48 protein-coding genes are annotated in these 52,079 nt (G+C 44.4%); 30 read left to right on the top strand and 18 right to left on the bottom strand.

All coding sequences use genetic code 11. The features are described from left to right. Positions 1-217 precede the first annotated feature (217 nt). Complete coding sequence (locus tag CEX98_RS18200) at positions 218-1,108, bottom strand: DMT family transporter (RefSeq protein ID WP_099643429.1); 891 nt, start codon at positions 1,106-1,108, stop codon at positions 218-220. Between the two features lie 190 nt (positions 1,109-1,298). Between CEX98_RS18200 and CEX98_RS18195 the strand changes: the two genes are divergently transcribed. From CEX98_RS18195 to CEX98_RS18115, 16 genes are all read left to right on the top strand, one after another. Continuing rightward, on the top strand, positions 1,299-2,246 hold the full coding sequence (locus CEX98_RS18195; protein ID WP_099643428.1) for a homoserine O-succinyltransferase: 948 nt from the start codon (positions 1,299-1,301) through the stop codon (positions 2,244-2,246). Next, positions 2,236-3,315: a homocysteine S-methyltransferase family protein gene (locus CEX98_RS23065; protein WP_099643427.1), complete on the top strand. Its 1,080-nt coding sequence runs from the start codon at positions 2,236-2,238 to the stop codon at positions 3,313-3,315. Before CEX98_RS18195 ends, CEX98_RS23065 begins: the two co-directional genes overlap by 11 nt. Before the next feature lie 9 nt (positions 3,316-3,324). Further along, complete coding sequence (metH, locus tag CEX98_RS18185) at positions 3,325-5,952, top strand: methionine synthase (RefSeq protein WP_099643426.1); 2,628 nt, start codon at positions 3,325-3,327, stop codon at positions 5,950-5,952. Between the two features lie 191 nt (positions 5,953-6,143). Continuing rightward, on the top strand, positions 6,144-7,028 hold the full coding sequence (locus CEX98_RS18180) for a hypothetical protein (RefSeq protein ID WP_099643425.1): 885 nt from the start codon (positions 6,144-6,146) through the stop codon (positions 7,026-7,028). After that, positions 7,028-8,896 carry a tetratricopeptide repeat-containing diguanylate cyclase gene (locus tag CEX98_RS18175; protein ID WP_099643424.1) on the top strand — a complete coding sequence of 623 codons (1,869 nt, stop codon included), beginning with the start codon at positions 7,028-7,030 and terminating at the stop codon, positions 8,894-8,896. Before CEX98_RS18180 ends, CEX98_RS18175 begins: the two co-directional genes overlap by 1 nt. An 87-nt stretch (positions 8,897-8,983) precedes the next feature. Continuing rightward, the gene (gene hrpB, locus CEX98_RS18170) at positions 8,984-11,482 is read left to right on the top strand and encodes an ATP-dependent helicase HrpB (RefSeq protein ID WP_099643423.1); all 2,499 of its coding nucleotides are present in this window, start codon (positions 8,984-8,986) and stop codon (positions 11,480-11,482) included. Positions 11,483-11,842: 360 nt separating this feature from the next. Next, positions 11,843-12,160, top strand: a complete 318-nt coding sequence (locus CEX98_RS18165; RefSeq protein WP_143484358.1) for a hypothetical protein — start codon at positions 11,843-11,845, stop codon at positions 12,158-12,160. A gap of 548 nt (positions 12,161-12,708) precedes the next feature. Continuing rightward, positions 12,709-13,170, top strand: coding sequence for a methyltransferase family protein (locus tag CEX98_RS18160; RefSeq protein WP_099643421.1), 462 nt, complete (start codon positions 12,709-12,711; stop codon positions 13,168-13,170). 249 nt (positions 13,171-13,419) lie between these two features. After that, the gene (locus tag CEX98_RS18155; protein ID WP_099643420.1) at positions 13,420-13,857 is read left to right on the top strand and encodes a MerR family transcriptional regulator; all 438 of its coding nucleotides are present in this window, start codon (positions 13,420-13,422) and stop codon (positions 13,855-13,857) included. 305 nt (positions 13,858-14,162) lie between these two features. After that, complete coding sequence (locus CEX98_RS18145; protein ID WP_099643418.1) at positions 14,163-15,416, top strand: NADH:flavin oxidoreductase/NADH oxidase family protein; 1,254 nt, start codon at positions 14,163-14,165, stop codon at positions 15,414-15,416. Between the two features lie 176 nt (positions 15,417-15,592). Further along, complete coding sequence (locus tag CEX98_RS18140; RefSeq protein WP_099643417.1) at positions 15,593-16,108, top strand: adenylate kinase; 516 nt, start codon at positions 15,593-15,595, stop codon at positions 16,106-16,108. 228 nt (positions 16,109-16,336) lie between these two features. Continuing rightward, positions 16,337-16,660: a DMT family transporter gene (locus tag CEX98_RS18135; protein ID WP_099643416.1), complete on the top strand. Its 324-nt coding sequence runs from the start codon at positions 16,337-16,339 to the stop codon at positions 16,658-16,660. Between the two features lie 147 nt (positions 16,661-16,807). Next, complete coding sequence (locus CEX98_RS18130; RefSeq protein ID WP_099643415.1) at positions 16,808-17,269, top strand: DUF4265 domain-containing protein; 462 nt, start codon at positions 16,808-16,810, stop codon at positions 17,267-17,269. A gap of 149 nt (positions 17,270-17,418) precedes the next feature. Continuing rightward, a complete protein-coding gene (locus CEX98_RS18125; protein ID WP_099643433.1) occupies positions 17,419-17,835 on the top strand; it encodes a hypothetical protein in 417 nt (138 codons plus the stop codon). Between the two features lie 425 nt (positions 17,836-18,260). Then, complete coding sequence (locus CEX98_RS18120; RefSeq protein ID WP_099643414.1) at positions 18,261-19,643, top strand: Na+/H+ antiporter NhaC family protein; 1,383 nt, start codon at positions 18,261-18,263, stop codon at positions 19,641-19,643. A gap of 334 nt (positions 19,644-19,977) precedes the next feature. Beyond that, on the top strand, positions 19,978-21,324 hold the full coding sequence (locus CEX98_RS18115; protein ID WP_099643413.1) for a DUF2254 domain-containing protein: 1,347 nt from the start codon (positions 19,978-19,980) through the stop codon (positions 21,322-21,324). 13 nt (positions 21,325-21,337) lie between these two features. On the opposite strand, the gene CEX98_RS18110 is transcribed toward CEX98_RS18115, so the two are convergent. Further along, the gene (locus CEX98_RS18110; RefSeq protein ID WP_099643412.1) at positions 21,338-22,039 is read right to left on the bottom strand and encodes a hypothetical protein; all 702 of its coding nucleotides are present in this window, start codon (positions 22,037-22,039) and stop codon (positions 21,338-21,340) included. Between the two features lie 170 nt (positions 22,040-22,209). On the opposite strand from CEX98_RS18110, the gene CEX98_RS18105 reads away from it, so the two are divergent. Beyond that, entirely contained in the window at positions 22,210-22,665 is a 456-nt protein-coding gene (locus tag CEX98_RS18105) for a GNAT family N-acetyltransferase (RefSeq protein ID WP_099643411.1), read from the top strand. 160 nt (positions 22,666-22,825) lie between these two features. Beyond that, positions 22,826-23,716, top strand: a complete 891-nt coding sequence (locus tag CEX98_RS18100; RefSeq protein ID WP_099643432.1) for a DUF1015 family protein — start codon at positions 22,826-22,828, stop codon at positions 23,714-23,716. A gap of 22 nt (positions 23,717-23,738) precedes the next feature. On the opposite strand, the gene hisC is transcribed toward CEX98_RS18100, so the two are convergent. From hisC to CEX98_RS18050, 10 genes are all read right to left on the bottom strand, one after another. Further along, positions 23,739-24,851 carry a histidinol-phosphate transaminase gene (gene hisC, locus CEX98_RS18095; protein WP_099643410.1) on the bottom strand — a complete coding sequence of 371 codons (1,113 nt, stop codon included), beginning with the start codon at positions 24,849-24,851 and terminating at the stop codon, positions 23,739-23,741. After that, entirely contained in the window at positions 24,848-26,119 is a 1,272-nt protein-coding gene (locus tag CEX98_RS18090) for an MATE family efflux transporter (protein WP_242441750.1), read from the bottom strand. Before CEX98_RS18090 ends, hisC begins: the two co-directional genes overlap by 4 nt. A gap of 97 nt (positions 26,120-26,216) precedes the next feature. Beyond that, the gene (locus tag CEX98_RS18085) at positions 26,217-27,200 is read right to left on the bottom strand and encodes an ornithine cyclodeaminase (RefSeq protein WP_099643409.1); all 984 of its coding nucleotides are present in this window, start codon (positions 27,198-27,200) and stop codon (positions 26,217-26,219) included. A 2-nt stretch (positions 27,201-27,202) separates the two neighbouring features. Next, positions 27,203-28,261, bottom strand: coding sequence for a cysteine synthase family protein (locus CEX98_RS18080; RefSeq protein WP_099643408.1), 1,059 nt, complete (start codon positions 28,259-28,261; stop codon positions 27,203-27,205). Between the two features lie 34 nt (positions 28,262-28,295). Then, positions 28,296-29,630: an alanine racemase gene (locus tag CEX98_RS18075; protein WP_099643407.1), complete on the bottom strand. Its 1,335-nt coding sequence runs from the start codon at positions 29,628-29,630 to the stop codon at positions 28,296-28,298. Next, positions 29,627-31,096: a DUF3526 domain-containing protein gene (locus CEX98_RS18070; RefSeq protein ID WP_099643406.1), complete on the bottom strand. Its 1,470-nt coding sequence runs from the start codon at positions 31,094-31,096 to the stop codon at positions 29,627-29,629. Before CEX98_RS18070 ends, CEX98_RS18075 begins: the two co-directional genes overlap by 4 nt. Beyond that, the gene (locus CEX98_RS18065) at positions 31,093-32,493 is read right to left on the bottom strand and encodes a DUF3526 domain-containing protein (protein WP_099643405.1); all 1,401 of its coding nucleotides are present in this window, start codon (positions 32,491-32,493) and stop codon (positions 31,093-31,095) included. Before CEX98_RS18065 ends, CEX98_RS18070 begins: the two co-directional genes overlap by 4 nt. Continuing rightward, complete coding sequence (locus CEX98_RS18060; protein WP_099643404.1) at positions 32,493-33,212, bottom strand: ABC transporter ATP-binding protein; 720 nt, start codon at positions 33,210-33,212, stop codon at positions 32,493-32,495. Before CEX98_RS18060 ends, CEX98_RS18065 begins: the two co-directional genes overlap by 1 nt. 9 nt (positions 33,213-33,221) lie before the next feature. Continuing rightward, positions 33,222-35,327: a TonB-dependent siderophore receptor gene (locus CEX98_RS18055; RefSeq protein ID WP_099643403.1), complete on the bottom strand. Its 2,106-nt coding sequence runs from the start codon at positions 35,325-35,327 to the stop codon at positions 33,222-33,224. Between the two features lie 403 nt (positions 35,328-35,730). Further along, positions 35,731-36,804 carry an SGNH/GDSL hydrolase family protein gene (locus CEX98_RS18050; protein ID WP_099643402.1) on the bottom strand — a complete coding sequence of 358 codons (1,074 nt, stop codon included), beginning with the start codon at positions 36,802-36,804 and terminating at the stop codon, positions 35,731-35,733. Between the two features lie 176 nt (positions 36,805-36,980). Here CEX98_RS18050 and CEX98_RS18045 point away from each other — a divergent pair, with 176 nt between their 5' ends. From CEX98_RS18045 to CEX98_RS18015, 6 genes are all read left to right on the top strand, one after another. Continuing rightward, entirely contained in the window at positions 36,981-37,370 is a 390-nt protein-coding gene (locus CEX98_RS18045; RefSeq protein ID WP_099643401.1) for an HIT family protein, read from the top strand. After that, positions 37,371-37,658, top strand: coding sequence for a hypothetical protein (locus tag CEX98_RS18040; protein WP_099643400.1), 288 nt, complete (start codon positions 37,371-37,373; stop codon positions 37,656-37,658). A gap of 16 nt (positions 37,659-37,674) precedes the next feature. Then, on the top strand, positions 37,675-38,127 hold the full coding sequence (locus CEX98_RS18035) for a GNAT family N-acetyltransferase (RefSeq protein WP_099643399.1): 453 nt from the start codon (positions 37,675-37,677) through the stop codon (positions 38,125-38,127). A gap of 13 nt (positions 38,128-38,140) precedes the next feature. Continuing rightward, a complete protein-coding gene (locus CEX98_RS18030) occupies positions 38,141-38,548 on the top strand; it encodes a GFA family protein (RefSeq protein WP_099643398.1) in 408 nt (135 codons plus the stop codon). A 251-nt stretch (positions 38,549-38,799) separates the two neighbouring features. After that, complete coding sequence (locus CEX98_RS18020) at positions 38,800-39,621, top strand: hypothetical protein (protein ID WP_099643397.1); 822 nt, start codon at positions 38,800-38,802, stop codon at positions 39,619-39,621. A 15-nt stretch (positions 39,622-39,636) separates the two neighbouring features. Beyond that, a complete protein-coding gene (locus CEX98_RS18015; RefSeq protein WP_099643396.1) occupies positions 39,637-40,479 on the top strand; it encodes a hypothetical protein in 843 nt (280 codons plus the stop codon). A 17-nt stretch (positions 40,480-40,496) separates the two neighbouring features. Here the strand turns inward: CEX98_RS18015 and CEX98_RS18010 are convergent, their stop codons facing one another. Continuing rightward, complete coding sequence (locus tag CEX98_RS18010; protein WP_099643395.1) at positions 40,497-41,879, bottom strand: pyridoxal phosphate-dependent decarboxylase family protein; 1,383 nt, start codon at positions 41,877-41,879, stop codon at positions 40,497-40,499. Positions 41,880-41,974: 95 nt separating this feature from the next. Between CEX98_RS18010 and CEX98_RS18005 the strand changes: the two genes are divergently transcribed. From CEX98_RS18005 to CEX98_RS17990, 4 genes are all read left to right on the top strand, one after another. Continuing rightward, positions 41,975-43,369, top strand: a complete 1,395-nt coding sequence (locus CEX98_RS18005; protein WP_099643394.1) for a PLP-dependent aminotransferase family protein — start codon at positions 41,975-41,977, stop codon at positions 43,367-43,369. A gap of 39 nt (positions 43,370-43,408) precedes the next feature. Next, on the top strand, positions 43,409-44,005 hold the full coding sequence (locus CEX98_RS18000; RefSeq protein WP_099643393.1) for a nucleoside deaminase: 597 nt from the start codon (positions 43,409-43,411) through the stop codon (positions 44,003-44,005). Between the two features lie 91 nt (positions 44,006-44,096). Continuing rightward, on the top strand, positions 44,097-44,846 hold the full coding sequence (locus CEX98_RS17995) for a substrate-binding periplasmic protein (protein WP_172439797.1): 750 nt from the start codon (positions 44,097-44,099) through the stop codon (positions 44,844-44,846). A gap of 71 nt (positions 44,847-44,917) precedes the next feature. Further along, positions 44,918-45,511, top strand: a complete 594-nt coding sequence (locus CEX98_RS17990) for a DUF998 domain-containing protein (protein WP_099643391.1) — start codon at positions 44,918-44,920, stop codon at positions 45,509-45,511. On the opposite strand, the gene CEX98_RS17985 is transcribed toward CEX98_RS17990, so the two are convergent. From CEX98_RS17985 to CEX98_RS17965, 5 genes are all read right to left on the bottom strand, one after another. Beyond that, complete coding sequence (locus CEX98_RS17985) at positions 45,476-46,147, bottom strand: tRNA (adenine(22)-N(1))-methyltransferase TrmK (protein WP_242441749.1); 672 nt, start codon at positions 46,145-46,147, stop codon at positions 45,476-45,478. The two genes, CEX98_RS17990 and CEX98_RS17985, sit on opposite strands and share 36 nt — an antisense overlap. Before the next feature lie 15 nt (positions 46,148-46,162). After that, positions 46,163-47,194 (bottom strand): DUF2955 domain-containing protein, encoded by a 1,032-nt coding sequence (locus CEX98_RS17980; protein ID WP_099643390.1) that lies wholly within the window; start codon positions 47,192-47,194, stop codon positions 46,163-46,165. Position 47,195: 1 nt separating this feature from the next. Further along, positions 47,196-48,260, bottom strand: a complete 1,065-nt coding sequence (locus tag CEX98_RS17975; RefSeq protein WP_099643389.1) for an HlyD family secretion protein — start codon at positions 48,258-48,260, stop codon at positions 47,196-47,198. Continuing rightward, a complete protein-coding gene (locus tag CEX98_RS17970; RefSeq protein ID WP_099643431.1) occupies positions 48,253-48,738 on the bottom strand; it encodes a MarR family transcriptional regulator in 486 nt (161 codons plus the stop codon). Before CEX98_RS17970 ends, CEX98_RS17975 begins: the two co-directional genes overlap by 8 nt. Before the next feature lie 94 nt (positions 48,739-48,832). Next, complete coding sequence (locus CEX98_RS17965) at positions 48,833-49,810, bottom strand: TDT family transporter (protein WP_242441748.1); 978 nt, start codon at positions 49,808-49,810, stop codon at positions 48,833-48,835. Positions 49,811-49,910: 100 nt separating this feature from the next. On the opposite strand from CEX98_RS17965, the gene CEX98_RS17960 reads away from it, so the two are divergent. After that, positions 49,911-50,801 carry a LysR family transcriptional regulator gene (locus tag CEX98_RS17960; RefSeq protein ID WP_099643388.1) on the top strand — a complete coding sequence of 297 codons (891 nt, stop codon included), beginning with the start codon at positions 49,911-49,913 and terminating at the stop codon, positions 50,799-50,801. Positions 50,802-50,856: 55 nt separating this feature from the next. Then, positions 50,857-51,720, top strand: coding sequence for a DUF417 family protein (locus tag CEX98_RS17955; protein ID WP_099643387.1), 864 nt, complete (start codon positions 50,857-50,859; stop codon positions 51,718-51,720). The last annotated feature ends 359 nt before the right edge of the window (positions 51,721-52,079 follow it).

Here is a 52,079-nt window from a genome sequence, read left to right as displayed (position 1 = left end):
TTGGGTGGAGTTACACTGAGCGGCTGTTAAAGCAAGAAAAAGCGCGAAGCCGTATGACGCTGGTTGATGGAAGAGCGCTTATCTTCAACAAGTTCAAGGTGGCTAAACAACGCCATAATTAACAAGTAGGTAGAGATAAAGTAGACGTTATAAGATCAGAAAAGGGCCGAGTGTCAAAGCCTTTTTACAAAGTGCAATTCTGCTGTGATGTAGATACTTATCCCCTCAGCAGTAAAAAAACGCCTATTAAAGCCGTCACTCCTCCAAGCATCATGGTTCTGGTGATGATTTCTTTGCGTAATAACCCAATTGTCATCACCATAAGTGGTGCCGTTGCGAAGATGGTTTGTGCGATGGCTGGGTCGGTATGATTCACGGAAATTAACTGTAGCCAAAGCCCAATAAAGGTGCCAAAAAATACTGCAACGAATAACCAGTTTTTACCGTCGATTTGTTTTAGTGTCAGTGCCTTGTGGAGGCTTTGTGATTTTAAATAGCTAACGATACAGGCTACAAACAGCGTGCCAGAGGCAAGTCGGATCAATGCAGCCCATAGGCTACTAATGTTTTCGTTGTTCAAGGCGCCCTTGGAAAGCACCATGCCTGCGGCTTGGCAAGTTGCGGCGGTCAACGCAAAGGCTATTCCCAGTAGGTAATGCCTTTTGTCCATGACTGGCTGGCTTTTGCTTGGCTTAATTGCAATCATCACCCCTAAGGTTGTAACGGCAATGCCGAGCCATGCTGAAGTGCTAAGATAAACGCCAAGGAGCACAATGTTTAAGATCCCCGCGATAGCAGGTGCAAGGCTTTCTATTACTAAGGTACGAGCTGGACCAATATTGCGAAGCGCAGCGAAATAGGCGCTATCACCAATCGCAATCCCCAAAATTCCGCTGGCGATGAGCCAGCCCCAACTCGACAGCAAAGTGGGGAACATCAAGTCACCTACAATAAATAGGCTGAGTATCATCAATGCAGAGGCGATAACTCCTTTACTGACGTTGAGTTCAAAGGGACTGAGGTGATGACTAAATTGTTTGTATAAAATCGTTGAACCTGCCCAAACACCTGCCGCTGCAATTGCTGCCGCTTCTCCCATCCCAATCATTATTATCATGCTATTTCTGTCGATTACATGGCGGCAAGTATACCTAAATCAGACGTAGCTTTGGATAAAGATCCGCTGAAGTTAATCAGCTATCATTTAAATAATGATGTTTAGACGTCCATACATCTAGAGGTTGAATTTTTCCAGTTTTTGTCCATAATAGTGCCATTCGATCAGTCTGGAGCAACATATGCCAATCACCGTCACCGACGAACTCCCAGCTATTGCCCAATTACGTCACGAAAATGTTTTCGTGATGCCGCAAAGCCGTGCATCTACCCAAGAGATCCGCCCAATGCGACTCGCCATACTAAATCTGATGCCAAACAAGGTAGAGACCGAGGTGCAATTTATTAGGTTGTTGGCGAATACGCCTTTACAGGTAAATGTTGATCTATTGCGACTTGATACACATCGTAGCTCTGAAAATTCAGAGCAACACTTAGATATGTTTTATCGCTATTTTTCAGATGTTAAAGATAAAAACTATGATGCACTGATTGTAACCGGGGCGCCGCTTGCGCACCTAGAATATGACGACGTTGTCTATTGGCAAGAGCTAAGAACGTTTTTTGATTGGGCGGAGCATCATGTTACTTCAACACTTTTCTCCTGTTGGGCGGCACATGCCGGTTTGTACCATCATTACGGCTTAAAGCGTGAGCTCAAAAATGACAAGCTTTGCGGTGTATTTAAACACCAATGTTACTTTGACCACGGCGCCCTAACCCGTGGGTTTGATGATGAATTTTTAGTGCCGCATTCGCGCTATGGCCATATCGACGTTGATAAAATTACCGCATGTAAAGACCTAGTCGTTTTAGCGGGTTCTGAAAAAGTGGGGGCTTACTTAATTAAAAATCACTCAGGCAGCCAAGTATATATTACCGGTCATCCTGAGTACGACGCCGATACGCTGCAAAAAGAATATTTACGCGATTGTGAAAAAATGGCCAATGCACCACAACCTGAAAACTATTTTCCTGAGAATGACACCAGCAAGCGGCCATCGAAAACATGGCAAAGCCATGCATTTTTGTTATTCTCAAACTGGTTAAATTACTATGTTTACCAGACCACCCCTTATGATATTAACTTAGTTAGCCAAGATGTAAGGACTAACAATTATGCCGAATAACTTAGCCGTAAACGGTGAGCAAATTGCAGAGCAGCTTAAACAAGCGATGCAACAACGTATTCTTATCTTAGATGGTGCCATGGGCACGATGATCCAAAAGCACAAGTTAGAAGAACAAGACTATCGTGGCGAGCGCTTTAAAGACTGGCATGTCCTTATCAAAGGCAACAACGACTTATTAAGTTTGACTCAGCCCGAGATAATCAAACAGATCCATCGTGATTATCTTGCTGCTGGCGCGGATATCATTGAAACCAATACGTTTAATGCCACCACAATCTCAATGGAAGATTACGACATGGCAAGCCTGAGCCGCGAAATTAATCTTGAATCGGCAAAGCTTGCGCGTGCGGTGTGTGATGAATTTACCACCAAAGACCCGAGTAAACCTCGCTATGTGGCGGGGGTACTTGGTCCGACGTCTAAAACCTGTTCGATTTCTCCAGATGTAAACGACCCAGGTTTTCGTAATATCACCTTTGATAAATTGGTTGAAGCTTACGTCGAATCAACGCTAGCACTCATTGAGGGCGGTGCGCACCTGATTTTGATAGAGACTATTTTTGATACGCTTAACGCCAAAGCGGCGTCTTACGGTGTAGAAGAAGCGTTTGAGCAAGCGGGTGTCACTTTACCGGTTATGATCTCGGGCACAATTACCGATGCTTCCGGTCGCACGTTATCAGGGCAAACAACAGAAGCGTTTTATAACTCTATCCGCCATATAAAGCCAATCTCTATCGGCCTTAACTGCGCATTGGGCCCAGATCTGCTCAGACAGTACGTAGAAGAACTATCACGGGTTTGTGAGACCTTTACTTCCGTACATCCAAATGCAGGTCTTCCAAACGAGTTTGGTGAATACGACTTAGAAGCCGAAGAAATGGCGCAAGAAATCATCGATTGGGGTAACGAAGGGTTTATCAATATTGTTGGCGGCTGTTGTGGTACAACACCAGAGCATATTCGCGCTTTTGCCAATGGCCTTGCGAATACCGCGCCACGAGTGTTGCCAGATATTGAAGTGCGTATGCGCTTGGCTGGCCTTGAAGCGTGCAACTTAAACTAGGAATTCACCATGACACAAACAGCAGTATTTACCAACGTCGGTGAACGTACCAATGTGACGGGATCCGCAAGGTTTAAGCGTCTTATCTTAGAAGAAGATTACGAGACCGCTTTAGATGTTGCCAGAGAGCAGGTTGAAAATGGCGCTCAGGTGATCGACATCAACATGGATGAAGCCATGTTGGACTCAAAAGCCGCGATGGTGAAGTTTTTAAATCTGATTGCTTCTGAGCCTGATATTTCTAAAGTACCTATCATGGTTGACTCGTCCAAGTGGGAAGTCATCGAAGCGGGGTTGAAATGTATTCAGGGTAAAGCCATCGTAAACTCAATCTCGTTGAAAGAGGGTGAGGCACCCTTTATCCACCAAGCCAAAATTATCAAGCGTTTTGGTGCTGCTGTGGTGGTGATGGCATTTGATGAAGCTGGTCAAGCGGAAACCGCAGACAGAAAATTTGAGATCTGCCAGCGCTCTTACAAAATCTTAGTTGACGAGTTGGGTTTCCCACCGGAAGACATTATTTTTGATCCGAATATTTTCGCGGTGGCAACGGGGATCGAAGAGCACGATAACTATGCCGTAGAATTTATCGAGGGTACGCGCAGAATTAAGCAAAACCTGCCGCACTGTAAGGTGTCTGGGGGCGTATCGAACGTATCTTTCTCGTTCCGTGGTAACAATCCTGTGCGTGAAGCGATCCACTCTGTGTTTCTTTACCATGCGATTAAAGCGGGTATGGATATGGGGATCGTCAATGCCGGTCAGCTTGCTGTGTATGACGATATTCCATCAGAACTCCGTGATGCCGTTGAGGATGTGATCCTCAATACCGACGCTGGTGCTGGTGAGCGATTAGTTGAAATTGCACCGAAATATTCAGGTATGGCGCAAGCCGAGAAGCAAGAAGATTTAGAGTGGCGCACTTGGCCTGTCGAAAAACGTTTGGAACACGCCTTAGTTAAAGGGATCACTGAGTTTATCGACGAAGATACCGAAGCTTGTCGTCAACAGTTTGATAAACCAATCCAAGTGATCGAAGGGCCACTAATGGATGGCATGAACGTGGTTGGCGACTTATTTGGCGCAGGCAAAATGTTCCTACCTCAAGTGGTGAAATCTGCTCGAGTAATGAAGCGCGCGGTTGCCTACCTTGACCCTTACATTGAGGCCGAAAAAGAAGAAGGCTCTAGTAACGGTAAAGTGATCATGGCCACCGTTAAGGGCGATGTACACGACATCGGCAAAAACATCGTGGGCGTGGTACTGCAATGTAATAATTATGAAGTGGTGGATTTAGGTGTGATGGTGCCAGCAGAGAAAATTCTGCAAACGGCCATTGATGAAAACGCTGATGTGATTGGCCTGTCTGGTCTTATTACGCCATCCCTTGATGAAATGGTACATGTGGCGAAAGAAATGACACGTCGCGGTTTTGATATTCCACTACTTATTGGTGGGGCAACCACATCGAAAGCGCATACGGCGGTTAAAATTGAACCTCAGTACGATAAAGGTGTGATCTACGTTAATAACGCCAGTCGCGCGGTTGGTGTGGTATCTAGCTTGCTAAGTAAAACACAAAAGCCTGAGTTTTTAGCAAAAACCGCGGATGAATACGTCAAAGTACGGGAGCAGCAGGCGCGTAAAAAGCCTCGTTCAAAACCGGTTACCTTGGCGCGTGCGCGCGATAATGCGGTAAAAATTGATTGGCAAAGCTACACGCCACCGGTGCCGAGCAAGTTGGGGATCACCGAATTTAAAGACGTAAGCATCAAAACACTACGTGATTATATTGACTGGACACCTTTTTTTATGACTTGGTCGCTGGCCGGTAAATACCCTCGTATTTTGCAAGACGAGGTGGTTGGTGAAGAGGCGCAAAAGCTGTTTCACGATGCCAATGCCATGTTAGATCAATTGCAACACGATGGTAGTTTGCAACCACTAGGTGTGATCGGGTTGTTCCCTGCGAATCGTGTGGGTGACGATATTGAGATTTACAAAGATGAGTCGCGTAGCGAAGTATTGGTAACCTCATGTCAGTTACGTCAACAAACCGAAAAAACCGATTTCCCTAACTATTGTTTGTCGGATTATATCGCGCCTAAAGGCACACCTGATTATTTCGGTGCATTTGCCGTAACTGGCGGTCTTGAAGAAGATGACTTAGCAGAGGCATTTGATGCCAAGCAAGACGACTACAACAAGATCATGATCAAAGCGGTAGCAGATCGCCTAGCAGAAGCATTTGCAGAATACTTGCATGAGCAAGTACGCAAAGTACATTGGGGGTTTGCAGCGGACGAAGCGTTGAGCAATGAAGAGTTGATCCGCGAAAACTACCAAGGGATCCGTCCAGCGCCTGGTTATCCTGCGTGTCCAGAGCACACAGAGAAACAAAAAATCTGGCAGCTGTTAGATGTTGAAAATCGTATTGGGATGAAGCTGACAAGCTCCTATGCAATGTGGCCTGGTGCTGCTGTATCAGGTTGGTATTTCTCTCACCCTGACTCAAAATATTTCGCTGTGGCCAGTATTCAACAGGATCAAGTTGAAGATTACGCTGCGCGTCAGAGGATGCCATTGGCAGAGGCTGAACGCTGGCTGGCACCAAACCTAGGTTACGAACCCGCGTAATTGATACAACTAAGCCCTATCAATATAGGGCTTTCGTTATAAATAATATCCAGAAAATAGAAGTGCTTGAGAGAAGCAACGCACGTTAAGCATCCAAATTCATTAGCTAATGTTGTTTTATAGTTAACAAGTGAGGTCCGGTTATCGTATAATAGATTGAATCGCTGTTAATAATAAGGCTTTACTCAACAATGAAGATAAAGTGGTTGTTTTCATTCCTATTTATTTCCAATCTTTGTTGGGGAAGCAATCAGCTTGTTGTTGATATCATCAGTAGCGAAAACTTTAGCGAGCGGTACGAGGACTTCCTTGCAGGCCGTAACGTCTTAGATGTTGACACTTTTCACCCGACCACCAAAGGCTCTCATATTGAAATCATCGAAATGGTGCTGCTTCAACAAGCGCTTTTTCTCGGTGGTGAAACACGAAAGGTCGTGTTTAATCCAAAGCCCTCTGTAAACATTTTAGAGTTTTCTGATCTTATCGCTGGTGAAAGCTTAATTCTTGCTCGTAGCGTATGGCATGAGAATATTGTTGATTATCGCGGTTCACTGTTTATTTCTGAGCCTATCGTTGAAGTGGGCGAGTATGAAGCTGGGTTGTATGTGACAAAACGCAACGTCGCGTTGCAGCAAACTCCGCTATCCCAACTTCAACAGCTTGATGTGGTATCCAATCCACAATGGCGAGTTGATTGGCGGGCCCTAATGAATACAGACTTAAATAGGGTGAGTTTTATCGGCCCATGGGAAACCATGTTAAAAATGGTGGAGAGCGATGTGGTCGATACCATGCTTATCAACTTTAGTGTGAGCAGTAACTTAACCCTTAATTTTGAGGGGAAAGAATACGTGCCAATTGAGAACATTAAGGTCGTCTTACCGGATTCTAGACACTTTGTGGTTAGTAAAAGCCACCCTGAAGGTGCGCAAATATTTGCAGCGTTAAACCGTGGATTAAAAATATTGAAGCGACGCGGTGTGATCCGAAAAGCGCTAACTGAATCTGGTTTCATTAATGAACAAGTGGCGGACTGGCAAGTCGCCAATGCTAGCATGATGGTTGAGGGGAATTGATGCGGCTTACACTTGTTATAACTCATGTTGTGGTGTTGTTTTGTTTAGTGACAAGCGTTTGTGCTTATGAATCAAAAGTACAGATGCAGCAACGGTACGATGCGTTGTTTTTCTCAGTAGAAGAAGATTATGATTTGGCACTTTTACCGGGTGTTCGGGCATTAAAAGAACAAGCACGCGCGCAAGGGAACAAATCTATGCAGATAAAAGCGTTGCTGCTTGAGGGAAGTATTGTTCAACATTTTGGAGAGTTTGAGGATGGATTAGAGTTACATCAACAAGCTTTGCAACTTGCCGACACGGATAATAATAAAGCGTTAAAAGCCAACACCTATCTTGCGATTGCGCACTTGGATATCGACCTTGAGAGTTTTGAACTGGCTCAGCGCTACTTAGACAAAGCCTTGCTATTGGCAAATCAAATTGAAGATAATGCCCAACTTAAGGCGGAGATAAGCTTGTGGCAAGCCCGTTTATATATGGACAAAGGTGCTTATAGATTAGCGCTTAGTACTGCGACTATCTCGCCGCTTGCTGCAATCCGCAAAGAAACCATCGCACAATTAAATCTTACTCGCTCTTGGTCCCATTTACAATTGGGAGAATACAGACAGGCCAAAGCGATAATAGATGCATTAGACGACTCCAAGTATCTTATTAAGAACCAACGAATGCGGCTCATGGCAGCTACACAACGAGCAAGGATCGCACTCCAAAGTGGTGACTATAAAAACGCTATTGAGTTGGCTCAAGCTGGCCTTAAAGATACCTTAGGTACGCGGTTTTTATTGTTTCAATCTCAGTTGCAATGGACGCTGGCCAGTGCTTACGCACAGCTCGGAGATTATCAAGAAGCACATCGCTACCTCAAGCGTTATACGGTGACTGAAAACTCGCTGAATCTTCAAAAGCGTAATAACAAGTTATTGAAGCTGGAGGCGCAGTACTCACTTGCACAGCAAAAGCAAGCACTTGATGCGCTTGAGCGAGATAATGCTCAGCAAGCTAAGGTGATTGTGGCCCACCAACAACAAATCGAAAATGCCAGATTGAGCCAGCAACGTTGGCTACTTGTTGCGTTGTTGATATTTATTTTAATCACCGTTGGTTACTGGCGTTGGCAAAATCGACGTTACACAAAGTTGCTTGAGCACCAAGTAACAGCCCGAACTGAAGAGCTGGCAGAGCGTAACAAGCGTCTACAAACCTTGAGCTTTACAGATAGTTTAACAGGGCTGAGTAATCGTCATCATTTTTTCAGTGTGATTGATGGCAAAATTGAAACCTGCAAACAACATTGGCAAACCGCCCAGTTCAAGCAACACGCAGATCTTATTTTTATGATTGTTGATATTGACCACTTCAAAAAAATCAATGATACCTTTGGGCACGCCGCCGGAGATATTGTGCTGCAGGACTTTGCTGAAATTTTGAAACAATGCACCCGAGACTCAGACATCTTAGTGCGTTGGGGCGGAGAAGAGTTTATGTTGGTAATGCCTGAAATATCAAGCTCCAGCGCCCAGGAAATCGCAGAGCGGATCCGCGCTCAGGTAGAAATCTATCCATTTATGGTTAACGACCAAGTGATTAACTGTACTTGCTCTATTGGGTTTGCGCCATTCCCGTTTTTCCCATCCCAACCAGAAAAACTAACCTGGGAGCAGATACTCGAATTGGCGGATGGGGGGTTGTATCTTGCCAAAGAGTCTCATCGCAATGCTTGGGTCGGCGTTTATACCGAAGACAGTGATAGTCAGGTAACAGGGGCACAAATTGTGCAAAATCTACATGGTCATTTACAAGCGGGAACAGTAAAAACTTCCTCTAATATTGCAGCATTGAGTTACTCTAGAAAGGCTGGGTAGGCGAATTCAACAGCGTATATACATGCATCCTACTTAGGTTTAGGTGTATTATATTGCGTAAGATAAAATAACAAAGCGCGATTAGTTTTGCTGCCTATTGAAGCTGTCATCCCCGAAATTATTACCACCTTAACCGCTGATAATCGCTTGGTGCTGCAAGCTGAGCCAGGTGCAGGTAAATCAACCCTGGTGCCTTTGCGGTTATTGCAAGCCAACTTATTCGACAACAAGAAGATAATTATGCTTGAGCCCCGCCGGGTAGCGGCAAAGTCGATTGCGACCTATTTGGCAAAACAACTTGGGGAAGCCGTTGGCGAGCAGGTTGGTTATCAAATTCGTAATGAGCGGCGAGTTTCATCTAATACACGCTTAGAGATCGTGACAGAGGGAGTGCTGACGCGTCGCTTGCAAGCTGACCCTGAATTGACCGATGTAGCACTGATTATTTTTGATGAATTTCATGAGCGGTCTATTCATGCCGATTTGGCACTGATGCTGGCATATGAAGTACAGCAAGCTTATAGAGAAGATCTTAAATTACTGGTGATGTCTGCAACAATAGACGTCGAGTTAATATCTAACTATCTAGATGATGCTCCGGCATTATCTTGCCCTGGAAAAACATACCCCGTAGAAGTGGAATACTTTGGTAAGCCGCGTCAATATTTGTCTGACCATATAGTAAATGCTCTGCGTCGCGCATTTACCTTGCAAACGAGTGGCGATATTTTGGTCTTTCTACCTGGGCAGGCGGAGATCTCGCGTAGTATTGAGGCAAGTAAAGTCGCTTTCGCAGAAGAGGTTATGCTTCTTCCCTTATACGGCGGTTTACCCTTGTCTGAACAAGAAAAAGTACTCTCTAAAAGTCAGCATGACTCCAGGCGAGTCATTTTCGCAACGAATATCGCAGAAACTAGCTTGACTATTGAAGGGATCACCATGGTGATTGACTCTGGGCTTGAGAAGCGTCTCTCGTATGACGTGAAGAGTGGCCTGTCGAGGTTAGACACAGTGATGGTTTCAAAAGCCTCGGCAACCCAACGAGCAGGACGAGCAGGGCGTTTGCAGGCCGGGCACTGTATACGGCTATGGCGAGAAAGTGATCACCATGCCTTGAAAGACTTCCAGCCAGAAGAGGTCACCACTACAGATCTTTCGGATCTAACGTTGGAGCTCAGTGCTTGGGGGGTGACGCAGTATCAAGATGCAAATTGGCTTAGCCCGCCACCAGAGCGACATTTTGCTGTAGCCAGTCAGCTAAACCATGCATTGGGCCTAGTTGACGCCCAAAATAAAATATTACCAACCGGTCAAACCTCGTTGCAACTAGGCGTCACACCTAGACTGGCTAGCATGCTATTGCGCAGTAAATCAATGATTGAACAGCAACTAGCTTGTTTAGTTGCGGCGTTACTGAGTGAGCGAGATATTCAAATACAAGCAGCGAGCAGTGATATTTGTGAGCGGATACTTGCCTTAAGCGAGTTTCTCAAAGATAGATCAGCTGCATCTAGAGCATATCGGTTACACCGGGCGGCCACTGAGCAAGTATTAAAGCTCGCAAGGTCTTTTGCACAAAAGATAGGAATTACACTGAATATTGAGCGTATCTCACTGAGTGATATTCAAACACATACAGCGAGTTTACTGATTTATGCTTTTCCCGATCGGATAGCACAAAGGCGATCAAGTGGAGATAGCCGTTACCTACTTGCCAACGGGCGGGGAGTTACCCTAAGAGAAGGAGATACACTTCAAGGTGAAGATTACCTAATAGTTTGTGATGTTGATGGCAAGAATAAAGATGGTTTGGTATTTTTAGCTTGCGCGGTAGAAAAACAAACTTTGCTTGAGCAGCTTGCGTCAGAGCTAAAGGAAGTTAGTCGATATCAGTTAGATAGCAAGAAAGAGGCCGTGCTAGGTCGACGTCAGCTAAGCTATCAATCACTCGTGTTAGCAGAGCAAAACCTGAGTAAGATCCCCACCGCCGCATTTGAGGCTTGTGTAAAAGATATTTTAACAGAAGAAGGCCTTGGGCTGCTCAATTGGTCAGCGAAAAGCCAAGCTTGGTTAGCTAGAGCAAAATGGCTCGGTGAACAGCTTGATACTTTTCCAATTATCACCGAAGCAAGCCTAATAGCGCAGCTTGATACTTGGCTTTTACCTTATATGACAGGCGTAAGCTCAATCAAGCAGCTAAAACAATTGGATATCTTTAATTTACTGCAGGCAATACTTACTTGGGAACAACAGCAACAGCTTGAGACGCAAGCGCCCGAATTTTATTTTACTCCGAGCGGCAAGCGTGTCGCGATACGCTATGATGAGCATCAAGGCCCCACAGTCTCTGTTGTGCTACAAGAAATGTTTGGGCAATTAGTGTCACCAATGCTAGCAGAAGGAAAAGTTGCGGTACGTTTTGAGTTGCTATCACCTGCCAAAAGGCCGATTCAAACCACAAGTGACTTAGCAAACTTCTGGCGAACTTCCTACTTTGATGTAGCAAAAGACATGCGTGGCAGATATCCAAAACACCGGTGGCCTGACAAACCGCTAGAAGAAAAACCAGGACGTTCAATAAAGTAACCTGCTTTTCACCTTCGCTACCCTAGCGATAAAGGGTTGACAATGAATCAAAATCTAGACAATAGTGCTAATACCATTTAGTCTTAATATTTGTTCAATTTGAGGGAGCAAATCAGGCGCTTGTTGTGCTAAAAATTGCTTATTTAGAACAACTAAATAGCAAAATTTTGCCTTTTTTGGCTCGGATGTCGGTATGTTGGCGTAAGCACGCAGCGGTAGCTGAGTTATCGACGAGGTTTTCTCGCCTCAAAATGGATCACTTAATTAAGTGAAGTGATCTTAGTGCCTAACAGAAAGTAATGTCCTGTTGGCAATTGTGCAGTACCTAGGATTTTTTACTACATAAAGGAGATGTCGGCTGTGAAAAAAGAAATAAGTACGTTTTTTAATGTTAAAGCGACTACTGCACTTTGGCTGATTAGTTTTGTCATTGCTTTCACTACTCACGAAGTTACCCCAGCATATGAGTCGAAGACTGTACTGGAGACATTTGTGCACTCCTTAGCTGCTCAAGTGATATTTCTTATGGTTTCTTGGATTGTATCTGCACTGGTGATAGCTGCGCTTTTCAAGCAAATTTGGAATAGACTGATTACAGATGTTGTTCAGCTGCGGCAAATTAGCTTCAACGAGGCTTATGCTTTGAGTATTCTATTAACTTGGGTTGTTTGGCTTTAGGAATTGTAGTCACAATATCTTCGCCATTTGCAAAGGGTAGAGCAACCTAAATTGAGAAGAGAGTCAGACCGATGTTGTCATTCGAATTGCTTCTGTATCGGCTCTGATTAGTAAATCAATCGTACCTTATTCCTCCAGAAAGTATATGTCACCTACTGTGCGAGCGTTGATTGATTACTTGTCCTGCTATTTTGCCAACACGCTGTGGTGAGGTTTATCTAATGGTTCCTTTAGGTCGAGCGGAGCTTATATGTATGCAGCCGTGGCTATTGCCAGTTTCTAAAAGTCTATGCTGCTGTGTGAGCAAATGTAAAGCATATATCGCACAGAACCAAGATACGTTGATGGGCATGTTTTAGAGGCTAAAAGTGGGTGTCAGTTAATACACCGCCAGCGAAAGCAATAGGTGTCAGTTAACACATGTGGGAAATAACATAAGTGGCAGATGCATTGAAATACTGATGTTTAAGCAATAGGATGGTTTGAGTAGACTTTGTTTTACTTGGAATAAAGTATAGTAAACTGATGTTGTGTGGGCGTCGTGTGTAATGAAATATCTTGAACTAAAAGTTCCACCTGTAGTGCAGGTTTTGTTTGTTGGTTTGGCGATGTTTATCGCTTCCAGTTATCTTCCTACATGGAATATCAATTACCTAGCTCAAGTAGCTCTAGCTGGAGCGCTTTTTAGTGTGGGGATCTATTTTTGTGTTGCTGGTGTTTACGAGTTTCGAAAACGTAAGACCACAGTCGACCCCAGATATCCAGATAAAGCGTCAGACCTTGTGGACTCTGGAGTTTATCAATTATCTCGAAATCCGATGTATGTTGGGTTTGCTCTATTTCTACTGGCAATCGTGATCTATTTGGGCTCACCCATTTTACTGGTGGGTGTCTTCGCCTTTATTTTGTATATGAATCGCTTTCAAATTGCACCTGAAGAAGTGCTGCTGCAACAGATCTTTGGCGAGAGATACAAGCAATATACAAAAAGCGTGCGCCGTTGGTTGTAGATTAAGGCACGCACGTAAATTGTATCTAACCGAATGTTCAGCAGACACCCTCTAGAGGCGAGAGATGACTGAACGCATTAATCGTCCTTGTGTATGATGTTTGGCTGTTTCGGTGACAATCTGTTATCCCGAGTTCAGGTTATTTAGTTGACGGTGATTCATTGATGGCGCGACTATTGTTCAACAATAAAAAATGTAACAGCTACTTTTAAAAGAGACTGGGTTTCGCATTGTTAAGACAGGTAAAACATGAGAATAGGTGAATTAGCCAAAAGAACGGGGTTAGCGCCGTCAAAAATCCGTTTTTATGAAGAGATTGGCTTGTTAAAGCAGGTAAAGCGCTCAGCTAACGGTTACCGAACGTATCCACCTGAGGCCGAAGTCGCCCTTAAGCTTATCAGCCAAGGTCAAAAGGCGGGTTTTAGTCTAGATGAACTACGAAAGCTATTACCATCAGAGCTTGAACATTGGCAACATGATGCTTTATTAAATGCTTTGCGACAAAAGCTAAGTGAAATAGAAGCATTAGAAAAAACACTTGCACAAAACAAACGGCAACTTACCGAGATACTAACAGAAATCGAAGCGAAGCCAAATGAGCTAGACTGCTCAGAAAATGCTAAAAGAGTCATTAGTCAAATAGCTGCCGTTCCTCAAACAAGCAAAACAAAGAAGCCAAATACCTAAGCTTCGGATAATTAATGCCTTTCTAACAGTCAGTTTTAGCGCTAGCTGCGTTGAATTCACTATTATTAGCCGGTGATTAGTGCGTAAATTCGCTTTGCCTACAGCATGCAGGTATTTTAGCGAGAGCAAGATGAGGAAGCGGTGTTATCTCCAACACTCTCTGGCTGGATAAGGAAATAATTTAGCGTGATTTTAAATGCAATGAGTTAACTCGTTTCTTCTCCAAACCTTAGGTTATTTAACTATTGACCTTAAAGGTTACTTTAACCTTAAGGTGAGGGTGTAAACCCGATGAGGAGAAAGTAATGAGTTTATTCGAAACGTTAATATTACCTAATGGTGTGAAGATCCCTAATAGAATTGCAAAAGCTGCGATGGAAGAAAATTTGGCAAGCAAAGACAATCTACCTTCGGCGCCAATTTTTAATCTATACCAAGCTTGGGCAGATGGTGGGGCTGGACTGATAATTTCTGGCAATGTCATGGTGGATCAAAGGGCGATGACAGGGGCGGGAGGGATCGTGCTTGAGAGTGATAAAGATTTAGCGAAATTCTCGCAGTGGGCTTCAGTGGGTAAATCAAAAGGAGCTCAGTTTTGGTTACAGCTCAACCACCCTGGGCGTCAAATGCCTGCTAATTTAAATCAGCAAACTTGGGCACCATCAGAGGTAGCGCTGGATTTAGGCAACATGTCGAAGCACTTTCGACCACCACAGACAATGCCCGAAACAATGATTGAGATGGTCATCCAACGCTTTGTGCATTCTGCGTATTTAGCTGAGCAGGCTGGGTTCGACGGGGTAGAAGTACATGCGGCACATGGCTACTTATTAAGCCAATTTCTGTCTCCTATCACAAATAAACGTCAGGATAAGTGGGGAGGCGAGCTTGCAAACAGAGCAAGGTTATTGCTTGAAATTGTTAAGCAGATCCGTGCGAAAGTGAGCCCCAAATTCGCAGTGGCAGTTAAGCTGAACTCGGCAGACTTTCAGCGTGGTGGGTTTTCAAATGAAGAGGCAAAGCAGGTGGTTATTTGGCTTAATGACATGCAAGTTGATTTAGTTGAGTTGTCTGGGGGAAGTTATGAAGCGCCAGCGATGCAAGGGCGGGCTCGTGATGGCAGTACGCTAGCGCGAGAAGCTTATTTTTTAACGTTTGCAAAAGCGATTCGTGAGGTGGCGACTATGCCGGTGATGGTTACCGGTGGAATAAAACGCAAATCTGTTGCGCAAAAAGTAATGGAAAGCGGTGTTGAGATGGTTGGCGTTGCAACTGCACTTGCCATCGAACCGAGCCTTCCCAATCGCTGGAAAAGCGGCGATGAAGTAGTACCTGAGCTACGCCCAATTAAGTGGAAAAATAAGGCGTTTGCAGCTTTAGCAAATATGGCTGTTGTGCGATACCAGCTAAAAAAACTCAGCCAACATAGCACTACAAACGCAAAGGTAAATCCACTGTGGGCTTTGCTAAAACAGCAAATAAATGATGCATGTCGAGCTAACTACTATCGCCGCAAAATGACATCAAGCAATAATGTTAATACCAGCAAAGTAACTTGACAGTAGTTGCCCATTGCGCGACAGTGTTTATATGAATATACGTCATCTATTTACCAGCACACGAATTATCATCATTCCTTAGGAATGGTGCGGTTTTGTGTGATTTATTTTGAGCCCACCGAAGAAAGGTGGGTTTTTTGTATCTGCCTTGTGGGTTGTTCATTCAAGGAGGTTACATGAAAAAAATAGCTGTTTTTGGCAAACCTGGAAGTGGTAAGTCTACTGTAAGCCGAGCGCTTGCGGCAGCTGTGAATATTCCTTTATATCAATTAGATTCAATTCTTTATAAGGCCAATGGTGAGCTGATTAAAAGAGAAGATTTTGAGGTAATACATCAAAATATTCTTAGCTCAGAGAAGTGGCTTATTGACGGTTTTGGCCCCTTTGAGTCATTTAATCAGCGGCTAGCGGCAGCAGACACCCTAGTCTATATCGATTTGCCTTACAGAGTCAGTTACTGGTTTGTGGTAAAGCGTTTTTTAAAAAGCATAGTCACTAAGCCGGAAGGTTGGCCAGATGGTAGCTCAGTTTTAAAAGGTACGATTGCTAGTATTAAAACTTTAAGGCAATGCCCTCGATTTTGGAACGATGATTTTACGGCTGAGCTACAGAGAAACACACCGGCTAAGTCGCTCTACATTATAAAATCAGTCAAGGAGCTTGATCGCTTTATGCGTCAACATGCCAAGTAATGAATAGAAATAGCCGAATAAAGTTATATGGTGAATTTGGATCGGATTAGTGGTGGGTGTCATCGTTATTTTGTGATTTTGAGCGCAGTTTTTAGTGGGTGTCAGTTTTGAATTGTCTGTGTCAGTCTTGAATTGGTCGACATAGCGTGCTAATTTCCCTCTGCTCTGGTGGACGACCTCCTGAGTGTTTTATTAAACTGGCGGGGACGACCCCATATTGGAGTTGTCATGAGCTGGTTAATGCTTATTCTTGCTGGTTTGCTTGAAGTCGTTTGGGCTATTGGGCTGAAATTTACCGAAGGCTTTACTAAACCTATCCCCTCTATTTTTACCTTAGTGGCAATGGCCGCTAGCTTCTATTTTCTCAGTGTTGCATTACGTACCTTACCTTTGGGTGTTGCCTATTCTGTGTGGGTAGGTATTGGCATGGTGGGCTCTATTATTGTCGGGACATTTTATTTCAAAGAGCCAATGTCGATTTATAAGTTGCTTAGTTTAGTGTTTATTGTTGCAGGAATTGTTGGGCTAAAGCTTTCTTCAGCGTCAGCTTAATTTTATCTTCAGCTAACACATTGCATGATGCATCGTATCACTTTCAAAACTTAATACTGAAAGTGATAGTTCGAATTTCAGAGATTGCTTATTCTTCGCGACTAACTGCGGAGGAAGCTGCTTTAATTTAAGGTGATGTGTATTTTTATGAATGACGTAAGAACAAAGCAGTTACGATTTACTTTTATAAATCATCCAACTGGCCGAACTGAAGAATATATTGTGGCTACGGCCATCAGCGATAACATCTACCAGTTAAATGGGGCGCCATTTTTCGCGTACGGTGTTAACTTTGGTGATCAGGTTATAGCCGAGCTAACCGCTGAAGGTGTTCTTGAAGTAAGGCAAGTATTGGCTCGAAGTCGCTATCATAGTTTGCGTATTAGGTTCACAAATGAGTCAGACAGTCGAAAAAATACAGAGCTTCTTCAAGAGCTTATAGTGCCAGGTGTGGATTACAAGCAAATCAATGGAGAAAGCTATGCGCTTACTGTGTCACCACATAGAGATTATGAGTCTTTAGTCGATATTCTGTATTATTATCGAGAACTTGGGCTCTTACAGTATGAACTCTCAGGAGAGCCGCACAACAGCTTTGATGGCCAATAACAACTGATTGTTTAACGACTTTATATCGCTTCTAGACGTTAACTGTTAAAGTGTTAGGGACTTAAATTGTCGATTAAAACGATACAAACTTGCTCGATAACAAAACCGGTCGCGATACGGTGCGCGGTATATTAGGAATTGCTTTAGCGATGATAAAACAAGCAGTCATATTAACGTTTTTAGGTATGTCTTGGCACAGCTTAGCCGACGAATTAAAGCCATTTACGAGTGATGGTTGCAGTGCTTTTCCTGATGGTACGCTTGCGCAGCGTGAGTTGTGGTTGAGTTGTTGTACGGCACACGATCTGGCGTATTGGAAAGGTGGTACAGCTGCCGAGCGTGAAAAGGCTGATATTGCATTGCAAGAATGTGTGGCAGCGGTTGGCCAAAAAGAAGTTGCGACACTCATGCTTGCAGGCGTCCGACTTGGTGGTCTTCCTTATTTACCCACGCCATTTCGCTGGGGGTACGGATGGTCTTACCCTAGGCGCTACGCAGAGTTGACCGCTGAAGAGTTAGCACAAGTAAATAAGCAAATGGCAAAACTAGCATTAGACAAAAAATAAATTGACGCAAAGTCAAATCCTGTATATTTTCTTTGCGATGTTTCAATGAGGGCCATACAGTCAACTCGTCAACCCAATATTAGGCAGATCCTCACATGCATTTAAGTGCCTGTGACTTGATACCAATTATACTTGATACTTGCTTAATTTGTGGGAACCGGCCTAACGCTAGCCGCGTTAAAAATTTCTTATTTAGAACAACTAAATAGTAAAATTTTGCCTTGCCTATATGGATATAGGTGGCTTGGCGATAGCGGTGTTATCGACAAGAACTTCTTGCCTCCAAATAGAGCGCTCAATCAAACAAATTGGTGTTAACCTTTTATTCTGAATTTGGGAAACGGATAAGACTGCACCAACCGCTGCTGTAGCTGATGTTGCGTCCTTCTTTTCGATGCTCAAATTCCTTTGTTTGGGAAATAAGCATGGCGGAGCCAAGTGCAATTAGCATCATTCCTCCTGTTGTCGTACTGACACTCGCAATAACCTTACGTCGTCCTATTTTATCTCTGGTATTGGGGGCGCTAGTAGGGCTGGCATTAATAGATCCAACAAGGGTATTGGCAAATTTCGCCGATGCATCTTTAAAAGTGATGGGCGATGAAACCATCGGCTGGCTTATTTTGGTATGTGGTACGTTTGGTGCCTTGATAGCGCTGTTGGTTCATACTGGCGGTGCCTTAGCATTTGGCCGTAATGCATTGAAAATGGCAAAAGGGCCAAAGTCGTCTTTGCTTATGACTTACTTTTTAGGTGTGATTATTTTTATTGATGACTATCTCAATGCGCTCACAGTGGGTGAGACGATGCGTCGTGTTACCGATAAATTTAATATTTCTAGGGAAATGCTTGCCTATGTAGTGGATTCAACCGCTGCGCCTATCTGTGTTTTAGTACCGCTTTCAACTTGGGCGGTATTCTTTGGCGGCTTATTGGTAGATAACGGTGTTGCGGGAGAAGGGCAGGGGATCAGTACGTATATTCAAGCAATTCCCTACATGCTGTATGCTTGGGTGGCCGTGATTATGGTACCACTGGTGATATTTGGGGTTATGCCACTATTTGGTCCAATGAAAAAAGCAGAGCTTGCAGCTAAACAAGGGCTACCAGCGCTTGAGCAGGTTGATTTGGAAGAAGTACACACGCCGGATCATTATGCTGCAAAAGCCATTGAGCAAGAGTTTGAACAAGCCGACACTCAAGGTAAGCTGGTTAATTTTTTGCTGCCAATTGGCTTGCTGGTGGCGTTTACTGTGTACTTTGATATTGATGTCTGGAAAGGTTTGTTGGCCACGCTTGCGGTCACTTTGCCATTTTATATGGTGCAAAGGTTGATGCCACTTGCAGACATGCTGGAGCAAATGATTAATGGTTTCAAGTGCATGCTTCCTGCCATAGGCACAGTTGTCGCCGCGTTCATTTTTAAGGATGTTTGCGATCAGCTGCTATTACCACAATATGTAATAAACGCACTGAGTCCCTATATGACGGCAGCCTTACTGCCTGCCATGGTGTTTTTATCTATGGCTATTTTGGCCTTTGCGACAGGCTCAAGCTGGGGGATCTTCGCTGTGACTATTCCTATCGTAATGCCCTTGGCCGTTGCGGTAGATGCGAATATTCCACTGGTTATTGGTGCTTTGTTGTCGGCGTCATCATTTGGTAGTCAGGCGTGTTTCTACTCGGATTCTACGGTATTGGCAGCCCAAGGCTCAGACTGTAACTTAGTCAGTCACGCCATTACTCAGCTACCTTATGCGTTGATTGCGGCTGCTATTGCCTTTGTTGGCTTCTTGATTATTGCTTAATCGCAAGTAAGTTTTTAGGGTTAGTTCTGCTAACCCTTCAAAGCTAACTTCCCAAAATACTTGCTGTTTACTTAACCTGAACTCGGGATAAGAAGTTAGTTAATTGACTAAAATACCGAATCTCAAAAGTGTAATATCACTCTAGCCAGAAGTTATTTCTTAATACAAGGCAAATTTGTGCGTCAATAGCTAGCCTATTGCAAGCAAATTTAACGCAGTAGTAAGGGATAACAGCTGCTAGAGAACAAGTTGTTATGCTGAGTTCAGGTTATTTACTCTATTGCATAAGCCTTGCTAGGCTATATACCCAGACCCTCAAAGTGTAAGGATAGTTATGTTCACACCTCGCAAGTTGGCCGAAAATTATCGCGAACTGATAAGTAGTATCGGCTTTTACCCCTCTTTGCTTGCAGTTGCATTTTTTATTTTTGCGCTCATAACCACGGCACTCGAATATGCAGCTCCTATCAGTCGCTTTAAAGAGCTTATAGCGATTGTACTGGTCGACAGTGAAGAGAACGCAAGAACCATTTTAAGTGTGCTTGTGGGGAGTATCATCTCATTGACGGTATTTAGTTTTTCAATGGTGATGATTGTGCTGAATAATGCCAGCGCTGGGTTATCACCCAGAGTTCTGCCGGGCCTTATCACCAGAAAGTCACACCAGTTGGTATTGGGGTTTTATCTCGGCAGTATCATTTATGCCATTATTATGCTGATAAATATTCGTGGAGTGGACAATGGTGAAACCGGGATCCCGGCGTTAGGGGTTTTATTTTCGCTGGTGTTTGGACTAATCTCATTAGGCTTTTTTGTGTTTTTTATTCATTCAATCTCCCGTGCCATACAGGTCGATAACGTGTTGAATGATCTGTTTAAGAACACCAAAAATGAGATGCAAATTATTATTAAAAAACAAGAAGAACAACCTTTTGATAATTTCCCTGATTTTTCGAGCTGGCATAACTTACCCAGCATAGAAGAAGGATATTTTAAGGGGGTACATAGCGACAAACTGTGTGCGTTGTGTGAGCAGCATGATTTAAAAATATATATTGCAGTTAAACAAGGGTTTTTTACTGTAAAAGGCTACCCATTTCTCAAGTGCAACAAGGACCTTAGCGAAGATGAGGCGCTACAGGATGCGTTACTTGGCTGCTTTATTTTTTATGTTGAAGAGTACATCAGTGACCATTATCGCTATGGCTTAACACAAATCTCGGAGATTGCAGTCAAAGCCATGAGCCCAGGGATAAATGACCCCGGTACTGCGGTAAAAGCGATTGATATGTTGAGTATTTTACTTATCCAGCGTTTGGATATTTGCGATGTGAATTACTCCTTTAAACACGCTAAAAATGAGCCGCTTTTATATATTCACGAAGCGTCTTTTGATGAATTACTGCATGATAATTTTACTCCGATAAGAAACTATGCCAAGACCGATGGTTATGTCATGGTCAATGTGTTGGAAGCGTTTAAAAATATACTGTTTCGCTCGAGCGCGGGTCAACAAGCGACGGAAAGTTTATTTAATTACTTAAAAGCCATCATCGACGATGTGCGCGATACCATCACTAATCCGTTTGACCGTCAACGGATCATTGAAATGCTTGAGGCTATTGAGAAAATTAATGGCGACAAAGGAGAAGCGCTTATTGCACAATTTACACGAGAATAAGCGCAAACCCTTTTTAATTCAACGCAAGCTTAGCAAGGCCGGCGGCAATGGCAGAAAGGGAGACTAACCTGAGTAAAATGATGGCAATATCAGAGCTGCCGCCTGCAGAAGTATTTCGATAAACTAAGGGGTAGTCAAAGAATATAAGCAAGTAGAGTAAGTCAAAAAAACCTACCCGAGTGCCATTGAGTTCTACTTTTGTACCATCTTTTAATAAGATTTCGGCAAAGCATAAATTGGCTGTGGTTTTTATTCTCCCACTTTTTCGGTCTTTCAATAGCAAGTAATGAAAGGTGATTTCAGTAATGTCTTCTCTAGCAATTTTTTGCGTACCAGTTACCTTTGTTTTTATTGCTTTAGGCGATATGGTCAATTGGTTTTTCGACACGTCCATCACCCACTTAGAGCCAAAACCAAATTTTTTGTACAGCATCACTCTTTTAGTGAAAAAGATAATTAAAAATGCGATTAAACAAGCAGGAAAAGCAATATAGCGTGGGTACTCGCCATCAATAAACGACGCTGTGATAGCCAGAGCAAAAACCAACGAGGCAAATAAAAACTCGGCGCTACCAGAGAGCATGCCTAGGGCAGGTACAGATTTGAGTGACACCCGAGACTCATCGTTCAATTCATTTTTGTTTTTTAGAGTCACATATTTGAACCACACTTTATCCGTGAGTGATAAATCGAGCGTGTGTTTGGCTAATGACATAGGGCACTTCCTTGGTATTAATAAAAGCAATGATCCTGCTCCATTTATATCGTATTTCCATGAAACTTGGAAATTTTTCAATTGGTTGCGTTGTGTTTTGACCAATAGGTTGGTACTTTTTTGATTACCAATCGGTACAATTGTGGGAACGCTTTTAGGAAGCGGAATATATGATCCAAAAATTAAGCAGTCGTGATGTGTCGGTGGCGAGAGAGATTTTCAATGTATTTCAACGCTCATACAAAATAGAAGCTGAGTTAATTGGGGCGAGTTATTTTCCGCCTTTATCTCGAACGATAGGAGATATATGCGGTGCGACGAGTCACTTTTATGGATATTTTGAAAATCAAAACCTTGCCGCTGTCATTGAAATTGTCATTTTTGAGAAAACGCTAGAAATAGATAGCCTGACCGTTGATCCCAGTTATTTTCGCAAAGGGATTGCGGGTAAATTACTGCATTTTGCTTTAACGGAGTTTGATGCTGCAAAAGTGATTGTTGAAACTGCGACCGCAAATACACCCGCAATAAAATTGTATAATAAGCATGGTTTTGTTGAGTACAAACGCTGGCTGCCCGGACACGGTATTGAGAAATTAGCGCTGGCGGTGGATGTTTGTAGCTAACTTGAGCTTCGAATAATCAGTGCCTTTCTAGCAGCCAGTTTTAGCGCTAACTACGTTGAATTTACTTCCAATAGCCAGCTAAGTATAAATTGTCATGTAAACTTGGTGTTACTCAGTTTTGGTGTGTTATATTGTATCTAAAATGGTGCGAGTTTATTTTATGATCACAATAACGGATGGACCACTTCATCTTTACCAAGTAGAGCAAGGTGGTATTTTGGTTACCGGCATTTTGGCTGAGCTCGACGTTTCAACGTTACCTGAGCAAGCAATTTTGCCTCACGAGTCGGTTTCGGTTTCCCATGCTATGGCGCTGAAAAAGCGTGTTCAGCTCGAGAAGTTGCTGTTACCCCCTTGTCTTTTGGTCGGAAAACTTAATTTGGACAAGGTGCGATGGCAAGCGGAATGTGTTGAAACTGCGCAGTGGTACAGTGATTGCGGTGAGTGTACTCATCGCCTCTATACTGTTGAAAATCGTCACGTGCTACAAGAATTCAGACAGCAGATCTCCATGTACCAACAATGGCTAATTGCAGATGGACATCACAGGATGTTTGCAGCAAGCCAACGTCATGCGCGTCAATCTCGGATGATGGCATGGTTAGTCCCACAGCAAGATGCGGTGATAACGAGTTTCGCGGTGCAGGCATCGTACACGCAAGCTGTAGATGTTACCAAGTTCAAACAGCACCTTAGCGATTTTGATATCTGTGAATCCTCGAAGACCGAGGCCGATTACACTATTTGGTTGGGGAAAACTGCTTTATGTTTTGTCCTACAACACGCGACAAGCGATTCTTATCTTATTCAGACCCAGTTGCGTAGAGCACTGCAGTCACTGCCCGCGTTTGAGGAGCTGTGCTCTAAAAATAATGCTGAGCTGAGTGAAGACGCTAATGTTGTTACTGCCCTCTGTCGCGACCCTCAAATTGAAGATATCTTTGCTGCCGCCAAAGCAGGTAAGTACTTTCCAGAAAAGTCGACCTTATTTACGCATAAGGCCGACAGCCAAGTACTTTACTATTTAAATCAGCAGGCAGTTTGTGCTTAAAAGCCCTCGCAGAGGGCGATACTTACAACTGTTTAAATGCTTCAAGCACCCTAAGGTTTTGCTCTGGAAGTCCGACAGTTACCCTTACAAAATGATCAAAACCTGATTCTAGCCAGGGTTTTATCATTATTCCTTGTTGCAGTAGTGAATATGCGACATGCGTAGACGGCTGCTTAACATCAATAAATAAAAAATTGGCTAGACTTGGCGCGACAAAATAACCCAGCTCAGTGAGGGCGGCGCTGAGTTTTTCCCTTTCGCGATTCGTTTGCGTGACCGTGTCTGCCAAATAGGAGGGATCTTGCAATACCGCGATCGCAGCAAGTTGTGCTAGTCGATTTACATTGTACGGTGTACGTACGCGGTGCAGATAATCCGCCAGTTGGGCATTTGCCATTACGCCGTAACCCACTCTAAGTCCTGCAAGGCCATAAGCTTTGGAGAAAGTCCGTAATACCGCGTAGGGGCGGGGCTGTGTTTGAAGTAGCGCTAAGCTGTCAGTAAACTGTTTATGGCCTTGTGCATATTCGCAGTATGCTTCATCAATGACGATAATCGTATTGAGCGGACAGGCATCAATGAGGCGCTGCAAATTATTAGCATCAAACGTACAACCTACAGGGTTGGATGGGTTGGCAAGCATAAGCATTTTTAAGTCTGGGTGGCATGCGATAGCATCGAGCCAATCATCAATTCGATAGGACAAATCGCTTTGCATCGGCACCTCTAGTACCTTTGCCCCCATCATATTGGCGTAAATACCATGAAGCGCAAAAGTAGGCTTGGCCACTAACACTTTATCGCCTTGACTGAGAAAGGCTTTGCAGAGCATTGAGAGTACATCCTCAGAGCCGTTGCCGAGTACAATTTGCGCTTTGGCAACGTTAAGTTTAGCGGACAGGCACTCACTGAGCTCTGTGCATTGGCTGTCTGGATAGCAGCTAGCGGTATGCAGCTGTGTTTTAAAAGCATTAAGCGCTGCCGGACTCGGCCCTAAAGGGTTCTCATTCACCGAGAGGTTTATCATATTGGGGTGAAGATTGCGCGCTGTTGCTTGCTCAAGGGTTTGTCCTGCACCATAGGGCGGCAGTGCAATGACTTCTTTGCGGGCTGGGTTTGGCATTGTCGTTGTCATGCGTTTTGCTCCTTGAGTAATGTGGGCTCAAGCAAACGGTTAGCCCTATGATTAAAAAGCCAAATCTCAGATAGCGCTGTGACCGCAAGCCCTAACATTAAGGCGTACCACACGCCCAAAATCCCCAAAGAGAAAAACTCTTGAAATAACCACGCACCGGGAAGACCAATGCACCAATAACCAATTAAAGACAGCATTAGCGTGCTTTTCACATCGCCAAGTCCACGCAAGATACCGAGCCCAATATTTTGCCACGCGTCAAAAAACTGCAAAAAGGCGGCAATAACGAGTAGTTCTATGGCGATAACAACGACGTCGGAGTTTTGTAATTCTTCTGCACTTAAAAATGGCAGCAGTACAAATTCGGGTATGAATAAATAGATTAAGGCGAAAACAGACATGACCACGGCACCGCAAATAATGCCCAAATTGCCGATGCGTTTAGCATGATGAAAGTCTCCCGCAGCATTGGCTTCACTGATGTAAATAGAACAAGCAGATGAAATGCCGGCAGATACCATAAATACGATGTACACCATTTGGCTTACCACGTTGTGGGCGGCTAAGGCATTAACGCCGAGTGTTGCCACAAATAGCGCCAGCACGGTGAAAAACCCAGCTTCAAGGCCGTAAGTTGCGCCAATTGGCATGCCCATTTTCCATGTTTTGCTAAGTGCTTCACGGTCGGTTTGCCAAAACTTTATAGTGAGGTAGGGGCTGAGTATGTCATCGCGTTTGGCAAATAGTACAAACAGTAAAAACGATAAATACAGCACGATACACGTTGCGGCTGCAACCCCCACAAAGCCGAGTTGTGGTAGACCAAACTGACCAAAAATTAGGCCATAATTGAGCACGATCGTGAGGACAACAGACACACCCGTTATCAACATCAATGGCCCAGGCCTTTTCAATCCAACACTAAAATGCCGTACGCTTTGAAACCAAAAACAAGGTAATAGGCCCAAAGCGACAACGGTTAAATATTGTGTCGTCAAATTGGCAATTGCCTCGGAGGTACCGATAAACCTTAAAAATGGCTCTATGGCAAGCATCGCGGCGGCAAATAGTAGACCCAAAAATGTCCCGATAAGCATGCTGGCGTTAAAAAGAGGAGTGATCTGATCGAGTTTAGCCTTGCCGATTGCATCAGACACCAAATTACCCGTTGCCGTGACTACGCCCGTTCCCATGGTTCTAAATTGATTAAAAATACCAATGGCAAGGCCGCCAGCAGCCAGTTCTATCGGGCTTAACATCCCGAGCATGATGAGATCTATTGTTGCAATTGCACGTAGAGCAGATTGGTTAGAATAAGCGGCCCTGCGAGCTGGCTTACTTTAAAAATATCGGCGCGCGCTGAAGCTACCATAGCGTTACTTCCTCCACGTTTTCTTGTGTGATGGCAAAGTCTGCAACCGCTCGCCCGAGTGCCACGTCAGTAATGATCATACCGCTGTTATAGACAAAAATAATTTCATCAGGGTGGGTTCGTGCTGGCTTCTCACCGTTTAGTATTTCAGTCAATGTCGCGTTAACGGCGGGTAGTTTGCCTTCCTCGTCTAATAAATCATCTCCGGTAACCTTCATTTGCTCTGCATCTGTTGTGAGTAATCTATCAGCTCGGTGTAGCACTGATTTTTCGATTCCATAGCCAACTAAAATCACCACCGCACCGGGTTTCAACCATTCATATTTTATGTTCTCTTTGGCGGATAACCCTGTAACGGCAAGGATCACATCTGCTTGTCTTACAGAAGCTTCTAAGTCTTGTGATACCGCAACTTGTCGCTGTGGGTGATGCTCTTGTAATTTTTGCTGAACCGCTTCTAAACCTGCTTGATAGCTGCCATGAACGGTTAGGTTTGTGAGTTGTGGTAATGCCGTGACGAGCATAGGTAAAGCGATTTGCCCTTGAACACCTGTGCCTACAACCAACGCATTTTTGGCATCTGAATGAACGGCATATTTTGCGAACAAGGCGGAGGTGGCTGATGTGCGCATAGGGCCTAGTTCTTTTACATCCATTAGGGCCACAGGGTGGCCTGTGGCATCATCGCAAAGGAAGATAAAGGAGTAAAACTGATATTGGTTACGGCTTCTGTCAGGGTCGTATTCGTAGACTACCTTAAACCCGACAGTATTACTTGCAGCATCTCGGCCAGCCATACTATAGGCAATGGAGCGGCCATCTTGTGGTGTCATAATCACTTTTAGCGGGTTGGCAGAGTCGGGGTGATGCAGTGAGCGAAAGGCATTTTCCACCACCTCAATGACTTTACTATAGGGAAAATCAAGTTGCGCCAGTCGGGCTTCATTTAGTATCGGCAGAACAGTTTGTTGGGTCATGGCTAGGCTCTCGCGGCAGGTTTATTTTGCGTTAATAGGTCATCGAGTTCCTGCTCGATGTTAGTGTCGATAAGGTCGTGTTTTGCCATCCAATTATCATTGAATACCGTATCGAGATATTTCTCGCCACCGTCACAAACGAGTACCACAAATAAGCTATCGGCGGGGGCGGTTTTTAACGCCTGTAGCGCTTCGTAGATAACTCCACCTGCCGAGCCACCGACCATCAGGGCGTAGTGCTTGGCAAGGTATCTGGCGGTATTAAACGCTTGTTTGTCAGATACCTTCACGCCTTTGTCTATGAGTTCATACTCAATTACAGGACCTATCTCAGCACCTTCCGGGGTCCCCGTTCCTGATTGATGATAATTCAGTCCAGGTCCACCAAAGATCACAGAACCCACAGGTTCAACTCCGATCGTGGTGAGTTGATGACAACCTAAATCCCGCAGAGCCCTTGTTGTGCCGCATAGCGACCCACCTGTGCCAACTGCACCGACAAGGTGGGTAATGTGTTCACCAAGTTCATAAAAGACCTCTTGTGCAAGTCCTGTATAGCCGCGGCTATTGGCAAAATTATTGTGCTGAGCGGTCCAAAATGCGCCTTGCTCTTTTGCCAGCTTTGCGGCCATTGCATCGCGAATATCAGTCGACAAGCTGTCGTCTCCGGCTTCGCTAACGCAGATCACTTCCGCCCCAAAGGCTTTCATATTACTAATTTTCTCTTTTGCCGCATGGTTATCCACAAGTGCGGTAAAGCGATAGCCACGCTCCGCCGCTAGCAGCGCAAGACCAACGCCGGTATTACCTGAGGTTGACTCAACGACCCAGCCCCCCGGCTTCAGTTGGCCGCTGGCTTCTGCTTCATCTAACATAGACTTCGCCATTCGGATCTTAGCGCTACCAGTAGGGTTAAACTGCTCAAGTTTAAGATACAGTTTGCTACCGTTTGGTAGGCTTAAAAACTGCATTAGCGGGGTATTACCAATGCTTTGCGATACCCTTAAATAAGGGGTTAAGTGTAATGTTGAGGCGAGCGAATGCTGCGCATTTATGTTCATAAATAGGCTCCTTTACGTTGTGTTGTTGGGGTTTTTAGCTAAGTAGTTGCCAAGAAAGTGTATTGTTCTCCCACGTTACAGCGATTTTTCGTGGCAATGGCATAGAGTGAAATTCGGATTCATTTGAATCCATTTGATACCCTGCGGTGTTGAGGTAAACCATTAAGTCATCACGCTGCGGTAGTTGCGACAAGGGGATAAATCGCCAACTTAGCATGTCGCTATCTAGGCAGGTGGCACCACCAAAGGCCACGCGATACGCTCCTTGCTTGCGGTTTGAATGTGCCGTGAGTAACATCGGGCTCGGCAAGTACTCGCTTTCAAACCACTGTTCTGACAGCGATAAGCTTGAGCCCGAAAGTGTAGCGATATGACAGTCTGATGTGCCTAGGTGCGGCTTCGTCCCTTGCACTTTAAACAGGCTAATGCCAGCCTCATCGAGCAGTGCCCGGCCAGGCTCGAGCATCAGTGTTAAGCTCTTTTGGCGTAATGCCGCTAATGCGGTTTGCCCATGTGCGTTCTTCACTGCCAAAATAGCGTGTAAGGTGTCCGCAGAGCTCTGCTCATTATGGTAGGGATAAAACCCTGCAAAGGTTTTACCTGCAAAAAAGCATTCAAAGTCTAAGGCTTGCTGCCACTGCTCATTTTGTAGGTAGGAGACGGGCAGGCCACCGCCAATATTCACTTTTGATGGCGACAGTCCTATTTGCCTAGCCTCGTCTATCGCACCGACTAAAGTATGGATGCTCTCGCCACGTGCTTGTGGGCAGTAACCACTTAAGTGGCAGCTAAATCCTTCTAAGCTTACCCACTCGTTGTGTTCTCTGCATTGGGCTAATAGCGGCGTAAGCTGGCACAGGGAGCTGCCAAAGCGTGAGGCTTTGGTTGGTTGTGTTTGTAAACGCAGTAGCACTCGCGCTGGGCGCTTTCGCTGGCGGGCCAGTGTAATAACCGAGTTTAACTCTGCACTTGAATCAATGGCGATAAGTGCTTGATGCACAAGCGCTAAGCTAAGTAGTGCATCTGATTTATGCGGACCAGATACACCAATTTTTTCACCTTGAATACCACCACTTAGAGCAAGTTCAAATTCTTGCACACTAGCCACATCTACCCCTATATCTTGATTAGAAGCGACTTGAGTAAAACATTGGGCTTTGTTGGCTTTTTTGGCAAAATAAATCTCATGCTCAAGCCCGAGCTTGATAAAATTGGCTTGCAGGGTTTCGATATTTTCCGCGAAACGCTGAGGAAACACTAAATGTAGCGGTGCTCCCAATGCCGCTGTCCATTCAAATAGCTTGGCTTGATGCCTCATTAGCAGGTTTTGCGTTTGCGGATGCAATTTTGCAGCGAAGGCGTCACTCATATGACTAACACCTCTTTGCTGTTTGCACTGTCTAACTTGTTGACACAGCGTTTTGCTATAAGGAGCAGGCCGGCGGCTAGTAGTAGCAACCAGATTAATGGCGTGTAGTTGTTCTCTGGTGTGGCAAAGTCATTGCTAAATTGAGGAATATCCGCAAGATCCGTGAGCGTTGGCTTTGCGCTACAGCCCTCACAAGGTGCAAAATCGCCTCTTTGATTGGCTTTGGCAATTTCGCTGGCAAAGAAACCTTGTAATGCTTGATGATGAGCTTCAACTTCCGCCATAAAGGCGTGATGACGTGCTAATCCATTGCCCGCTAATTCAACCAACAATGTTTGCGCGATGAGTGCAGGGGAGAGATATTGTAGCTTTTGCGCATTATGTTGCTGTGCCTGTTGTGCCGTTAAAAATCGTACATCTTGGGCTGCCATTGCGCGTTCAACAGAATTAATCGTAGCAATTTTTTTGGTGGCGTAATCGCTGGCACCACTGCCATTTTTTGCAAGCTCTGGATGGTCTTGAAAATACTGAGCTAAGGTCTTTTCACTCGCTTTTTGGGCATCGTCACTGGCGGCACGCAGGCTATCTATATAGTGAATTCGTGAAGGCGTTGGGTCGAGTAAAGCGATGCTGGTATTGACCAAAGCTGGAACCACAATCACCAAGGCAAGCCAACAGGTGACCAAGGTAGCTGCGTTATTTGCCGCACTTTTAGCTCTGCTATTTACCCAAGCGGTTAAGGCAATCCAAAACCCACAATAACACAGTGCAATAAGGTTATAACTTAACAGTTCAATCACCCCTAGCTGCTCTCGTACTGTAATTAAAAGCAGGCTACTAATACTTAAGAAGGGCAGCACAATTAACGCGCTTCGTAGCAATAATTGATAGGTCAGAAGGCGGCTTGCACTGCCTCCTTGAAGCATCAGTAGTCTTAGCTGTCCACCTTGGCGTTCACTCGCTAACGCATTAAAGCAAATGCCAATAATGAGCAATGGCAGTAAGTAGACAATCACAAAACTTAAATCGAACTGGCCTAACAACAGAGAAAGCGGGTGAACATAGTCATATTGATGAACGATGTGCTGTTTCTCTTTGATTAGCATCTTAAAATAGTAAGGTAATACGTCGGCTTGCCCTGTCGCGATTGGCGACGTTGCAAGCGGGGTTTTGGTGGCGTAATTTTGCATCAAGTAAAATGCTTGTCCGCGCAGGTCGTATGGGTCTTCCCACCACTTATAATCTGCTGTACTGGCGAGTCTTTCGGGTAATCCAGCTTTGGCATCTTGGATGGCCTGTTGCTGCATTTGCTGTGCGGCAAGTACCACGTCATGCTGTTTTTTAGCAAAGTAATGGGCGTTAAGAAATGCCACTAGCGCGAGCACGCTGGTGGTCAAAAGCAGCGCGAGTACGAGCTTTTCTCGCCAGAGGTTTTTAAACTCAGTAGCTAACATTAGACGTTTCATCTTTGCTCCTCCAAACGCAGCTTTTTAATCGCGAAGAAACTCAATAACACCAGAGCGATTAGCCAAAAGCTCAGGCTAAACAGGCTGATAACGTAGTGAGGCAGGTAACGAATAAAGTTGGGGTATTGGAATGCGAACTTAGGGATCTGCTGCCATAACTCCTCGCCTGCCGTGTAATGACCGTCGGCTTTGTGACCGTGATCTCTTTGATTAAAGTTCAGCACCTCTTGCATTAGGCGACGGTGCTGCTCTGCCGCATTCTCAAATGCTTGTTGGTGAGCAAAGTCGCTGGCGGCGGTGGCCATCGACAGCGTTTGTATCGCGATGAACGGCGTTAACATCCCTGCAAGTTGATAGCTTTGTGATTGCGCTTCTAGTTGAGCTAAACGCGCTGAAAATAAGCGGTCAAAAATTTTGTCAGCATATTGTTCACCAAATTGGAGTTGTGCTCCGGCATAGTCAAAGGGCAAGTCTTCCACATTGCTGACTCCATATTGAGTCAATGTTTGCTGCTTGAACTTTGCGATTGCTTCAACTCGTGCTTCGGTATAAACCTCACTTTCAAGTTTTGCTTGAAATGCTTGACCTGAACCTTGTGGATAAATAGTCGTTGCGATATTCATTGCCAGTTTTGGTAGTAAAAGCGTGGTGAGGGCCCAAATGATTAACAGCGTGATTAATGCGCGCCTTGCTGTTGGAAATAAACTCGAAATGGTGGTGGTGAGTAGCGACCAAAGCAATAAGTAAACCAAATAAAATAGTAAAAATAGACCACTTCTGAGTGTGTGAGGCTCCGTGCTCGTTACTTGGCTATAAAGTAAAAAAAGCGCAACAGGTAACAAAAATAAGCAAGAAATAGCAAAAAGCAGCGCACATTTGGCGATAAACAACTTAGCTGGACTCGCGCCCGATGCGAGTAGTTGTTTTAGGGTGCCTTGCTCACGCTCTCGGGCAAGTAGTGGGTAGCCAATTAATATAATCAACAGCGGTAGTAACACTTGCAGCACAAAGGCGGGCGATAAGCTGCCAAAACGTGACATCGGTAAGTTATCTTGCGCACTTCGAAACATGCTATCGTTACGAATATGGGCCTCAAGCCTTAACACATTCCCTTGATATGCTTGTAATCCCGCGTCGAGTGCGGCCAGTGGGGTAGTGGGTTTAACCACGTAAATACCGTAGTGGGCGGCGGAGTGAGGGCCTTTTTCACCTTGATTTAACCAGCGTAATTGCTCTGACTGAGACACCTCAGTAACGGCTTGCTGATAGCTTTGGTGGCTTTTAAAACCAGTTAAGCAGGCAAGCAAGAGCAGTAATATTGCAATGCCTCCAAGCCAAAGCGCTTGTCCCTGCCGCTTGGTATCGAGCCATTCCTTTTTTAATGTTGTTTGAAACATCAGACACCCACCTTGATATGTTTGAGGTAAACGGATTCAAGTTGGACTTCTTGCAGTTGTTCGTAGACTAAGGTATCGACTAATTGCCCTTGATTGATAATTGCCACACGATGGGCGTCTGCTTGAGCGCGATATAAGTCGTGGGTCGCCATTAAAATCGCGACGCCTTGCTTTGCTAATGACTGAATAAGCTGGCTAAATTCATGGCTGGCTGAAGGGTCAAGACCTGAAGTGGGCTCATCTAAGATCAATGCTTTGGCTCGCTTTGCAAGGGCAATGGCTATGCCCACTTTTTGTCGCATCCCTTTTGAATAGGTAGCAACGGGTTTGTCTACAGCGTGACTTGGCAGTTTTACTTCACTGAGCAGTGTGCGAAAGGCCTCGTCGGTCTTTTCTATGCTGGCCATTTTGCTGAAATACGCGAGATTCTCAAGTCCGCTAAGTCGCGGATAAAGCGCGACTTGTTCAGGAATATAAGCCAGTTGCTGCCTTGCCGTTACTACGTCATGCTGTGGATTAATTCCAGCGATGGTGATTTCCCCAGCATCCGGTTGTAAAAAGCCCAGTAAGCAATTAATCGTGGTGGTTTTACCTGCCCCATTTGGGCCTAGCAGCGCTAGAATTTCACCTTGATGTACGCTCAAGCTTAGTCCCTGTAGCGCTTGGTATTCACCAAAGCGCTTTTGCAGGTTATTGATTTGAATAACAGGTGTAGTCATAAATTATCCTTAAAAGCTCACGCTTAATGAGGCGATAAAGGTGCGGCCACGACCGGGAGCGACTCCCCAGTCTATGCCTTTGGCACCGCCAGATAGCCAATATTCTTTGTCGAACAGGTTTTCGGCCTTGAGTCGCAACGTGGTGTTAATATCAGTAAAGTGGTATTTGGCGCCTAAGTCGAAGCGCGTGTAGGCTGGTAGCTTTAGCGTGTTATTGACGTTTTGTTCGCGCTCACCAACATGGAAAATACCCGCATTGATGCTTAACGCCTCCCAAAATGGCAACTGATAGTCGACATAGAGATTCGCTTGAAAGTCAGGCACATTGGCTGGTGTGTTGCCATTAAGCGCAGGTTCGCCGTCTAGCTTATCTAAGCTTGGGTCCATCAAGGTGATAGATGCTACGGTGGAAAGGCCATGAGTGAATGAACCAGTGGCATTGAACTCAATACCTTGATGTGACTGGACCCCGTCTTGCACGAAATAATTAGTAATGTGATTGTGGTACTCCAACATTTTTTCTATTTCGAAGACGGCTACCGAATAGTTCATGGTGTCCGTTTGGTATTTTATACCAGCTTCAATTTGTTCGCTTTCTTGTGGGCCGAGTGATTCGCCCTCGTTTATTGCACCGCTGCCGATGACGGCGACGCCACCTTCTCCCGCGCCTTCTGAGTAGCTGGCGTAAAACGCGAGTTGATCGCTTGGGTTGTAGTTAAGACCTATGATGGGAGTATTAAAAGTGCGGTCGTCTAATGTGGTTGTTGTTTCACCGGGTAGAGTTTGCTCTTTTTTGTATTGAATATGACGTAGCCCTAAGGTGGCATAAAATACATCGTTAAAGTGCAAGGTATCTGTGATAAACAAGGCGCCTTCAGAGGCATCAGTTTTGGTTGCATCTGGATAGTCAGGGAACTGCGGTTTACTGCTGTGAATTGGAGTAAAAATATTGCCAACGGGATTGGCCAACTCAAACCAACGACCATCTTTTGACTGATAATCACGAATACTAACGCCGATAACTAGCTCATGTTCAATTGCCGCGGTGGTAAGCTGACCACTAATAAAACTATGTGCCGAGAGTGTGTCATACGTTTCGTCTGGGGTAATGTGGATAGCTGCAGACAACACAATTCCTTGTGTATCAACCGAGTAGATATCGGGAAAGACGGTAAATCTATCATTACCTGAAAGCGCAGCTTGGTTTACCCATTGCCACGTGTCGTTCAACCAAAAATCAACGCGTGCAGCAAGGTTGTATGACTCGGTTTGATACTTTGCCCAAGGCTGTCCGAGCAATACATCACTGGTGTCAACATAGGGCGGTAATATTTTACGGTCAGGATCATTGGGATCGCTGGCAAGTCCTATCAAAGGCTGTGATACGGTGCTTTTGTCTTGGTAATCGCCATCTAGTCGGATAAATAGGCGGTCTGAGACTTGCCAATCTAGTGCGGCACTAAAAAAATAGCGTTCTAAGTCATCACCGCCGGTGAAATCACCGTTTTTCTCTGCTGCTGCATTAATGCGATAGCCGAGCGTTTGCTCGTCAGAAATTGGCCCACCGAGATCGATGTGTAAATATTTTCCTCCACGGCTACGTACTTCTGTTGTGACATCCAAAAAGGCGTCCATAGTTGGGCGCTTTGTCACATAGTTGATAGTGCCGCCGGGGTTATTAAAGCCTGATACGAGACTTGACGGGCCTTTAACGATATCAATGCGTTGAATATTCTCTAGCGGCACATCTTGGTAGGGGGCAAGCGCTAACCCGTCACGCCTTAGGCCATTGGTCCAATCTAGCTGAAAGCCACGCAGACTCACAAAGTCGAATACCGTACCAATTGAGGTATTTTGAACTGAAGCATCGTTTGCAAGCACTTCGCCTAGCGTCCTTACTCTTTGATTGCTAATCAGTTCTTCAGAAAATGATTGAATAGAAATAGGAAGAAGTTGCGGATCTTTCATCCCCAATGCCGAAGCGTTCACGTCTCTGGTGCTGTAAAGAGGTGCGCGAGTGCCATGCACGTCTATTATTTCAATGGGTTGTTCGGCAACGCTAAATGAAGAATATAAGCTACTAAGCACGCTAACTGTCAGGAGTGACCTTGTCATTTTGTTATTCCAACTGCAAAAACGAATGTGAAAAGAACCATCATTTGTTCGACACAAATGATCACTTTAAAAATGTTATAACGTAGCGATCTTAATCATGTTTTTGCGTATTTGAAAAGAGGGACATCGTTGTCAAAATGTTTTTCTAAGCGCTTTTTGTTGTGATAAACAAAATTAACCTTGTACGTTTAGGGTAGAAGCTTCAGGTGTTGAAAAGAGATAAATCTCAATAGGTGCAGGGTGATGAAAATAAAAACTATTACTATTTACTCGTCTCTTTAGGGCAAAGGAGTGTATTGGTTTGTTGTGTATTGTTGCACAAAAAGTAGTGTGAAAGTTTGTAAATGAGTCGTGTTATTCAGTACGGCGAACCTAAGCTCACTGAATAACGTTGAACACTTGCTTAAAGAAGTGTTTGCTGCTTGATAAAGGTAACGAGTTTATCTGCAATGTCTTGATGTTCTGAAGCGGTGGGGTGCCATACACAGCCCTCTAATGGTGAGTCAAATGTATGGCTATATAGTTTTCCAACATCTTGCTGGTGAAGCCTTGCAATTGCATCGTTTGTTGCAGGAATTATAAAATTATATGGATATGCTGGGCGAGGCATATAAATAATGGGGACCGCAGGATATCTTGCACGCAGCTGTTTGGTGAAAACGACCATTGTTTCTACCCACTGTGTTTTGACTTCGTCAATAGTTTGCCAAGGCTCGTCAGGGGTTGGATCGGTACTAAAATCATTGGTGCCCACTTCAATGACAATAAGCTGTGGAAACTTGTCTTCAAAGTCACTGTTATCGGTAAACACTGCTGACATCTTGTCGTAATAGCTGCGCAGCGTATGATGCGGTTGATTGCCGCCCCAATTTCGAATTAGGCCTAAACCTGAGTATGAAACTTGGGTAAAACTAGCTCCCAACTGCTGGGCGCTTATATATGGAAACGCTTTACGAGCGTTACTCAAATCAAGAATTTCGCTCCATTCACATTGTCTTTGAGTGGACTCGCTGCCAAATCCGGCGCTGATTGAATCGCCGATAAACAAAATATGAGGTTGTGGTCGCAGGATTGATTCCAATTTGCCGTCTACATCAACACTTAAGATCTGGGTATTGTGTTCATAGTGCTCCCAGCGTTTAACGAGTTCAATGGTGACGGTTTCTGTCTTTGCGCTCTCAAATAGTGTGAAAGTCTCAGCGACCCCACTCGCGTTGGTCTTAAGCTTTTTAGTGAATTTGCCATTGATCAATACGTCGAATTGATCGCCATAGCCCATCAACTCTATACGGAAGGCGCGTCCGATGAGTTTTGTATGCAGCTGACTACCTGGCCAATTAAAACTTACACTGCCATCAGCGTAGTTTTTATGGACGCGTCCTTCATAATGAACGCCATGGTGGGTAGCAGCGTGATTTGCAGCACTGGCTGCACTCCCGGAAGCTAATAAAGCTACGGTAACTAACGTTTTTAACATGTTATATTCCTTGTTGAGTTATTCATTGAATAATGTAACTGGTTTAAATGTGTTGAGAGTGAATTTAGGCTTGAAAATTATTCACTTAAGAAAGGAAAAAATAGAACATATCACTAGCAGTAGGAGGGAGGCTCAGGTACATTACTCTATGTAATCAGGTTAAGGAGAGGTAGCTGATGACGATTGTAGAACAAATAGTTGCTCGAGATATTGAAGCGGTTATTGTATATGAATCAGAGCAAGTTATTGCATTTGCTGATCATGACCCGGTTAATTTTGGTCATATCTTAATTTGCCCCAAATCCCCTTATGAAACGCTAATTCAAGTCCCAGGATCCGTACTGGCTGAAATCCACCAGGTTGCACGAGATCTTTATGTGCGAATTGAGCGCAAGTTCTCTCCCGATGGTATTACTTTGGTACAAAATAATGGGCACTTTAACGAATTAAGCCACTATCACTTGCACATTTTTCCTCGCTACAAACGAGATAGTTTTGCGTTTGGACGCGATGGGCTCAATATTAAACCTCAAGATGTTTTGCGTACGTCACTTGAGGGACTATAGATGCTAGGAGAAGTATTAATCAAACTGTTAGTGACTATGTTATTAATCATGTCTTTGGTTTGGACACTTTTTCCATGGGCGTTTGGATTACTAAACTTTCAGCAAAAACATAATGACTTTCTATACAGAGTAGGCCGAGTGAGTTGGTGGTTGCTTATCGTTATACACCCGATATTTGCAATATGGTTTTGGGCCTTTGAGCTTAGTCTCAGTACGTTAGTGTGTAGTTTGTTAGCGATGCACTTTTTATTCGGTGCAACTTTTGCCAGAAATGTAAGCACGCAATAAACCAAAAGGGTCGTAAGTGAAAGTAACAATTAAGGCTATTCAGGGCGAGGATGCTGATACCATTGAAAGGTTAATGCGTGAAGTGTCAGAGGCTGACGTGTTACCTAATTTCTCGCAGCTTGGCAAAGATACTTATCTAAACGAAATAATACCTGAAGTTACTCAAGTCATGTGCAACGCCAACTTTGTCGGTGCCAAGGCGTTGATAAACGGTGAGCTGATCGGGTTTGCTTTATTAAGAGACGGTGACTACCTCACCCATTTATTTGTTGCCAAGTCAGCTCAAGGTAAAGGGGTTGGCCGGCAGTTATTAGATACTGTGTTAGCGAGCACAACCGCAGCTCAAATCTCGCTATGTTCATCGCTTAATGCAGCATCGTTTTATCTTGCTCTAGGTTTCCAGGCGACCGGGCAAGAAGCACAGAAAAACGGTATTAGGTTCATTCCAATGAGGTTAGACCGAACTTAAGTAAGGATATTTTATGACATTTCCAATTAACGGCTCGTGCCAATGTGGCGAGGTAAGCTATACGTTAAAAGCAGCACCTAAAATGGTGGTCGCCTGTCACTGTAAGGCGTGCCAAAAACTCTCAACCAGCGCATTTAGCATTACTGCCATTGTTGATAAAGACGATATTGAATTTTCGGGTCTGATGAGAGAATGGCAGCGCCCAGCTGACAGTGGTAACGTTAGCGGAGCCAAGTTTTGCCCAACTTGCGGCAATCGTATTTACCACTTTAATCCAGCAGAGCCAAATTCAATTAAACTTAAACCAAGTAATTTGGACGATACTCGCCTTATTCAACCAACAGCGCATGCATGGGTGAGTGAAAAGCAAGACTGGTATACCATCCCAGAAGGCGTCACCGTATTTGATAAACAGCCTTAGTTTGCGCTGATGTGTTCAACATCAATTATTGAGCAGATCATCGCGAAGGAGTGTGCGCTTCATCGCAAAAAAAATAGGCACAATATGGCGTTGTGTCGCGAACTCCTTCATCCTCAATTTATTTTAGTGCTGATTTTCGACATAAGTTGGATTGTAATAAATCACAAAAGTAAATTTCATGTAAGCTAAAATGCGGCTACACTAAATCAACTAAGAAGAATATCTGCTAGATCAAGATCTAAGGAACGAGTATGCCAACACCTCAACCGGGTACAGTTGTGAGTAATGCACAAACCAGGGCCGCTAATTTAACCACCACAAACAGCAATGAAGTCCCAGCCACGAAACAGTTCGCAGTTAATGCAACGGGCAACCTATTTATTGCGAGTACGCTCAATAACACCGCTAATGGTAGCGCATTGCCTCAAGAGGCTGAAAACGCGTTTGGTGAAGTGAGTGTATTTTTTGCTGCTTTAACCAAAGCGATGGCAGAGTCAGGCACGAGTTTATATGACTATGATGCGCTCAATAAATTAGTTTCAAGCTCAGGTCTTTTTGTCAAAGTGACAGAGAGTAATATTCAGTTTGAGAGTAAACAGACTGGGGTCACGCTATCGAGCCAGCTGATCCAAACTTTATTGGGGTTAAGTGGCAATCTAGCATCTATTGGTAAATCGTTGATGGATATGATCGCCGGAATGGGGCAAGCTGCTGTAAGCATTTCAGCAAACACTGACAGTCAAGAAAAAAAGGTTGGTACCATCATTTTTGTCTGTGAATATCTGCTTGGTGCTATTTCTATTGCGCCAATTGTTGTCTCTGCGGATGCCAATGATGTCAAATCAGTGTGGCAAGCCGGTCCTTGTTTGAAAGGGGGCCATACGGACGTGCAATTAAACTTATGTAAGTCTGTTTATTTATTCGTACCTCCTGCTTTCGTTAAGCAAGCCGCATCGCTAAACGAAGCGATGTCTGACCCTGAATTTAATAACCTGATTGAGTCGATGCGCAGTGTTATCGCCGCACCAGCGCAATCCACAGCAGCCAGTAAAACGACTAAAAAGGACAGTTAATGTTGGGAGTGAACGATGTTTTCGAAATGGTTTAGTAAACCTGAAACACCGCCCACACACAAGCCACAACCTATTTATACTCCAATCACTAAGCACTATGTGTTTAATGAAACGGGTAATATTATGTTGTGTGCGACGGCTGATAGTATTCAAAGTTTTGATGTCGACCTAAAAAGCGCGTTTGTTGATATCAGTGTTTTTTTTGCTGCGATGACCAAAGCGGTCACTTCGACAACAAACCCAGTGACAGGAAAACCATTTTCGATATTTAACTACCAAGCTGTAAAAAACATCTTGGCAGATTCAGGGCTATTTATAGAGACAAATGTCGAAGAGGGCACTTTTAGCCATGATGGGGTAGGGGACTCACTAGGCAAAGCCTTGTTCCAGCACATTTTGAATCGAGAGTTTTCTGAAAAACAGTTGCCTTTTGCAAAGTCGATGTTTAACGGGATGCAGTATCAAAGGGCAAAGACGACAGAGCAGTCAGCAATGTCTGAAGAGCAGCAAAAGCTGTGCCGCAGCGGTAGCATCTTTTTTATTGGTGAATTACTGATGGGGGTGCCGCAAACCTCGGCTATTCTGTTGAGCATTGAACCACAAAGCGTTGCAGACTCTCCTAATGAGTCACAAAGTGATTGGCAGGATCTGTTTTCTTTGGCTGGGCTGGATGAGACAAAACATCAAGCAAAGCATATCGTGCGCCATTGGAGATTCAAAAAGCGCACGTACCTGTTTGTTCCTCCAAAGTTTATTGCCCATGGCGTGGCAGGGCTTGGGGAGCAAAGTAACGCTGACTTTGACGAATATAGTCGCAAACTGGCGCAAAGTATTGCGCCTAACCACAGCGTTAGCTAACTTCAAATATTATAATCTTAAAGCGCTCTAGCCAATTCGGTTAATGCGCTTTTTGCTATGTCTAAATCAACTTGCTCCGTTTGCCAGTTGCTCAAGGCTGCTCGGATCACTTTTTGCCCTTGCCACTTCCCAGGGCTGACAAATATACGGCCGTCCGTATTAATGGCATGGAGGAGGGCGGTGGTCGCTGCGTCGTCTTTACCACTTGGCTTGAAAAGCACTACGTTCAACTCTCCATAATAAACTAAATCATAGTCTGGAGAATCAGCAAACCAGTCTGCAAGTTGTTTAGTTTGCGCAATATTTTTGCTTACCCATTGACGGATCCCGTCTTTACCATACGCAAGTAATGACATCCAAACGGGTAGTGCTCTAAATCGACGAGAGTTTTCTATACCCATCGAAAAAAAGTCAGGGTCGGCTTTTGATGTGACTAAGTAAGGAGCTGGAACGTCACAGCTTTCAACCAAATAGTGCAAATGACGAGTGAGAAAAATACCGCAGTCGTATGGTACATTGAGCCACTTGTGTGCATCCAAGGTGATACTATCGGCTAACTCTAGCCCCTTAGTGCGGCCTTCTGAGCCCGCAACTAGACGCTCGAAAATGCCAAATGCAGCATCAACATGCAGCCAAGCTTGGTGTTTATCGCATAAATTGCGGATCTGAATTAAATCATCAAAATTAGTACCAGTAACCGTGGCGGCACTGGCGATGACAACCTTTCCTTTGGCGTTACTTTTTGCAAGTGCTGACGCAAGCGCTGCAATATCTGTAGCCTCATTGCCTACTTGCGTTGCGACTCTAGTGATTTGGTTGCGGCCAAGGCCTGCAAGACCAAGCGCTTTAATCATACTTGCGTGGGGCGTTGCGCAAAAAACGTCAATTTCTAAACCGAAGGCTCCATCCTCTGCCACATTGATCCCTTGTTGATGGCCGGCAAATTGGCGTGCTATGACTGCACCTAAGTAGTTTGCCGCTGTCGCCCCTGTGGTAAACAGACCATCAAAGCTTGCAGGCAGGTCGAATAATTCGGTTAGCCAACGAATGGCTTGCCGCTCTATATTGGTTGCAATAGAACCATCGCCCTTTGAGACATTTTGGTCATAGGTTGATACGAGCCAATCGGCAAAGGTGGCAATAGGTGTCGCGCCGCCGGTGACGAATCCCCAATACCTAGGGCCTGTACTGGTGCTTAAGTTTGGCACCACTTGTTTACTAAAAACCTCTATCAGTGACTCAAATTCAATTCCAGATTCTGTGAGTGTTAGGTCGGGCGGAGCAATATCTTGACCTGCGACTGGGCGGCTATTGCTAGACTGTATAAACGCCTCGGTAAGTTTAGAAAACTCAGTGAGTAATTGGGGTAAAGCTTGCCATTGGTTGTGTATCATCGTCATCTGTCAATCCTATTTGTGAACGAATACTGGAATTACAGTGTAACTTCAGTAAAAATGCAGTACAGATACAGAATTCTTTGTTGTTAAGGATACAGATGGCGAGAAAGTTTATTACATTAAGTGAGCAGGTGATAGCAGAGATAAACGCCGGTGAGCGTCAAGTCGGTGAAAAAATGACTTCGCTTCGGATCTTTGCCAAGCAGCATGGCGTGAGCATGAGTACCGCCATTAGAACTTATGAGGAATTACAGGATAATGGCTTTTTAGCTTCTCAAGAGAAATCAGGCTTTTATATTTGTAAACCTGAGGCCAAAAATAGCGACATTGACTTTGCTACATTTAAGAGTGAAGTGAAATCTCCCAAAAGTGCGTTAAGACCCTCTGTCATGGGGCTCAATACGATGCTATCGACGGTGCAGGTAGCGCCTGAGTTAATGCCTATAAATCGACTGACTAAGTTTATTAAGCAAGCGTTCGATTCACCCCAGTATCACCATTTTCATTATCCCGATGCGATGGGGCTGATATCGCTCAGAGAGAACCTAACCAAGCACTTTAAACAAAAGGGGTTGGCGCTGAACCCTGATAACCTCGTGGTGACGGGTGGATGTATTCAAGCCGTAATGGTGGGATTACAGGCCGTCACAAGAGCGGGGGATTGTGTGGTGGTGCCATCACCTTGTTATCAAGGTTTATTGCAATTGCTTGCGACGCTACAGCTTAAGGTGATTGAGATCCCAACCACGCCTGAAGGACTTGATCTAGGAGCTTTAGAACAGGTAGTGACAACGCAAAGGGTATCTGCGTGCTTGCTTACGGCAAACCATCAAAATCCAACGGGGCACAGTCTATCTGTGCAACAAAAAGTATGGCTTGCGGACTTTGCTGCACAGTATCAGGTGGCGATTATCGAAGACGACGTCTTTGGGGAGCTGAGCCATAATCAAACAATGCCTTTACCGATAAAGGCGTGGGATAAAGCCGGATATGTAATTTGGTGCAGCTCTGTGTCTAAGACGTTAGCGCCGGGTTTGCAAGTTGGATGGTGCGAAGCTGGGCGTTATCAAAGTCAAGTGTCAGCACTTATGCTGGCATTTCATGGCATGCCAAATCAATGTTTACAACTGGCGGTATCACGCTTTATTGAGACGGGACATTATCAGCGCCATTTACGGGTGCTTAATCGTACCTTAGCAGCGCACTGCTTTGCTTATCAAACCTATTTGAAATCGCGTTTACCAAAGGGCTGTAAAATATCTTCCCCTCAAGGCGGAATGGCATTATGGCTGAAACTGCCTAATATTGATTGTGATGCGCTCGCTATACGGCTAGCTGAACTCGGGATTGAAATTCGCCAAGGTAGCTTATTTACAACTCGAGAGTTGTATCAAGATCATCTGCGGATCAATTGTGGCTGGCCGCTTGACACGGCAAAACCCTGGTTAGATAAGCTTTGCGATTGGGTGCTCCATAATTACGTCAAATTATAGCGTTAAGCTCGGATCATAGAAAACCACAAGGAAATAAAAATGACTGTATTACTCAACGCTGAAACCCAAGTAAATAGTGAAGCACTCAATGCCATTGCACATATGCCAACCAAGAGTCTTTGTGTACTACTCAATTGTGACTTTACGCGTAAGCTTCGCGATAAAGACTTTATGCGCATCGCTGTGCTATTGGCAAAAAAAGGTTACGAAGAGGGCGGTTGTCCAATTGGTGCGGTTATTGTTGACAACGAAACTAACCAAATTGTAGGAAAAGGGCATAATACGTTAGTACAAGAGAACCACCCATATAACCACGGCGAAACCTCGGCAATTCGAGATGCGGGAAGGATTGATTTTAGTAAAACCACTTTGTATACCAGCCTAAGCCCTTGTGATGTATGCGCAACATTACTTTACATGCGTGGTTTTCAGCGAGTCGTGGTTGGGGACATCACTAATGCTTCAGGCAATGAGCCGCTACTTGAAAGCAAGGGCGTACAGGTCGATATTTTAGAAGATGAGCAAGGTATCGCATTGTATCAACAATTTCGTGCACAGAAGCCAGAACAAGAGTTAGAAGATTGGCAGGGGTTAGCTGCAGTGAAAGGGAGCCAATGCGCGTCATGCGATGAATAACTCTGTAGTCTTTGTACGCTAGCGGTTAAATTGAATTGCATTGTAAATGCAGGCACACTGACGAGATGATGATCTAATTACTAGAGATAAAATGATTAGGAACACGCTATTACTGCTTATGCTGTTTATCGCAATACGAGGTGCAACGGAAACTCGTGAGGTAGTGCATTTTGTAGCAGAAGATTTACCACCTTATCATTTTATCAATGCCAAGGGCGAAGTGGATGGGGGCTTGGTTGCACTGGCCCAAGCGATTGCTGATGAGGCGAACGTTATTGCCAAAATCGAGATCATGCCGATGGCTAGGGTGTTGCATCAGTTCGAAAGCAAGCAAAATGTTGCGCTACTATCTTGGTTAAAAACGCCCGTACGGGCGCTGCAATTTCGATTTTTGGGTACTATGTGCCATGCTTCTGCGTCGCTCATAGGACTAAGACAATCTCAAACACCTATTCAAGATTTAAATGCCGCTAAGCGTTACCGTACTGGCACCATCAGAGGCTACTACAGTGAAACCTTTCTTAAGGAAAACGGATTTGCTGAGGGATATGAACTGGTACTGGTGTCAAATTATGAGATCCTTTGGAATTTATTGTTTAAAGGGCGTATTGATTTTGTTTTAACGAACACCCTAACATTAGAGAAAGAGCTGACCGCTTTGGGACTTGATTCATCTGCAATAGAGCACAAACTCATTTTGGAACAGTTTCCAAGCGAACTGGGGCTGGCCGTCAACGCTCAGTTTCCTAATGAACTCGCCAATCGACTTCAGCATGCGTTGGTTGAACTTAATCAAAGTGGTCGACAACAAACCATTCTTGAGCGCTGGAAAATCCATTAAAATTACTGTTGTAAGTTCCCAAATTTGCTATAAAGTGTTTCAACAAAGTTGGCGCAGTAGGGATAGGCGTTATGTATCAAGAGTGGATGAGTTATTTAGGGTTGTTAGCTGCGATATGGATGGTTGCTGGTGTATATGGCGTTGCCAAGCGTTACCCAAATTATAGTCACAAAAATCAATTCTGTAGTGAATTAGGCGCCAGTGGCAGCCCAACTGAGCGATTGTCTCCTGCAGTCAATAATTACCCCTTAGCCCTGCTATTTTGTTGTTTCGGTGTTTATATCATCTTAGTACCCGAAGGGAACTGGGCGTTAGGTGTTATTGGCGGTTTGATTGTGTGTCACGGCCTCGCAACCGCTGTTGCGGGTTTCTTTCCTATGGATCCTGATCCATACACAACCTCGCCAAGTCGAGCATGTAATATTCATTCTTTTGCGGGAATGGTCATGCTATTAAGCTTACTTATCGCACCTTTATTGGTTTGGTTTGTAACCCCGTTAAATTTGCTATTTGCTTGGTTTTCTACTGTTTGTGTACTTGTTTGTATCGGTTTTAGCTATCAGCTTGCCAACGCTTATAAGCAAAAGCGTAATAGTGGGCTCTATCAGCGATTAAGTTATGGCGCTCAGCTAGTCTGGCTGAGTGCGCTGTGTTTTATAGTGTAAGGTGTTGGTAAGCCGATAAAATGGCTTGTGCTTCGGGTTTGCCTTTGGCACTCGTGCATAATGATCCAGCGTTTTCTCTAAATAGCGTTTGGAAAGCGTGCCGTGTTGCCAAATCGCTTCGCCCAATGGAGTTATGGTAGCGCCAGTCTTTCCTGAAGTGAGATAGAGCACTTCGTAAATACGTCGATTTTCTTCAACCAGCGATTCATGGATCACCTTAAGTGGCAGAGATTGTAAGGTTTGCCTCAGGGTATAGTGATGATGAACTGGGCAAAGCAAGAAATCGACATCGCCACGCAAATTGCAACAAAGGCTTGTCATCAGTTCCGCGGTTAAGTCGCCGCCAACACCTGCGATGATCACTAACTGCCTGCCGGAGTGTTGTGCAAGAGGGAGCTTCGCAACGTCTAGGGTGTAAAGGCTATAGCGCGTTTCAGTTTCTGGAAAGAAGCGTGTGAGATCCAGTTTCACTTTCGCTATAAGCGCTGGGACTACATCAACAAAGTGTATGTGTGCTTGGCTCGAATGTAAAAATTGTGCGCCAAGTTGGCCATGATCGCAGCAGCAATCCCAAATATGTTGATAGTTTTCAGTAACAACATCATGCAAAGTCTGCAAGCGTTTTCCAAGCTTCAAGTGGATTCCTTTTATTCAGGCGTAGGTATGGTGGCGCGTTGCACTAAAGCGGTTAAGTAGGCGATGAATAAGGTAAATTGCACAAAGACTTACCGTAATTGCAACGCTCACTGAACTAAAGCGATACAGTGCGCTGTAGATTAAATCTTGATTAGGTGCCAGAGACTGGCCAAACAAGATCCCAAAAGTGGTAATAATACCAAAGCCAATCCCAGGAGCACCACCACTAAGCAAGTGATAGCGACTAAAAATGAAGACTAAGATCCATAACAGCAAAATAGGAAACAGCAAGATTTGGCTATATGTCTGAAGCAGGATTTGTGCTCCTAGTGCTAAGTTACATCCAATCAGTGTACCAACAGCGCGTTGCCAGCCCGCAGTTCCTGCCGCTTTCCAGCTTAGTGGAAAAAGAATTAAAATGGATGCGGCCTGCGCTGATACTGAATCTTGCAAATCGAGTATTTGAAAAACCATAAACGAGAGGGTGGCTACACTTGCGCACAACAACACCTCGTGGCGGATACTTGCTGCATCTTTTGCAGGCCTGTTTGGAGCTTGTCTGTAGGTGACATCTGGAAACAACCAGTGCATCACATAAGCTGTGCCAATGCTAACGATGATGGCTAAAGAGTTACTGGCAATTAAGGCATATAAGCCGCCACTACTAGCTGTATAGCTAGCAAAGTGTAGCTGGATCGAAAGTCCCACCACACTCATGGCGCCAAACAAAAAATTGACGCCTTTACTCATTTGCAAAAATAAAAAAGCAAACAGGGAAAAAGTTAGCAGCGACATGAGCGCCGGATGAAAGCCAAATAAGCCTTGTAATATCAATACCGAAAACGCACATACTAAGCCGCTTAACACAAACTGTCTGACGATATGTGCATTTAGCATCGGCACAAGTCCCAACATAAGCATCGGATAAACGGTAAAAAAGATCCCATAGGGCCAGTTCAGTAATTTACTCAAAGCAAACCCAAAGGTGCTGCCCGTCGCAATACGTAGCATTTGTCTGAGATCATTGGCGGTTAGTTCGACTTTCATATCAATAGACGTAATGGAGGAAACTAACGAATTTGATTTGCGCTTGCGCGAGGGTGGCAAGCCAGCTGCTTTGTGGCATAACTTGCACTGTCGCTCTTGCGCCACTGGCTAACAAGGGCAATGGTTCATTAAATGCAAGGTGAACGCGTTGGCGCTGTGCATCACGCACCCATCTATTAGAGGTTTCTACGCGCGCTAATTGACCATTTGCATCAAGCTGTCCATCACTGACACCCGCAGAAAACTCATTGATCACCGCGGGATATACTTTACCGGGAAGGGCATCAAAACTTACTAATGCTTGCTCACCGGGTCTTACATGATATAGCGACTTTTCTCTAAAGTCGGCAGCGAGATCAAGATTGTCAGAAACCAGGCCTGTCAGGCTGATCCCTGCACGGGCATAAGTGCCAGCAGTGATTTGCAAGTTACTTACGATACCGTCATGCGGCGCTCTGATTTGGGTATAGCTAAGCTGTAACTTTGCTTGTTCAACTGCATTTAGCGCTTGCTGTAGAGCAATGTTGTTATCGTCTGTTGCACCACGCTGTAACGCAAGAGCACTCAAGTTAGCCCTAAGTGCGCTTAGTTGCGATTTTGCTGCTGTGTAATTAGCTTGGATCTGATCCGACTCTTGTGGTGATATAGAGTGCTGTGACAACAAAGACTGACTGCGTTTATACAAACGTTGTTGCTCATCCCGCTTTGCAACCGCAGCGTCAATTTGCGCCTCCATGGCTGTGATTTGGGCATCTAGCTGTTGGTTTTTTTGATTTACCTCCGCCAATTTTAGCTTGGCCTGAGTAAAAGCTAATTGATAGGGCGTCGGGTCAATAGTGAGTAATAACTCCCCTTGTGTCACTCGTTGATTATTGCTGACATGAACAGTAATAACCTCTCCACTGACTTGCGGTGTTACTTTGGTAACTTGATGATAAACTCGCGCTTGAGGCGTCATCGGAATATATAAATCAGCAAAGATAAAATAGCTAAAGAATATTGCAAAAAGGGCTATTGAAACCTTTACATAGCGTGCAAACTGTTGATCTGAACTAAGCTTACTCACTGGTACTCCCATTTTTAGAAACATTGTCACAAAATTGCTGAGCATTGTTCTCAAGTTTTATCAACGCATGGGCAATGCCATTGAGCTCGTCATCGCTGAGCGCTTGATACAAATGCGCTTTTACTTCACTGATCCGCGCTTTTAATTTATCCAGTTGTAATTGCCCATGTTCAGTGAAGTAGATTTTGCGACAGCGCTTATCTTGCTTATCAACTCTGCGCTCAATAACGTTGCTTTCTTCTAATTGCTTCATGGTTCGGGTTAGGCTTGGCATTTCAATATCTAAACTGGTAGCTAATTGATGTTGCGTACATCCTTCTCCCAGATGATGGATATGCATCATGGCGGTCCAACGCGGTTGTGTAAAACCCAGTGGCTCCACGGCTTGTGTTACCGCTTGACGGCAAATTCTATGTACTCGCCCCAATTTACCGCACAGGCTTAGGTCGAGGGTTTCATGAAAAGGAAGAGATGACATTGTTTGAAAACCCATTACTTAGCATGCTAACTATTTTAAAATGGTTAGCATGCTAAGTAAATAGTCAATATACAGGGAATTGCAATGGTTGCTTTTAATGTTCTGAATCTACAGCATTTATTTTTATGAAAAACTTGACGTAATGAATACATACCAAAGTAACAATGAAGCTCGCAATCCCCAGCTCTATCCAAAACAGCCCATGAAGTAGAGTGTGCCACCCTGAACTGAATTCAGAAAAGCCAGACCAGTTTTTCACTTTATTGAGTGCGGTGACGCCAATGACAAGCGGAAATGTATATGCAGAAAATGCGGGGCTAAAAGGTAGCCTAAGCAATTGTATAAATGCCAAATACACAAAAATAGTCATCATCACAGCGATGGTTAATAATCCTAATACCAAAACCGAGTTGGGTAATGAGGTAATACTCAAGTAACCCGCCAAACATAAGCTTGCCGGTGCTGCCATCACTGCAATGGTGGGCTGTGTTTGTGTTGATAATGGCGCACCGAAGCATAAGCGATAAATCATTATGGGCAGTAACAGTAAATAACAGCTGACGCCAAGATACCAAAGTCCAATAGCGAGAGGCTGTAGCGCAGGTATTCCTTTAAAAGTAACGTCTGCGACCACGAACCCCACAGGTGGAATAAACCAGCTTGGAACGATGTGATCAAGGCTAAAGTCACGGCTGCGAAAATAGATAAAACTGGTCAATAATAAAAAATGTAGTCCAATGGCCAATAGCCAAATTATCGTTGCAAGATTACAAGAATAATCAGCAACATTGTGCGCAATTACCATGAGAGTCATAGCGCTTGTTGGTAATACACTGCCTACAACGGGATGGCTTAAATCCGCTTTTAACAGTGTAGGTTGCTGAATAAATTTTAGTATTAGCAGCAATAGAATAACGGCTGCTATTAATGCTCCAAGCGGTTTTGTATAAGTGAGTGAAGGGAATAAGATGCTTAAGCACCATCCCATACTAGCCAGTCCCAATGCTAATCCAGACATAGGCGTGGGTACAGTGGTGGCAAATCTTGTTAAGTAAGTCAGAGTAAAAACCATGCGTATTTTCACAACAATTGAACGGTGAGGAGATAATACGCTTGCAGTTTGATTAAGAATATCTGAATATATTTAAACTCTCGTTCAATTAAACTAAACGATGTCTATTTCTCTCAAGCAACTCAAAGTATTTACCGTGATAGTACAAGAGCGCTCTATCACTGCGGCAGCAGAAAAGCTGTATTTAACTAAAGCAGCTGTCAGTATGGCGTTGTCAGAACTTGAGCGTCATTTAGAGCAACCCTTATTTGACCGCGTTAATAACCGCTTAATGATCAATCCGGCTGGAGAGTTATTGTTACCCCATGCCCATCAAGTGCTGGATAGATGTCGATTTTTAGAGTCTGTCTTCAAGGAAAAAGATACGCTTTACGGTGAGCTAAACATTGGCGCCAGTGATACTACTGGCAATCAACTTTTGCCTGTGATGTTAGCGTCTTTTCAACAACAAACCGGGCACACTAAACAACAATTATTTATTACAAATACTGCGCGAGTTTGCTCTATGCTGCGTGATTACGAGTTAGACGTTGGGTTTGTTGAAGGAACTGTATCCGGTGAGGATTTGATTGTGACCCCTTGGTTTGAAGATGAAATGTGTATCGTTGGTGCCCCAACCTGTGAAGTGCAGGGGTTTGCTGAATTAGCACAACATAACTCGAGTTGGCTGTTGCGAGAACAGGGCTCTGGAAGTCGGGAGTACTTTTTAGCACATGTTGCCAGCGAATTATCAACTTGGCGCACTGCGCTCGAACTTAATTCTACTGCGGCGATCATCAATGGTGTAGCGGCAGGGCTGGGGCTGGCGTGTATATCTAAGTATGCCGTAGCGCATGCCCTTGAACAGCAAAGCGTACAGCTAATACCTAGTGAGAAGCGGTTATCTCGGCAACTTTGGTTAGTAACGCGCAAAGATAAGTATCAAAGCCCATTGTTAACCCGCTTGATTGATTTTGCCGCAACGTGGGCAAGTAATTTTCACTGTCGGTGAATGGTTTTTCTGATATGTCGGGTCTTATAAGCATTAGCATATTATGAGGTTAGAGATGTCTTCCAAAACGATTGATTACTCAGTTGCGGGTATATTGGCGGTGAGCTTAATGTTACTTGGCATTTCATTTTTATTTGGTGCTGGTGCGAATACGGTATCCAGTACCTTTGGCTTTTATGGTCTAACGAATATAGTGCCTGTGGCGAACCTAGGGATGGTTTTTGGTTTTGCGCTCATGGCCTCTGCAGGATTTGTTGTATTGCATCAAAGTAAGAGCATTACAGCACCGTGGCCTTTGGCCTCTATCACTATTGTTAGTCTGTTTATGTTATTGACTTTATTTGCTGAAAACCGATGGGTTGCAGAGCATGGCGGCTTCCCTGTGATCGGTTCTGGGCAAGGGGTGATTAAGTATTTTGCATTGGTGCCGATTGCTTTGTTTCTTTATTGTCGTGATCGGGTTAGTCAGAAAACGCTAATTTGGGTAAATTATTTCCCTGTTGCCTTGGTGCTATTTTGGATTGGTGGAATGAAGTTTTTAGCGCTTGAGGCTAAGGCTATAGTGCCATTAGTTGAAACTTCACCATTTATGTCATGGATGTATGAGCTATTTACAGTGCAAGAAGCCTCCAACGTGATAGGTGTTTATGACATTCTGATGGCCGTAGGCCTTGCAGTCGGTATTTGGTTAAACCACCGGCTCATCATTGTCATCGCGGGACTTGGTTGTCTTGCCGTATTTGTGATGACACAAAGCTTTTTATTTACAGCAACGGGTGCCTTTAGTGATATGAGTTTATTAGGTGGCTTAGGCCAATTCGTGATTAAAGATCTGTGGTTTATTGCGAATTTACTGGTCATTGCCTATTTAGCTTTAGAGCCTCGTTCGGCTTACGTCGCCAAGCCTAGCTTTGCTTGATTAATTTTGTGATGCAGCAGACGCTGTTGCAAAGGGTGACGCACGCAGGGTGTCACTCTTTTTTTGTTTAAACAGGCAGTCAAACCTGGTCTGAAACCTCGCCCTAACAGCTAAAATGTAACGAAGCTAACATGGTATTTTACCCTTCACATTGATTGGGATATTGATTCAATTACTGGTAGCGGCCGCTTTTTCCCAAAAATAACTCAGTCGGCGGTGAAAATTAATTGTGAATAAGTTAAGGTCATAAAAAGTTGATATCAGTGGTCTAAGCTTCATTATCATACGTATAGACCTGAATTCGTCGATCATTAAAGTTATCGCGAGATAAACTCGCTCCTACTGCGGAGTTTTATGGG

The organism is Pseudoalteromonas piscicida (assembly GCF_002744175.1).
GTDB lineage: Bacteria > Pseudomonadota > Gammaproteobacteria > Enterobacterales > Alteromonadaceae > Pseudoalteromonas > Pseudoalteromonas piscicida_B.
This window is presented reverse-complemented; position numbering and strand designations above follow the sequence as displayed.

Coding starts and splice junctions, on each gene's coding strand:
- CEX98_RS18105 (WP_099643411.1), top strand. CDS start 22,210: ATGATCCAAAAATTAAGCAGTCGTGATGTGTCGGTGGCGAGAGAGATT.
- CEX98_RS18015 (WP_099643396.1), top strand. CDS start 39,637: ATGTTTTCGAAATGGTTTAGTAAACCTGAAACACCGCCCACACACAAG.
- CEX98_RS17990 (WP_099643391.1), top strand. CDS start 44,918: ATGTATCAAGAGTGGATGAGTTATTTAGGGTTGTTAGCTGCGATATGG.
- CEX98_RS18180 (WP_099643425.1), top strand. CDS start 6,144: ATGAAGATAAAGTGGTTGTTTTCATTCCTATTTATTTCCAATCTTTGT.
- CEX98_RS18160 (WP_099643421.1), top strand. CDS start 12,709: ATGAAATATCTTGAACTAAAAGTTCCACCTGTAGTGCAGGTTTTGTTT.
- CEX98_RS17970 (WP_099643431.1), bottom strand. CDS start 48,738: ATGTCATCTCTTCCTTTTCATGAAACCCTCGACCTAAGCCTGTGCGGT.
- CEX98_RS18000 (WP_099643393.1), top strand. CDS start 43,409: ATGACTGTATTACTCAACGCTGAAACCCAAGTAAATAGTGAAGCACTC.
- CEX98_RS17960 (WP_099643388.1), top strand. CDS start 49,911: ATGTCTATTTCTCTCAAGCAACTCAAAGTATTTACCGTGATAGTACAA.
- CEX98_RS18055 (WP_099643403.1), bottom strand. CDS start 35,327: ATGACAAGGTCACTCCTGACAGTTAGCGTGCTTAGTAGCTTATATTCT.
- CEX98_RS18080 (WP_099643408.1), bottom strand. CDS start 28,261: ATGAACATAAATGCGCAGCATTCGCTCGCCTCAACATTACACTTAACC.
- CEX98_RS18070 (WP_099643406.1), bottom strand. CDS start 31,096: ATGAAACGTCTAATGTTAGCTACTGAGTTTAAAAACCTCTGGCGAGAA.
- CEX98_RS18085 (WP_099643409.1), bottom strand. CDS start 27,200: ATGACCCAACAAACTGTTCTGCCGATACTAAATGAAGCCCGACTGGCG.
- CEX98_RS18090 (WP_242441750.1), bottom strand. CDS start 26,119: ATGCTCGGGATGTTAAGCCCGATAGAACTGGCTGCTGGCGGCCTTGCC.
- CEX98_RS18145 (WP_099643418.1), top strand. CDS start 14,163: ATGAGTTTATTCGAAACGTTAATATTACCTAATGGTGTGAAGATCCCT.
- CEX98_RS18030 (WP_099643398.1), top strand. CDS start 38,141: ATGACATTTCCAATTAACGGCTCGTGCCAATGTGGCGAGGTAAGCTAT.
- CEX98_RS18115 (WP_099643413.1), top strand. CDS start 19,978: ATGTTCACACCTCGCAAGTTGGCCGAAAATTATCGCGAACTGATAAGT.
- CEX98_RS18155 (WP_099643420.1), top strand. CDS start 13,420: ATGAGAATAGGTGAATTAGCCAAAAGAACGGGGTTAGCGCCGTCAAAA.
- CEX98_RS18200 (WP_099643429.1), bottom strand. CDS start 1,108: ATGATTGGGATGGGAGAAGCGGCAGCAATTGCAGCGGCAGGTGTTTGG.
- CEX98_RS18045 (WP_099643401.1), top strand. CDS start 36,981: ATGACGATTGTAGAACAAATAGTTGCTCGAGATATTGAAGCGGTTATT.
- CEX98_RS18065 (WP_099643405.1), bottom strand. CDS start 32,493: ATGTTTCAAACAACATTAAAAAAGGAATGGCTCGATACCAAGCGGCAG.
- CEX98_RS18005 (WP_099643394.1), top strand. CDS start 41,975: ATGGCGAGAAAGTTTATTACATTAAGTGAGCAGGTGATAGCAGAGATA.
- CEX98_RS18135 (WP_099643416.1), top strand. CDS start 16,337: ATGAGCTGGTTAATGCTTATTCTTGCTGGTTTGCTTGAAGTCGTTTGG.
- CEX98_RS18195 (WP_099643428.1), top strand. CDS start 1,299: ATGCCAATCACCGTCACCGACGAACTCCCAGCTATTGCCCAATTACGT.
- CEX98_RS18075 (WP_099643407.1), bottom strand. CDS start 29,630: ATGAGTGACGCCTTCGCTGCAAAATTGCATCCGCAAACGCAAAACCTG.
- CEX98_RS17965 (WP_242441748.1), bottom strand. CDS start 49,810: ATGGTTTTTACTCTGACTTACTTAACAAGATTTGCCACCACTGTACCC.
- CEX98_RS17995 (WP_172439797.1), top strand. CDS start 44,097: ATGATTAGGAACACGCTATTACTGCTTATGCTGTTTATCGCAATACGA.
- CEX98_RS18020 (WP_099643397.1), top strand. CDS start 38,800: ATGCCAACACCTCAACCGGGTACAGTTGTGAGTAATGCACAAACCAGG.
- CEX98_RS18125 (WP_099643433.1), top strand. CDS start 17,419: ATGATAAAACAAGCAGTCATATTAACGTTTTTAGGTATGTCTTGGCAC.
- CEX98_RS18040 (WP_099643400.1), top strand. CDS start 37,371: ATGCTAGGAGAAGTATTAATCAAACTGTTAGTGACTATGTTATTAATC.
- CEX98_RS18120 (WP_099643414.1), top strand. CDS start 18,261: ATGGCGGAGCCAAGTGCAATTAGCATCATTCCTCCTGTTGTCGTACTG.
- hisC (WP_099643410.1), bottom strand. CDS start 24,851: ATGACAACGACAATGCCAAACCCAGCCCGCAAAGAAGTCATTGCACTG.
- CEX98_RS23065 (WP_099643427.1), top strand. CDS start 2,236: ATGCCGAATAACTTAGCCGTAAACGGTGAGCAAATTGCAGAGCAGCTT.
- CEX98_RS18050 (WP_099643402.1), bottom strand. CDS start 36,804: ATGTTAAAAACGTTAGTTACCGTAGCTTTATTAGCTTCCGGGAGTGCA.
- CEX98_RS18110 (WP_099643412.1), bottom strand. CDS start 22,039: ATGTCATTAGCCAAACACACGCTCGATTTATCACTCACGGATAAAGTG.
- CEX98_RS18130 (WP_099643415.1), top strand. CDS start 16,808: ATGAATGACGTAAGAACAAAGCAGTTACGATTTACTTTTATAAATCAT.
- metH (WP_099643426.1), top strand. CDS start 3,325: ATGACACAAACAGCAGTATTTACCAACGTCGGTGAACGTACCAATGTG.
- CEX98_RS17955 (WP_099643387.1), top strand. CDS start 50,857: ATGTCTTCCAAAACGATTGATTACTCAGTTGCGGGTATATTGGCGGTG.
- CEX98_RS18060 (WP_099643404.1), bottom strand. CDS start 33,212: ATGACTACACCTGTTATTCAAATCAATAACCTGCAAAAGCGCTTTGGT.
- CEX98_RS17980 (WP_099643390.1), bottom strand. CDS start 47,194: ATGAAAGTCGAACTAACCGCCAATGATCTCAGACAAATGCTACGTATT.
- CEX98_RS18140 (WP_099643417.1), top strand. CDS start 15,593: ATGAAAAAAATAGCTGTTTTTGGCAAACCTGGAAGTGGTAAGTCTACT.
- CEX98_RS18175 (WP_099643424.1), top strand. CDS start 7,028: ATGCGGCTTACACTTGTTATAACTCATGTTGTGGTGTTGTTTTGTTTA.
- CEX98_RS18010 (WP_099643395.1), bottom strand. CDS start 41,879: ATGACGATGATACACAACCAATGGCAAGCTTTACCCCAATTACTCACT.
- CEX98_RS18100 (WP_099643432.1), top strand. CDS start 22,826: ATGATCACAATAACGGATGGACCACTTCATCTTTACCAAGTAGAGCAA.